The sequence below is a fragment of the Nitrospinota bacterium genome (genome assembly GCA_016208975.1).
Classification (GTDB): Bacteria; Nitrospinota_A; UBA7883; order UBA7883; family JACRLM01; genus JACQXA01.
The window spans coordinates 2,160,526-2,207,735 of record JACQXA010000004.1; the positions used below are offsets into that span (position 1 = coordinate 2,160,526).

General features: G+C 56.6%; 43 protein-coding genes (1 of these 43 running past the window's edge). 27 read left to right on the forward strand and 16 right to left on the reverse strand.

All coding sequences use genetic code 11. The features are described from left to right. The 10 genes from HY751_14080 to HY751_14125 form a co-directional block, all read left to right on the forward strand. A protein-coding gene (locus tag HY751_14080) for a thioredoxin domain-containing protein (protein ID MBI4667526.1) crosses the window boundary here: on the forward strand, positions 1-2,026 show its 3' portion. It extends 35 nt beyond the left edge of the window; only the last 2,026 of its 2,061 coding nucleotides appear in the window; its start codon lies beyond the left edge, outside the window; it ends in the stop codon at positions 2,024-2,026. Further along, positions 1,993-2,406: an ApaG domain-containing protein gene (locus tag HY751_14085; protein ID MBI4667527.1), complete on the forward strand. Its 414-nt coding sequence runs from the start codon at positions 1,993-1,995 to the stop codon at positions 2,404-2,406. The genes HY751_14080 and HY751_14085 overlap by 34 nt, the downstream gene beginning before the upstream one ends. 112 nt (positions 2,407-2,518) lie before the next feature. Then, complete coding sequence (gene eno / locus HY751_14090; protein MBI4667528.1) at positions 2,519-3,805, forward strand: phosphopyruvate hydratase; 1,287 nt, start codon at positions 2,519-2,521, stop codon at positions 3,803-3,805. A gap of 18 nt (positions 3,806-3,823) precedes the next feature. Further along, the gene (locus HY751_14095) at positions 3,824-4,165 is read left to right on the forward strand and encodes a septum formation initiator family protein (protein ID MBI4667529.1); all 342 of its coding nucleotides are present in this window, start codon (positions 3,824-3,826) and stop codon (positions 4,163-4,165) included. A gap of 253 nt (positions 4,166-4,418) precedes the next feature. Beyond that, positions 4,419-6,140: a HAMP domain-containing protein gene (locus HY751_14100; GenBank protein ID MBI4667530.1), complete on the forward strand. Its 1,722-nt coding sequence runs from the start codon at positions 4,419-4,421 to the stop codon at positions 6,138-6,140. A 204-nt stretch (positions 6,141-6,344) separates the two neighbouring features. Beyond that, positions 6,345-6,701, forward strand: coding sequence for a hypothetical protein (locus tag HY751_14105; GenBank protein ID MBI4667531.1), 357 nt, complete (start codon positions 6,345-6,347; stop codon positions 6,699-6,701). Between the two features lie 248 nt (positions 6,702-6,949). Further along, positions 6,950-7,273, forward strand: a complete 324-nt coding sequence (gene flgM, locus HY751_14110; GenBank protein ID MBI4667532.1) for a flagellar biosynthesis anti-sigma factor FlgM — start codon at positions 6,950-6,952, stop codon at positions 7,271-7,273. A gap of 327 nt (positions 7,274-7,600) precedes the next feature. Continuing rightward, positions 7,601-7,837 carry a hypothetical protein gene (locus HY751_14115; GenBank protein MBI4667533.1) on the forward strand — a complete coding sequence of 79 codons (237 nt, stop codon included), beginning with the start codon at positions 7,601-7,603 and terminating at the stop codon, positions 7,835-7,837. 194 nt (positions 7,838-8,031) lie between these two features. Further along, positions 8,032-8,613: an RNA polymerase sigma factor gene (locus HY751_14120; GenBank protein ID MBI4667534.1), complete on the forward strand. Its 582-nt coding sequence runs from the start codon at positions 8,032-8,034 to the stop codon at positions 8,611-8,613. A 557-nt stretch (positions 8,614-9,170) separates the two neighbouring features. Continuing rightward, positions 9,171-9,476: a hypothetical protein gene (locus HY751_14125; GenBank protein MBI4667535.1), complete on the forward strand. Its 306-nt coding sequence runs from the start codon at positions 9,171-9,173 to the stop codon at positions 9,474-9,476. A gap of 222 nt (positions 9,477-9,698) precedes the next feature. Here HY751_14125 and thrC read toward each other — a convergent pair whose 3' ends face one another. Continuing rightward, on the reverse strand, positions 9,699-11,030 hold the full coding sequence (gene thrC / locus HY751_14130; GenBank protein MBI4667536.1) for a threonine synthase: 1,332 nt from the start codon (positions 11,028-11,030) through the stop codon (positions 9,699-9,701). A gap of 87 nt (positions 11,031-11,117) precedes the next feature. Here thrC and priA point away from each other — a divergent pair, with 87 nt between their 5' ends. Together priA and HY751_14140 are read left to right on the forward strand one after the other, a co-directional pair. After that, entirely contained in the window at positions 11,118-13,340 is a 2,223-nt protein-coding gene (gene priA / locus HY751_14135) for a primosomal protein N' (protein ID MBI4667537.1), read from the forward strand. 99 nt (positions 13,341-13,439) lie between these two features. Continuing rightward, positions 13,440-13,820 (forward strand): hypothetical protein, encoded by a 381-nt coding sequence (locus tag HY751_14140; protein ID MBI4667538.1) that lies wholly within the window; start codon positions 13,440-13,442, stop codon positions 13,818-13,820. Positions 13,821-13,873: 53 nt separating this feature from the next. Here the strand turns inward: HY751_14140 and HY751_14145 are convergent, their stop codons facing one another. Genes HY751_14145 through HY751_14155 form a run of 3 tightly spaced genes read right to left on the reverse strand, consistent with a single transcriptional unit; the run spans position 13,874 to position 17,359 of the window. After that, entirely contained in the window at positions 13,874-14,794 is a 921-nt protein-coding gene (locus HY751_14145) for a response regulator (protein MBI4667539.1), read from the reverse strand. A gap of 41 nt (positions 14,795-14,835) precedes the next feature. After that, positions 14,836-16,980 carry a chemotaxis protein CheW gene (locus HY751_14150; protein ID MBI4667540.1) on the reverse strand — a complete coding sequence of 715 codons (2,145 nt, stop codon included), beginning with the start codon at positions 16,978-16,980 and terminating at the stop codon, positions 14,836-14,838. Continuing rightward, complete coding sequence (locus tag HY751_14155) at positions 16,970-17,359, reverse strand: response regulator (protein ID MBI4667541.1); 390 nt, start codon at positions 17,357-17,359, stop codon at positions 16,970-16,972. Before HY751_14155 ends, HY751_14150 begins: the two co-directional genes overlap by 11 nt. A 197-nt stretch (positions 17,360-17,556) precedes the next feature. Between HY751_14155 and HY751_14160 the strand changes: the two genes are divergently transcribed. From HY751_14160 to HY751_14180, 5 genes are all read left to right on the forward strand, one after another. After that, complete coding sequence (locus HY751_14160; protein MBI4667542.1) at positions 17,557-18,291, forward strand: ABC transporter permease; 735 nt, start codon at positions 17,557-17,559, stop codon at positions 18,289-18,291. Between the two features lie 144 nt (positions 18,292-18,435). Then, the gene (locus HY751_14165) at positions 18,436-20,580 is read left to right on the forward strand and encodes a DUF1926 domain-containing protein (protein ID MBI4667543.1); all 2,145 of its coding nucleotides are present in this window, start codon (positions 18,436-18,438) and stop codon (positions 20,578-20,580) included. Then, positions 20,577-21,866, forward strand: coding sequence for a histidinol dehydrogenase (gene hisD, locus HY751_14170; GenBank protein MBI4667544.1), 1,290 nt, complete (start codon positions 20,577-20,579; stop codon positions 21,864-21,866). The genes HY751_14165 and hisD overlap by 4 nt, the downstream gene beginning before the upstream one ends. A 30-nt stretch (positions 21,867-21,896) precedes the next feature. Further along, a complete protein-coding gene (gene hisC, locus HY751_14175; protein ID MBI4667545.1) occupies positions 21,897-22,976 on the forward strand; it encodes a histidinol-phosphate transaminase in 1,080 nt (359 codons plus the stop codon). After that, positions 22,973-23,413 carry an NUDIX hydrolase gene (locus tag HY751_14180; GenBank protein MBI4667546.1) on the forward strand — a complete coding sequence of 147 codons (441 nt, stop codon included), beginning with the start codon at positions 22,973-22,975 and terminating at the stop codon, positions 23,411-23,413. The genes hisC and HY751_14180 overlap by 4 nt, the downstream gene beginning before the upstream one ends. Before the next feature lie 43 nt (positions 23,414-23,456). Here the strand turns inward: HY751_14180 and nifS are convergent, their stop codons facing one another. The 9 genes from nifS to HY751_14225 all read right to left on the reverse strand — a co-directional run bounded on the left by nifS (position 23,457) and on the right by HY751_14225 (position 35,704). Next, positions 23,457-24,686: a cysteine desulfurase NifS gene (nifS, locus tag HY751_14185; GenBank protein ID MBI4667547.1), complete on the reverse strand. Its 1,230-nt coding sequence runs from the start codon at positions 24,684-24,686 to the stop codon at positions 23,457-23,459. Between the two features lie 36 nt (positions 24,687-24,722). After that, the gene (locus HY751_14190) at positions 24,723-25,778 is read right to left on the reverse strand and encodes a hypothetical protein (protein MBI4667548.1); all 1,056 of its coding nucleotides are present in this window, start codon (positions 25,776-25,778) and stop codon (positions 24,723-24,725) included. A gap of 20 nt (positions 25,779-25,798) precedes the next feature. Further along, positions 25,799-26,794, reverse strand: a complete 996-nt coding sequence (locus HY751_14195; protein MBI4667549.1) for a peptidylprolyl isomerase — start codon at positions 26,792-26,794, stop codon at positions 25,799-25,801. Then, positions 26,728-27,651: a peptidylprolyl isomerase gene (locus HY751_14200; protein ID MBI4667550.1), complete on the reverse strand. Its 924-nt coding sequence runs from the start codon at positions 27,649-27,651 to the stop codon at positions 26,728-26,730. Before HY751_14200 ends, HY751_14195 begins: the two co-directional genes overlap by 67 nt. Further along, positions 27,651-29,150, reverse strand: a complete 1,500-nt coding sequence (locus tag HY751_14205) for a tetratricopeptide repeat protein (GenBank protein MBI4667551.1) — start codon at positions 29,148-29,150, stop codon at positions 27,651-27,653. The genes HY751_14200 and HY751_14205 overlap by 1 nt, the downstream gene beginning before the upstream one ends. Then, complete coding sequence (mfd, locus tag HY751_14210) at positions 29,147-32,638, reverse strand: transcription-repair coupling factor (protein MBI4667552.1); 3,492 nt, start codon at positions 32,636-32,638, stop codon at positions 29,147-29,149. Before mfd ends, HY751_14205 begins: the two co-directional genes overlap by 4 nt. 120 nt (positions 32,639-32,758) lie before the next feature. Continuing rightward, on the reverse strand, positions 32,759-33,259 hold the full coding sequence (gene leuD, locus HY751_14215) for a 3-isopropylmalate dehydratase small subunit (protein ID MBI4667553.1): 501 nt from the start codon (positions 33,257-33,259) through the stop codon (positions 32,759-32,761). Between the two features lie 19 nt (positions 33,260-33,278). Beyond that, positions 33,279-34,553 carry a 3-isopropylmalate dehydratase large subunit gene (gene leuC, locus HY751_14220; protein MBI4667554.1) on the reverse strand — a complete coding sequence of 425 codons (1,275 nt, stop codon included), beginning with the start codon at positions 34,551-34,553 and terminating at the stop codon, positions 33,279-33,281. A gap of 164 nt (positions 34,554-34,717) precedes the next feature. Next, positions 34,718-35,704, reverse strand: coding sequence for a hypothetical protein (locus HY751_14225; GenBank protein ID MBI4667555.1), 987 nt, complete (start codon positions 35,702-35,704; stop codon positions 34,718-34,720). Between the two features lie 319 nt (positions 35,705-36,023). Between HY751_14225 and HY751_14230 the strand changes: the two genes are divergently transcribed. The 4 genes from HY751_14230 to HY751_14245 all read left to right on the forward strand — a co-directional run bounded on the left by HY751_14230 (position 36,024) and on the right by HY751_14245 (position 38,778). Then, on the forward strand, positions 36,024-36,983 hold the full coding sequence (locus HY751_14230; GenBank protein ID MBI4667556.1) for an HmuY family protein: 960 nt from the start codon (positions 36,024-36,026) through the stop codon (positions 36,981-36,983). Between the two features lie 10 nt (positions 36,984-36,993). Continuing rightward, positions 36,994-37,281, forward strand: a complete 288-nt coding sequence (locus HY751_14235; GenBank protein MBI4667557.1) for a hypothetical protein — start codon at positions 36,994-36,996, stop codon at positions 37,279-37,281. Between the two features lie 63 nt (positions 37,282-37,344). Continuing rightward, positions 37,345-37,707: a rhodanese-like domain-containing protein gene (locus HY751_14240; protein ID MBI4667558.1), complete on the forward strand. Its 363-nt coding sequence runs from the start codon at positions 37,345-37,347 to the stop codon at positions 37,705-37,707. A gap of 453 nt (positions 37,708-38,160) precedes the next feature. Further along, entirely contained in the window at positions 38,161-38,778 is a 618-nt protein-coding gene (locus HY751_14245; GenBank protein ID MBI4667559.1) for a TlpA family protein disulfide reductase, read from the forward strand. Here HY751_14245 and HY751_14250 read toward each other — a convergent pair. From HY751_14250 to trxB, 3 genes are all read right to left on the reverse strand, one after another. Further along, a complete protein-coding gene (locus HY751_14250) occupies positions 38,775-39,440 on the reverse strand; it encodes a TIGR04283 family arsenosugar biosynthesis glycosyltransferase (protein MBI4667560.1) in 666 nt (221 codons plus the stop codon). The genes HY751_14245 and HY751_14250 overlap by 4 nt on opposite strands. Before the next feature lie 21 nt (positions 39,441-39,461). Next, positions 39,462-41,396 carry a class I adenylate cyclase gene (locus HY751_14255; GenBank protein ID MBI4667561.1) on the reverse strand — a complete coding sequence of 645 codons (1,935 nt, stop codon included), beginning with the start codon at positions 41,394-41,396 and terminating at the stop codon, positions 39,462-39,464. Between the two features lie 69 nt (positions 41,397-41,465). Further along, complete coding sequence (trxB, locus tag HY751_14260) at positions 41,466-42,401, reverse strand: thioredoxin-disulfide reductase (protein MBI4667562.1); 936 nt, start codon at positions 42,399-42,401, stop codon at positions 41,466-41,468. Between the two features lie 374 nt (positions 42,402-42,775). On the opposite strand from trxB, the gene HY751_14265 reads away from it, so the two are divergent. From HY751_14265 to tuf, 6 genes are all read left to right on the forward strand, one after another. Then, positions 42,776-43,195, forward strand: a complete 420-nt coding sequence (locus HY751_14265; GenBank protein MBI4667563.1) for a hypothetical protein — start codon at positions 42,776-42,778, stop codon at positions 43,193-43,195. 15 nt (positions 43,196-43,210) lie between these two features. Further along, positions 43,211-43,777, forward strand: coding sequence for a chemotaxis protein CheX (locus tag HY751_14270; GenBank protein MBI4667564.1), 567 nt, complete (start codon positions 43,211-43,213; stop codon positions 43,775-43,777). A 183-nt stretch (positions 43,778-43,960) separates the two neighbouring features. Further along, the gene (locus HY751_14275; GenBank protein ID MBI4667565.1) at positions 43,961-44,392 is read left to right on the forward strand and encodes a 30S ribosomal protein S12; all 432 of its coding nucleotides are present in this window, start codon (positions 43,961-43,963) and stop codon (positions 44,390-44,392) included. A 23-nt stretch (positions 44,393-44,415) separates the two neighbouring features. Next, complete coding sequence (gene rpsG, locus HY751_14280) at positions 44,416-44,886, forward strand: 30S ribosomal protein S7 (protein ID MBI4667566.1); 471 nt, start codon at positions 44,416-44,418, stop codon at positions 44,884-44,886. A gap of 21 nt (positions 44,887-44,907) precedes the next feature. Beyond that, entirely contained in the window at positions 44,908-47,013 is a 2,106-nt protein-coding gene (gene fusA / locus HY751_14285) for an elongation factor G (protein MBI4667567.1), read from the forward strand. A 56-nt stretch (positions 47,014-47,069) separates the two neighbouring features. After that, the coding region (gene tuf, locus HY751_14290; GenBank protein ID MBI4667568.1) for an elongation factor Tu at positions 47,070-47,210 on the forward strand (141 nt) is incomplete at its 3' end.

Here is a 47,210-nt window from a genome sequence, read left to right on the forward strand (position 1 = left end):
CATTACGGCCAATCCGGCTCCGGCCCGGGCCGGGCAGGATGGCCCGGCGGGCGCGTTCTACACAAAAGCCGTTACTTACGGCTCCATAAAGTGGTATCCATGGGATGGCGATACTTTCAAAGCCGCCCGCGCCGTTGGGAAACCCTTGCTTATATATATCGGCCAATACTCATGCGAAACCTGCCTGGATACCATTGTCAAACTATCAGGCGAACCGGAGTTCGCCCAGCTTGTTAATGGGAGCTTTACTCCGGTACTGGTAGATAGCCTTGAACAGCCCCACGTAACCCAGTTTTACCTGCAATATTTCCAGATAACGCTTCGGGAGAGCGGTTGGCCCATGCTGGTGTTCGCCACGCCGGATGGGACGCCGTTCATGGGGTCTGGTTCCTCTTTTGCGCCCCCCGGCGCCATGCATATGGACATGGCCCGAAAAGCCTTGGTCGTTTTTAACGAGGACAAACGCAAGATAAACGGTAATACCGCCGTGCTCCGGGAAGCCTATCAGCGGTTGAACGGGATATCGGCTATCCACGCCAAACCTGGCGCCGTGAAACCGGATATCCTGGAGGAGACCCGCGCCCGGCATGACGCTACATGGGGCGGGTTCGGCCAGGGCGTAAAATTCCCGCAAGCTGTTCTTCTCCGCCATATCCTGTCCAATCCGGACAGCGCGCCGGAAGACATCCTGATGGTAAAAAGCGATGTGGACGCCATGCTTTCATCTCCTTTGCGGGACCCCATTGGCGGCGGTTTTTTCCGTTACGCCAGGACCCGGGAGTGGGACTGGCCGGAACCGGAAAAGAACATGGCCCTCAACGCTGGGATGGTTAACCTGTTACTGGATGTTTACCGCGTCACAAAGGACAATGTATATCTGGCTTTCGCGGTGGAGACGGCCCAGTTCATGCTCCGGGAGTCCTACCGCCCCGGTGGAGGTTTCCGGGCGTCCCAACATTCCGCCGGAGGGGCGTATTACAAATGGACAGCAGACGGGCTGTTAAACGCCCTGGGCGGGGCGGATGGCCCATGGGCCGTAGATATGTTCGGGATGAGCGGCGCTGAAGGGCCGGCCTATCCACGCTTCGCTTCATGGAAAAGCGGGGAAGAGAATGATCCGGCGCAAAGGATGGAACGCGTTAAAAGCGTCTTGCTGGCCAAAAGAGGTCAAACCCTGGCGCCGGACATTGAACATGTAATGGTAACTTCATGGTCGGCGCTGGCCGCGTCGGCGCTGGTCAACATGTACACGGCCACAAGCGCCGAAAAATATTTGATTCCGGCGGTCCGCACCTATGAGTCCATCGAAAGCCATATGAAAAGCGGAGCCATTTTGCCCCATCTGGTGGACGACAAGGGGAAGAGTGGCGGTGGCGCGTTCTTAGAAGATTATTCAGCGTTCATGGCTCTGGCGCTGGATTTATATGAGGCCACGGGTGGAAAGGCATATCTGGCCATGGCGCGGAAAATGGCAATGGAAAGCGAGAAACTGTTCTTGGCGGATGGGGGAGGGTTGTTGATAGCCGCAGTGGACGCGGATGTTCCACTCACCCGGCAAAAAAGCTTTCTGGATGGGGCCGCTCCGGCCCCGGGGGGGCTTATGGCCCAGAATTACGCACGGCTTTACGGGTTCACAGGCCTGGTAAAATATTCCGAAAAAGCCGCCAGCGCCTCGGCGGATGGACTTAGGCTGTACGGCCTGGCCCCGCTGGCCGTGGCATCTTACGCCCAAGGGGCCATGATGGCCAAAGAAGGCGCAATGCTTTCAATCAGCTTGTCGGGCTCAGTTAACGACCCCGAATATTGGGCCGTGTTGGGGGAATTGCGGCAGGCGCCCATATTCAACAAGGTCATCATGACATCACCCAAACAAAGCGGGCCGGTGACGATGGAGGCCAGGCGCGCCGGAAACATAAAAACGATCACGGGCCCGCAAGCCATCCGTGAAATGGTAGAATCGGAAACGTTAAAATTTAAACAATTCGAAAAGTTATGGACAGCGACAAAGGACTCTCCGTTGAAATAGTAAAGCTTGAAAAGCTTCCCGACGACCGGGTTCCCGCTCCTTACAAGGGCGGATTCGCCTATACCATAAAGATCATCAACAAGAGCGGCGTTACGGTCCAGCTTCTGGGCCGGAAATGGATGATAAAGCAGGCCGACGGTTCGGTGGAGACAGTGGAGGGGGACGGCGTGGTGGGCGCCCAGCCTGTGATCGCGCATAACGGGGAGCATGTTTACACCAGCTATTGCCTCCTGCACGGTACGCACGGGGCCATGTGGGGGTTTTATTTCGGGCGTGACCTGGAGGACAATCCCGTGATGTGGCGGATACCGAAATTCGAGATGCGGATGGAGGCCCGAAGCGGATTCGGCCCGGAAGACGGGCTGGACGAAGCCCCATAGCATCGCGCATGGCTACTTTTATTAATGAAAACTCGGGCCAAGTTGTTGTAACATAACCGTCGAACGCTACTTGGCCGAAGAGGTAACCCAAGCGTACAACAGGGGGAGTTCAATGAGCGCTATCGCCGAGATACTGGCCCGGGAGATTATGGATTCCCGCGGGAATCCCACAGTGGAAGTGGACGTTTATCTTGAATCAGGGGCCTTTGGGCGCGCGGCGGTCCCGTCGGGAGCCTCCACCGGTTCGCGGGAAGCGCTGGAAATGCGGGATGGCGACAGCAAACGCTATCTGGGCAAAGGCGTACTGAAAGCCGTGGAGAACGTGAACGGCAAGATAGCCCCCAGGCTTCTCGGCGTGGACGCCAGCCAGCAGGCGCTCATAGACATGCTGATGATAGAGCTGGACGGCACATCCAGCAAAAAGAAACTTGGCGCCAACGCCATCCTGGGCGTATCCATGGCGGTGGCCAAAGCCGCCGCGGACGAGAGCGGCCTGCCCCTTTACCGCTACATCGGCGGGGTCAACGGTAAAGAGCTCCCCGTGCCCATGATGAACATCATCAACGGCGGCGCCCATGCCGACAACAATGTGGATTTCCAGGAATTCATGATCATGCCTGTGGGCGCGGGCTGTTTTTGCGAGGCCCTTCGGTATGGCTCCGAGGTGTTCCACAACCTCAAATCGATACTGAAGAAGAAGGGTTACGCCACCTCGGTGGGGGATGAAGGCGGGTTCGCCCCCAACCTGAAAAGCAACAGTGAAGCGGTGGAAGTGATTCTGGAGGCGATAACCAAGGCTGGCTACAAACCCGGCAAAGACATCATGCTGGCGCTGGACGCGGCGGCTTCGGAGTTCCACGAAAAAGGCAAATACGTGATGGAAGCCGAGGCCAAGCCCCAGAAAACCACCGACGATATGATCAAGTTCTACGAAAGCCTCGTCAACCAATATCCAATCATCTCCATCGAAGACGGCCTGGCCGAGGGGGATTGGGCCGGATGGAAATCCCTTACGGACGCGCTTGGCTCCAAAGTCCAGCTGGTGGGGGACGATATTTTCGTGACCAACACCGAGATATTCGCCAAAGGTATCGAGAAAGGGGTGGCAAACTCCATCCTGATAAAGGTGAACCAGATAGGCACCCTCACGGAAACTCTGGACGCCATCGAGATGGCCAAGCGCGCCGGATACACCGCCGTGGTGTCGCACCGGTCCGGGGAGACGGAAGACTCCACGATCGCCGACATCGCCGTGGCGGTGAACGCCGGGCAGATAAAGACCGGCTCCATGAGCAGGACCGACAGGATAGCCAAATACAACCAGCTTGTAAGGATAGAGGAAGAGCTTGGGCCAGCGGCGGTGTTCCGCGGGCGGGACGTTTTCACATCCATTTGCTGATAGGGTGGTTCTTTAAGGATGATGGACAGGAAACCCTGGTTTCTTTTCGCAGTATCGGTGGTGTATTTCCTTTTGGTTACGATAGCCGCCCGGTACAAAGAGAACGGGTTTAATGACATAAACCGCTTATCCACCGCCATAGCGGAGGTTAGGGAAAAGATAACCGGGGTCACCGAAGAAAACGGCCTTTATGTTAAAGAGCTGGCCCAGATAACCGCCAGCGACGAATATGTTGAGGCCATCGCCCGGGAAAGCCTGGGGGTGGTAAAGCCCGGCGAGGTGGTTTACGAATTCGTGGATATTGAGAAGATAGCAGGCCACCAGCCGGTAAATGAGACGGCGGGGGAACCGTCTGAATAACGCCCGGCTTTAAGTGGCGGTCCATTCTCTGGCCTGTAGCGAGGGAAACGTAAAGCGGCCCGGCCTTTTACGGGAAAAAGGCTATTTTGTGCCATGGGCGCGAAAAAACTACCGGTTTCAGTGGAAATAAGTAATAATCAGGTTCCATAGTCTGTGGCTACTTGGGAACCTTTCCGCATTTCCGCGCCTGATTCCCGGCGCCATTTTTTCGTTCATGGGCGTTTTCGTTCTTTATTTTTGCGACTTTGAATAAATGAAGGAATTGCTGAAGAACCTGCTGGCGCTAAAAGCCCATACTTTAAGCGTAAAGCTTTCCATCCTGATGGGCATCCTTTTCCTCATTTTCTCCCTTTTTAACATATTAACCTACGCGTACAAGCAAAAAGAGCAGGCTATTTTCGAAGCCGAAACCAACGCCAGATCCATCGCAAATACGGTATTAAGCTCCCTCAACTCCATGATGGAGCAGGGGAGCATAGACCAGCGGGGGCTTTTCATAGACCTTCTGAAGAAAACCAGTGAAGGGTTGGATGAAATAAGGGTTTTCCGGAGCCACTCTGTGGTGAAGCAATTCGGCGAAGGACTGCCCGGCGAGGCGCCGGTTGACGAGATTGACCGGAGGGTGCTTGAGACCGGCAAACCGGAATTCCATTTGGTCGGGGAAATGGGCCACATGAAACTGAGGGCCGTGGTGCCATTTCTGATAACCGACAACCGTGGCGGGATTAACTGCCTTAACTGCCATGATGGCAGGGCCGGGGACGTTAACGGAGCCATAAGCATGGTGATAAGCCTGGAAGAGGCGGAAAAGCTTGGATTGTCGGATATCATAAAGACATCTTTCTTCCACCTGATCGAGCTTATCATCCTGCTTACGATGGTGCTATATATCATATACAGGGTTGTGCTTACGCCTTTGGGCAAGATAACCCATATGATAGAAGAGCTGGGCCGGGGCAACCTGCACGACAGGCTGGACATCAACAGGAAAGACGAGATGGGCCAGATGGCCAAGGTTATGAACCAGTTCGCCGACAATTTAAAACACGAGGTGGTGGCGGCGTTCGACAAGCTGGCGGAGGGGGATTTCACCTTCGAGGCCAAAGGCGTTATCCGCGACGGGCTAAGGGTGACCAACGAAAACCTGAACCGCCTGATCGCTCAGATTAACGCCGCCGGGGAGAAGATAGCATTCTCGTCGGTGCAGGTGCTGTCTTCCAGCGAATCGCTGGCCTCCGGCGCGCAGGAGCAGGCCGGCTCCATAGAGCAGATAACCCATATCATGGAGCAGATGCGTTCCAAGATCGGCATAACGGCGGAAAACGCCATGGAAGCCAACAGGCTTATGACCACAGCCAAAGAAGCCGCTGTGAACGGCAACCGCCAGATGGAAGAAATGGTGGGCGCCATGGCGCGCATTGTGGAGTCTGGCCAGAGCATATCCAAGATCATCAAGGTGATAGACGAAATAGCGTTCCAGACAAACCTTCTGGCGCTCAACGCGGCGGTGGAAGCGGCCCGGGCCGGAAGGCACGGCAAGGGCTTCGCCGTGGTGGCAGAGCAAGTGCGAAACCTGGCCGCCAGGAGCGCCAAGGCCGCCAAGGAGACCGAGGAGCTTATCGAAAGCTCCGTTGCCAACTCCAGGAATGGCGCTCAGATAGCTTCCAAGACCGCAGGCGCTCTCAACGAGATCGTGGAGTCGGTAGGGAAAGTCACCGGCTTGGTGGAAAACATCGCCCACGCCTCCGGCGAACAGGCCGAAGGGATAAACGTGGCCAACGAAGGGGTTACACGGATAGACCGGGTGACCCAGCAAAACGCATCCATCGCCAGCGAAACCACCGAGGAGGCCGAAAAACTGGCGGCCCAGGTGGTGGAGCTGAGGAAGATGCTCTCCCGCTTCAGGCTTAAGAGCTTGCCCCACGGCCAGCCTGGCAATCAACAGCAGGTTAGAAGGCTCCCTCCGGCCCGCTAAAGGCGGAGTTACCCTCCATTCTTAAAGTGGGGTAGTGTCTCAGTTTGAAAGTACAGGGGAGATTCTTCACTTACGCTCAGAATGACAATATAACAGCCGTTGATAACATTGTCATCCTGAGCGAAGCGCAAGCGAAGTGAAGGATCTGTCTATTATTTGAGATTCAAACTGGGACACCACCTAAAATGGACTATGCTGTAAGGTATGGAAGACATATTCTCGAAATTGCGGCAGGAAGCCATCCAAAAAGCGGAAGAGCGAACCAAGGCCTCTCCAGCCAATGAAGGCTCAAAGCCATTTGACGATGAGCGGATTGTCCGCCAGGTAGCGGAATTCACCGGCCTATCGGTGGATGAAGTGGCCTATTGTTGCGGGAACATCTGCCCCCATTGCGAAACTTTTCTGGACAAGGCCATAGCCCTGGTGGAGCTTGGATATGGGCATCACCTGTTTATGAATCCCATGCAGGAAGACTATTTTACCGATGCGCTGGACACTTTCCGGCGGGATCGGCGGGAATACGAACTGAAAAAACAGGATCTTATGGACAGGATGCGGTAACCCCCCCATTGTTTACGGTGGGGCGGAGCGGGGTTGGTTTTTTGTCTGGGGTCATTCCTTTCCCTATAGTTAAGCAAGCCCGGAAAAATATTTTTAACATATTATTAAAGTATTGATAAAACAAATAGTTGCAGGTTAAAATAATTTAAAGTTTATCTTTTTGGAAACCGATATATACATTGAGAACCGGGAATGGGACTGAGCGCCAGACCATTCCATGCTCTATAAACTGAAGGGAGGTGAGGGAATTGAAAGTATTCGGCGCGGATCCTAACTATAACCAGGCAAGGGTTGAGGATCTAAAAAAGCGGGATCAGGCGGCGGCGGCCAAGTCGGCAAAGTATGAAAGCGGCGGGGCGGCATCGGCTGAATCCAAAACATCGGCCACAGTAGCCGTATCGGGTTTCGCCAAAGAAGTGTCCAAGGCTGGAACCGAGGTGCGCAACACCCCAGACATCCGCCGGGAGAAGGTGGAAGCCATAAAAGAGAAAATCTCTAAAGGGGAATACTACGTAAGTAGCGAGAAGATAGCCGGGAAGATAATAGACGACATAGTGAAACAGGCCAAGTGACGGAAGTGACGTTATTAAACCACTTGGCCTGCAAGCTATAAAACCGGTTCGTTGCCCTCTTCGCCCGCATTGGGCATCATATTGAAATAAGAGCGGCAGTTCTTATAACCCGCCACGCATTCCAGACAAGACCTTTTAAATCAGTTTGAGTGATCCAAATAAATCTTAGGTTGGGGCAGATCTGCGCGTATGCCCGGTTTGTGATGGTTGCTTCATAAATATGGCTGGATAGGGGCTCCCGCCTGGTGTGGAACGCTAAAAAATTCGAGTCCTGGCCCATACCCTGTAACCTTTTATAAATGGATGCGTCATACGGGGAAAGGCAGGATGGTTGCGTCCTGCCTGCGCACAGGAGATTTAAAGGAGATGATGGAAATGAAGGCGTATATGGAAAAGCTCATGAAAGGCTGTTGTGGCGATGATGGAGCGACGGCGATGGAAAATATGCGGCGGATGATGAAAGAGCGCGGTTGCGCGTGCGGGTCTGGTCCGGCGGAGGGCGAGGACAAAAAACCTGAAACCGGCGAAGTGGATTGTAAAAAAGATAAAACCTGTTGCGCCTAAAGTGGCCGGTTAAAGGGGGGTATAATTATGTTTGGAACATGCGTTGCGGCCTGTGGTTCCTTTTGGTGGGTTCCACTGCTTATATTCGGCCTTATGGCTCTGGCCTGCTTCTTTATGATGAGAAGCGGCAAAATGTGCTGTATGGGCAGGAAGCCCGATTAGCTCTTCTCCACCCGGTAACAGGGGGTTCTGCGGTGACTCGATTAATTGAAGGGCTTAGCCTGGATGACGCGCTTGGCATTTACAAGCCAAGGGTGGCCGGTTTTCTTTCCAAACTGGCGAGCGACCAGGCCGACGTGGACGACCTGACCCAGGAGACTATGCTACGGCTCTCCCGTGGATGGGATAACTTTCGCGGCGATGGCAAGTTGTCCTCCTGGATATTACAGATAGCCTCCAATGTGAGTATCGATTTTTACCGTCGAAGGTCTGTCAGGCCGGTTAACTCGTTGCTGGATGTTGAACTGCTTTCACAGGATGGCGCCGATTTCGTGGAGGCGCCGGTAGAAAAGCGGCAGATGTCCGACTGTGTGATGGCGATGATGGATACTTTGCCGGAGAGCTACGCCAGGGTGTTGGTCCAGCATGACATGGAGGGGTTTAAGTTAAGGGAAATAGCCCAAGGGGAGGGGAGTAGCGTTAACGCCGTTAAGGTTCGGCTTCTTCGAGCGCGAAAACGGTTCAGGAAAATCCTTGAATCCGCCTGTGATTTTTCTAAAAACCGCGACAACGTTTTACTGTGTGAGCCTAAGGAAAAATGCAATTGCGGCGGGTGAGCGCCGAGAGGAAAAATCAATATTCAAAGCCTTACCATAATCCCCCATTTTATAGCGCTTCCCCGGGTCGCCCGACCCCGGTTTTCATTTATGGTTAACGTTACTCAATTTTCACCGGAACGCCTAGCCTGGCCCACTTTCATTGATCCATGAGTAAACACCAGGAATCCGTGGTCGGGCGACCACGGGGAAGCGATATGCACCCCGGGTCTGTCGAAATGTCACCACGAGCTTGTCGAGGGGTGAAGCGCAGGAATCCGTGGTCCGGCGATCACGGGAAGCGGCAGAAAAGATTTAGATGCTCAACGTAGCCTTCCCTTCAACTCCTGTCCGTAAAACAGTCGGTACAACTGTACGCATTTAAGGCACACACCGGTTTTTGGCTCTGGACAATTGTCCTGGAGGTTGTGGTAATAGCATGTAAATAAAGAAGATGCAGTTTTGGCACGCTTGTTGTATTTAATTGGGGCGTGGCCGGATGGAAAGGCGGAAAGGCCGCCCGGCGGATTAGAAAAAAGATAAACGCTACACGATAGCGGATAAAAAGGAGACGAAAAATGGAACACGCAATATACTTCCTGTCATACGCCGCTTTCATAACTGTGTCAGGCGTGGCGATGGCCGTTGCGTATTACATCCGGCACAAGAACGAAGGCGCCCCGATAAACTACAAGCTACTGGCGTATGTGGCCGGTGTCGGCCACCTGATGTGGACCTGCGCCGCCGTCACCGTGTTCGTGTACGAACCGAGCGGGGCCGCCGCCGGGTTCATGACCCTGGCGGTTTCCATATGGCTCAGCGCTGGTCTGGTATGGCAGATGAAGCCGTATCTGAAAGGCATGGAAGAGTCCAGGGCGCTGTAATCCGAATAGCTTCATAATCAACCGGGGGGGGTGTTTATCCCCCGCCGGTTTTTTTTGTTGGAGGGCCCGAGGTGAAACACACCGCGGACAGCAGGGCGCCAGTTGGATACTATCTCGGCACTGCATGTGTCACGCGGCCCTGGAAGGAGCGCATGGGCGCAGGGGGCATTAAATTAGGGCGATGCGGCGATCCGCCCCGCCACGAATTTAATCCGGTCTTCGCTACCCCGCCAGGCGCGCGTCCAGTGCGCGGCGCACGGCGTCCACGTCCGGCGGAAGGTTGATGGGCAGGTTGGAGTGGACGCTTTCCACGTCCGGCAGGCTCCGTTCGTGGTAATCCAGCTTGAATTTCGAGAACTTTAAACCGTGGGCGGTGGACACCACCACCACCTTGTGTTTATTGGTGATAACGCCCTTTTTCACCAGCTTGAATAACGCCGCAAGCGCCACGCCGGTGTGTGGGCAGGTGTACATGCCGGTCCTGTCTCCCCGGGCGCACGCGTCCGCCAGTTCCTGCTCGCTGGCCTGCTCCACTATGCCGTTAAACTGTTTCAATATGTCCACCGCCTTGTGGAGGGAGACTGGCGCGCCTATCTGTATGGCCGATGCGTAGGTTTTTTTGGCCTGGATGGGCTCGTAATTCGTGTAACCGGACTGGTAATACCGGTAAAGCGGATTGGCCATTTCCGCCTGGGCGCAAACTATCCTGGGGCGTTTGGTTATAATGCCCAGCTGTTCCATCAGCAAAAAGCCTTTGCCCAGCGCCGAAACGTTGCCCAGGTTGCCGCCGGGGATTATCACCACGTCGGGCGCCTCCCAGTCAAACTGCTGGGTCATTTCGATGGCAACGGTCTTCTGCCCCTCTATGCGAAGGGAGTTCTTGGAATTGGCCAGGTATATGGTCGGGTCTTTGGCCACCTCCTGCACCACCTTCATGCACCCGTCGAAATCTGTCTCCAGCGAAAGCACCAGCGCCCCGTTGGCGATGGGCTGGATAAGCTGTTCGTTGGAAACCTTGCCCCGGGGCAGGAAAACGATGGACTGGATGCCCGCCGCCGCGCAATAGGCCGCCAGAGCCGCCGAAGTGTCCCCCGTGGAGGCGCAGGCCACGGCGCGGATCTGTTTGCCGTGGTTTATCATGTGCTTGACCATGGAGACCAGCACCGTCATCCCCAGGTCTTTAAACGAGCCGGTATGGCTGTTGCCGCAAAGTTTTATCCAAAGGTCGGGGATGCCTATTTCGGCCCCCAGCCGTTCGGCCCAGAAAAGGTTGCTCTCCCCCTCGTACATGGAGACGATGTCGTTGTTCTCCACCGTGGGGCAAACCCATTCCTTCATCCGCCACACGCCTGAGCCATAGGGCCATTGGCTCCGGCTCCGGCGCTCGTCGAAAATCCTCATCCACTGGGCGGCGGAGGTTTTCGAAAGCTCGTCCATGTCGTGGACAACCTGCAGGAGCGAGCCGCATACCTCACAGTTGTAGATTACGTCGGTAAGATGGTATTTCTTCCGGCACTTGTCGTTAAAACATTCGAACCACGCGCTATAAGCCACGTTATCACTTCCAAATTATGAGGTGGTTTTTGATACAGCTTTGAATTATATTTATCTGTCTTGGTCATTGTCAATTTCGCCGGGCGTGTGGAAACCAAATATATTACTGGATTTTTCGCCGAAGTAATGGTTCCGCGCCCTGTGCGCTCGCTGTTTACCTACTCCGTACCAGCCAGCGTTCAAAGCAAAATAGGGCCCGGCAAGCGGGTTTTGGTTCCGTTTGGAAAACGAAACCTTATAGGCCTTGTGGCTCGCATGACGGATAAAACCCGGGTGACGGGCATAAAACCCATCCTTGACGTTTTGGACGAAACGCCCGTTGCGGGCGCAAACCTTTTAAACCTGGCCATGTGGACCGCCGCCCATTATTACGCCCCGCCGGGCGACATTTTGCCCCTAATAACCCCCAGGGGCGACATGACCGTGGACACCTTCGTGGAGATAGCCGAAGGCTCCACCCCGCCGGAAAGCGATGGGAAAGCCAGCGAGATATACGCCATCCTCAAGGCGCGGGGGGGCGGCAGAAAAGTCCACTTGCTGGCCAAAGACGCGGGCGTCACCGTAACCGGGCTTAAAAAAATTCTTGGCGGCTCCCATGCCCGGCAATGGGTGAAGTTTACCCAAGGGGCCAGAACCTATGGCAAAAGAGCCCGGCAAACCCATGTGGAGCAGGATAAAGATTCCGGGCTGGTGGAACTGACCCCCCAGCAGAAACACGCTGTTGAGGAAGTCTGGAAAGATGTTTCCGCTGGCCGGTTTTTCGTGAGCCTAATCCATGGAGTCACGGGTTCCGGCAAGACCGAGGTTTACGCCCATCTGGCGCGGAGGACGCTGGCCATGGGCGGGTCGGTTCTGGTTCTGGCGCCGGAGATAGCCCTGGCGGACATGCTGGCCGAACGGCTGGAGAGAAGGCTGGGCGTAAAACCAGTGATTATCCATTCAGACATGGCGCCGGGCGAGCGGGACGCGCGGCTGGAGTCGTTGTCCCGCATGGAGGCGGCGCTGGTGGTGGGGGCGCGGAGCGCCGTGTTCGCCCCGGTGAGAAATTTGCGGCTAATCATCGTGGACGAGGAGCACGACCCGTCATACAAACAAGAGAACTCCCCCCGGTATAACGGGCGGGACGTGGCCATAAAGCGCGCCTCGCTGGAAGGGGCGGCGGTGGCGCTTGGGTCGGCCACGCCATCGCTGGAGAGCTATTATCACGCGGTGAATGGCAAATACGGCCTGCTGGAGCTTTCACAACGGATAGACGGGCGGCCCATGCCCAAGGTGGAGATTGTGGAGCCTGCGCCCGGCGCGGCCATGGGGGAGCGGTTGCTGACGGAAATAGGGGAGAGGCTCGCCAAAGGGGAACAATCGCTACTGTTCATCAACCGGCGCGGTTTTTCAAGATATGTCCAATGCCAGCAGTGCGGCCACGTGTATGAGTGCAAGAACTGTTCGGTGAGCCTTGTGCATCACGGCAAGGCGGGCAAACTGGCCTGCCACACCTGCGGATACGAGGAGCCAGCGCCGGACACCTGCGAAAAATGCGGCTCGCCATCGTTCTACCTGGGCGGGCCCGGCTCCGAACGGGTGGAAAAAGATCTGGCCGCGCTATTCCCCACCGCCAGGATAGCCCGGATGGACAGGGACACCACCACAAAAAGACGCGCCGGGGCCGGGATATTGAAAGCCGTGGAAGCAGGGGAGGTGGACATACTCATAGGCACCCAGATGGTAACCAAAGGGCATGATTACCCGTCCATAACCCTGGTGGGCGCCGTGAGCGCGGAGGACACCCTGCGCCTGCCGGATTTCCGCGCGGCGGAACGGACGTTCCAGCTTATCACCCAGGCGGCGGGCCGGGCGGGGCGCGGTGAGAAACCGGGGCTTGTGCTGGTTCAGGCCCATGGTAAACCGGGCCATGCCCTTCTTTGCGCGGCGGAGCACGATTACGCCGCTTTTCTGAACGCCGAGACGCCCTTGCGGCAGATTGTGGGGTATCCCCCATTCGCCCGGATCGCTTTTATAAAAATAGACGCTTCCGGCGAAAGGCGCGGGCTGGAATATCTGGCGAAAATGGCGCAGGTTTTGGAGCGTATTGGCGGGAAAATAGGGGGCATAACAGTGTGGGGCCCGGCCGAATCGGTGATCTTCAAAACCAGGAACCGTTTCAACTGGCGGATCATGTTGAAAGCGCCGAACCACGCCATATTATACGCCGCGCTGGAAATGTATTTCGAGGGGGAGAAAAAGCTGTTCGGCGGAACCGGCGCGGCGGGCGTGAGCGTTACGGTGGACATGGATCCTGTAAGCGCTATGTGATGGATTAATATAATTTTATTTGTTTGAAGGAAAATTATTACAAAATGTGTTAGGATTTTCTTAGAAGCCCCGGTAATACATTTGAAAAGGGGGTATGTGATGAACACTGTCAAGCCCGCCATACGGTCCGCCAAACTGAAAACCTTCAAAGAGCGCCTGCAATACCTCATCGGAGACACCAAGCCTTACGCCTGGTGCAAGCAGGTTGGTATCGAGAAGGGCCTGTTCCAGTATTACTGGCAGAAGGGGAAAATCCCCAAGTACGAAAATCTGCTCAAGATCCGCAACCATACCGGTTGTTCGCTGGATTGGCTCATGTCCGGCGATGGGGACCCTTACCCGGACCGGGTGGAGGATATGGAAGCGGCGGTTAAAAAGCTGACCGGCCATATAGACGATCAGATAGACCGGCTGGAGCGGATGATAGACCGGCTGGCGAAGCTCAAATCCAAAGCGGAAGGGTTGAGGAAACGGCGCTGAAACAGCCTCGCATTGCGGGCTTTAGGGCCGGGCTTGGCTTATAAAGCCCGGTTTTAGAGAACCAGGATACCCAAGAGGATTTTTGCGATCATCCCCTGCACGTTTTCCGTATCGCCGGGTTTTATAACGCAATCGTCCACCATGGTTTCGGGGGAGAGGATGAAGTCCATCTTGTCCTCATGGGCGGTAAGTATCACAAAATATACCTGCGGATAGCCTTTTTTGCCTTTAACCTCTTTGGCCAGTTCCACGCCGGAAATGCCGGGCAACTCCAGGTCGGACACCACGATGTCCGGCTTCCATTCCTTTATGCCGCCGATGGCGTCCTCGGCGCTGTTGGCGCCCTGGACGGTGAAGCCCAGCTTGCTGAATATCTCCTCCAGCATGTTGCGCTGATAAGTGGAATCCGAAACGAAGAGTATCTTCACCGCCTTTGGCTTGAACCCCTTGTCGGAAAGCAGGAAATACACGAACCGCTCCATCTTGTCGATTATGTCCTGGGCGCGGCCCATTTCCCGCTCCAGCCGGTCCGTCTTCACTTTCATGGCTTCATTCAGCGTCACCAGCTCCCGGTTGCGCTCCGCCTCGTCCATATCCCACTTGGAGCGTTTCACCGCCTGCTTTACCAGGTAATAGGCCGACTCCGGCGAGAGCGGCTCCGGTAACAGGCCATAGGCGCCCTCGTTGAAAATCAGGGTCAACAGCGGCGCGGAAAGCTCTTTGCCGGTGATAAAAATGAAACGAAGGGAAGGTTTCTTTATCCGTATGGCCTGCATGGCCTTGATGGAGGCCAGGTCCCCCTCATGGAACCGGGAGATTACCACCCCGCTGGAAAGCTCCGCCATTTTGTCCTGGAAACCGGGGTCGGTTATCTCCACATCAAGCCTGTTTACGGCCTCGCCCCTGCCGGTCAGGATTTTCTCCAGCCCGCCGAAGCTTTCCCCGGGGTCACCGGCCAGAATCACGTCAGACATTTTTTTACGCTCCCGATTGTGCAGGCCGCATGGGCGGCTTTTTAAGTGCGCAGAAGCTCGTATTCCACCACGTCGTAATATTTCATCAGCTTGTCTTCGATGAACTTTTTGACCTTTTCTTCATCCAGAGACGAGGAGAACATCACTTTCAGCTGGTCTGAAATCCCCTGGTTCTCTATTTCCTCGGCGGTGGGCACCGCGCCGAAAATGTGGCCAATCTTGGCTATCCTTTTGAGTATTAGCAGAGCCACCAGGAACGGTTGCTGGTATTTCGGCTTGAACGAAAGGAACACCTGGTAAAGCTGTTTTTCCTCATACCTGTGGGCGAACAGGTTTATCTTCTCCAGCGAGCCTATGTGGAACGTGCGCTGGTGCACGTCCACCGGCTCTTCCACTTTCTTTTCCCTGGGTTTCTTGTATTTGTCTATGTTCTTCAGCAGGGCTTTGTCTATGGCCGGGGCGCGCCCCTCGGCCAGCGCCTGCTTGGCGTTTTTTATGGCGTCGGTGGCGTCGAACAAAATATCTATTATGTCTTCTGATATTTCAAGGGCGCCGGACCGGGCCTGGTCCAGCACCACTTCAACCTCGTGGATGAAGCCGCCCAGCTCCTGAAGGCCCACCATCATCAGGTTTCCCTTCATGGAGTGGAAGTCCCGGAATATCCTGTTGACTATCTCCATGTCGCCGGGATTGCTCTCCAGGGCCAGGATCTGCTCGTCGGCGTCCTTTATCATGTCCTCCAGCTCCACGAAGAACTCTTCGCGGTGGGTGATCTCGCGCCCGATGTCCGACGATAATACCAGCGCGCCGCCCATGGCCACGGTTTCGCCTTCGTGGGGCTCTTCCCCGCCAGCGGCTCTGGATGGGACGGAAACCGGCTCTTCCTCCAGTTGGCGCGCCATGGCCTTTTCCACCTGGATGGCCTCCACCCCGCCGGGCGAGATGCCCCGGGTGCGGTTGATAAGCTCCACCACGTCCACTATCATCCCCATCTTGTTTCCGGACAGGGTGGTGGTGCCGGATATTCCCTGCACGTCGAAAACCTTTGAAAGAGGGGTGAACACCAGTTTCTCCGGCATTAACAGGTCGCTGACCCTCAACGCCATCCGGCCGTTCTTGCCTTCCACAATGACAACGGTTATGTTCTCTTCCGGAGGCAGGGGCGGGTCGTCCAGCAGGTCGTTAAGGTCGAAGAGCGTGACCAGGCTGCCAAGATAGGTTATGGTGCGCGCCCGCTGGAGAGTGGAGTTTGTGCTGGTGAAGGGTATCCTCAGGGTGGATATCACGTTCAGGATGGGTATGGCGAACAGGTTGTTGCCAGCCCTCACGGTGAGACAGTCCAGTATGTTCACCGCCGTGACCTGGGGTATCCGGTAAATGAAGGTGGTTCCAGCGCCCACCTTGGTGTCTATTATCACCTCGCCACCCAGCTCTTCGATGTTGCTCTTCACAACATCCATCCCCACCCCCCGGCCCGATATTTTACTGGCGGAGGTTTTGGTGGAAAGGCCCGGATGGAAAATTAGCGCCAGTTTCTCGTCGCGGGAAAGCGCAGACGAGGCGGATTCCTCCAGCAGACCGCGCCGGACAGCGGCGGCCGCCACCGCTTCCGGGTCTATCCCGCGCCCATCGTCTTTTATCTCCAGAAATATATTGTTCTCTTTCTGGTAGGCCTTCAGCGTAACCTTGGCCATCACCGGCTTGCCCATACGCTGGCGCTCCAGCGGGTCTTCAACGCCGTGGTCTATGCTGTTCCTTATCTGGTGGTTCAACGGGTCGTAAAGTTTTTCGGCGATGGTCTTGTCCACCAGTGTTTCCTCGCCGAAGGTGAGAAAGTCCACCTGCTTGCCGGCGTCCTTGGCCATGTCGCGCACGGGGCGGCGGAACCGCTGGAAGGTGGAGCGGATCTCCACCATGCGGATGTCCATCACCAGGCTGTGCAGGTCCGACGAGGCGCGGCTGGAGGCCACCTCGGTCATCTTGAGCATGTCCATGGAGGTTTTGTCCATCGGCTTGGCCCGGTCGTAGAAATCCTGCAGGCGCCGGTTGGTGGTGGAAATGTTGTTGGAGGTGATTATTACCTCGCCGACAAGGTTTAAGAGGGTGTCCAGATGGCTTATCTTGACCATCATCCGGTCAACAACGCCCTTTTTCCCGCCTGTTTCCGCCGTCTCTTTAGTATCCATCGGTAAGCCTTGTCACCACTTTTTGTAATAGGGCCCGCTCGATTGGTTTGGGTACATAATCGTCGGCGCCCATGCTGATGGCCTTTACAAGATATGTGGCGTCGGTATGGGTGGAAAGCACCACCACGGGGATTTTATTGAGAGTGGGGTGGGTTTTTATCTCGTTGCAAAGCTCCAGCCCGTCCATCACCGGCATTACGATGTCGGTAAAGATAAGGTTGTACTTTTTGCCCTTGGCTTTTTCAAGCCCCTCCAGGCCGTTCTCCGCTTCTTCCACGGCGAACCCAAGCTCTTCCAACAGCTCTCTTAACGTAACGCGCATGCTGTGGTAGTCGTCCACCACCAGCGCGAGCGGTTTTTGCGAGGGCGCGTCACTCATGGGTCATCAAATCTCCGAAGAGGGAAGCTTGCCGCCAGATAAGTTCCATTCCCAATATACCTCCAGGACACAGGGCCACAGGCAGGAAATTTAAACGCCCCTTATAATTTAGAGCTATTATAGTTACGCTTGATGCGTTGTGTCCAAATTTATTTCCGCCTTTCGCCACGGCGCGGGGAGGCGGCGGGAACCATAAATTGAACGGCTGGTACGCGGTTTATTACCGGGAGGTCCTTCTGCTCAAAAGGAAACTCCCGAAGCAGTTGGCATCCATGTCGGTTATGCCGGTCCTTTACGCCGTGGCCTTCGGCTATGGCATGGGCAAGGGCGTGGCGGTGGACGGCCACAGCTACATGGAATTTCTGATGCCCGGGCTTGTGGCCATGGCCAGCATGAACCATTCTTTCGCCATGGCCGGGGAGATAAACATATCCAGGTTCTACTGGAAAATATTCGAGGAGTTCCAGGCCGCCCCCATCAGGAACATAGCCTATGTTGCCGGGGAAGTGGCGGGAGGGGTGACCAGGGGCCTGCTTTCGGCGCTGGTGATACTGGTGATATCGTATCTTTTCGGTGTTCCGCTTTCATGCGGCCCGTGGTTCTGGCTGGCGGTGGCGCTGAACGCTTTTGTGTTCGCCTCGGTGGCGGTGTTCGCCGCCATGACCGTCAGATCCCATTCAGACCAGTCGCTTCTCACAAGTTTTCTCATCACCCCCATGGCTTTCCTCGGGGGCACGGTTTTCCCCATGGACCACCTGCCGGGATGGGCGGGATCCATACTGTCCCTGCTCCCGCTGACCCACGCCTCCAGCGCCATAAGGGCCGCCGCTTTCGGTTTGGGGCCGGAAATAAAATCGCTGGCCCTCATGGCGATATTCGGCGCCGTTTTCTTCGCCATGGCCTTTAAAACCGTGGACAAGGCCCGGCTGTAACCGGCATCCTTTTTTAACAGGGCTTTAATTCGCCCATGGGCGGTTTCCGGATATAGTAAAATGGCTATTTATGCGGCATGGGCCGCCGCGCGGTATTTCCGGTAAAGGCCCGGGTTTGCAACCATAATTCATGAGCGGTTTTGAATGAAGCCAGTTAATCTCCTCATAGGCATACACAACCACCAGCCGGTAGGCAACTTTGGCCACGTTTTCGAAGAGGCTCACGACACTTGCTACCAGCCCCAGCTAAAAGTATTGGCGGAGCACCACGGCATACGCATAGCCATACACCACTCCGGCCCACTGCTGGAGTGGCTGGAAACCCACAGGCCAAAATATTTCGACCTGCTGGGCAAACTTGTGGACCGGGGCCAGGTGGAGATACTCTCCGGCGGGTTTTACGAGCCGATACTGTCCTCCATCCCTGAAGGGGACGCGGTTGGACAGATAGAAATGATGAACGACTACATCAAGCGCCGCTTCGGGTTCGAGCCCAAGGGCATGTGGACCGCCGAAAGGATATGGGACCCGTACCTGCCCCGGATCATTTCTTCCGCCGGGCTCAAGTTCACATTGCTGGACGACACCCATTTTTATTACGCCGGGCTCACCGCCAGCGACATGCACGGCTACTATGTCACCGAAAAACACGGCGCCTCCGTGGCGGTGTTCCCCATAGACAAGACATTGCGTTACAGCATTCCCTTCCGCCTGCCCCACGAGACCATAGACCATATAAAGCGGCTTCGGGAACAGGGCGGCGTAACCGGCGTAACCTATGGCGACGACGGGGAGAAGTTCGGCCTTTGGCCCGAAACATACAAATGGGTGTATGAAGAACGGTGGCTACACAATTTCTACGAGACACTGGAGAAACATCAGGATGTGGTGAACACCTCCTTCTTCTCCCAATATCTGGAGACCCACAAGGCCAGGGGGAGGATTTACCTGCCGCTGGCCTCTTACGAGGAGATGATGGAATGGTCTTTGCCGGTGGAGGCGGGGCTGAAGTTCGAGAGGGTTCTCCACGACCTGGCCGAATCGGGCAAAAAAGAGGAGTGGAAACCGTTCATCCGCGGCGGGTTGTGGGACAACTTTTTGTCCAAATACGACGAGTCGAACCGGATGCACAAGAAAATGATATACGTGTCCGGCAAGGTCGCCGCCGCCATGAAGGGGCTTTCCGGGAAGAAGAAAGACGAGGCCCGAAGGGAACTTTACCAGGGCCAGTGCAACTGCGCTTACTGGCACGGGCTTTTCGGCGGGCTGTACCTTAACTATCTGCGCCATGCTGTTTACCATCACCTGATAAACGCCGAGAGAATAGCGGACGAGGCGCTCCATGGGGATAAAAGCTGGTTACATGTTGAAACCCTGGATTATGATACCGACGGGGCTCCGGAGATAGCTGTTGAGAACCAGCGGATAAGCGCTGTTATAGACCCTGACATGGGCGGGACATTACTGGAGTTTGATTACCGTCCGGCCTCATTCGCCTTGAGCAACACGTTCACCCGGCGGCGGGAGGCGTATCACGAGAAGATAAAAAGCCACGCGGGCGGCTCCGGTGAAAATGCGGACAAGCCGGTGTCCATCCATGACATTGTGCGGTTAAAAGAGCCGGGCCTGGCCGACGCCCTGCATTACGATCCTTCGCCCCGGAGGATTTTTGCCGACCATTTCCTTTCGCCGGAAGTGGGGCTGGAGGATTTCATGCGGGGCCTTTACCAGCCGCTGGGCGATTTCGCCGGGATAGCATACGAGCCCGAAGTTTCCAAGAGCCGGTCGGAGGCCGAAGTGACGCTTACGGGCAATGCCGTTATAACGGTGAAGGGGGAACATGTCCCGGTGACGGTGGTTAAAAAGCTGTCCTTCAACTCGAAGGACGCGGCTATTGACGTTGAGTATGTCGTTAAGAACAAGGGTGGCGCCGCGCTGGATATCATTTTCGGCGTGGAACTTAACCTTACCCTTCTGGCCGGAGACGCCGATGACCGCTACTGGGTGGCCGAAGGGTTAAAGTCTAAACCCAGGCTCAAGGACATCATGAGCCATACCGGCGCCACCATGGCGGGCATGAGGGACGACTGGGCCGGATTCACGGTTTACGCCGAATCGAAAAACCCTTTCGATGTGTGGTGTTTTCCGGTGGAGACTGTATCCCAGTCTGAAGGAGGGTTTGAGCGCACTTATCAGGGGTCGTGCTTGTTCATCCATCACAGGATGGCTATAAAGCCCGGCGGCCGGAGCGGTTTTTCGTTCTCATTAAAGGTGGATGGGGGTAAATGAAGATAATTAAGGCCTCGGGCCCGACATTTGAACGGGCCATGGCGAAGCTGGACGACAGGTTGAACGGAGGCTCGTCCGCCATTGGGGACACGGTATCGGCCATAATCGCGGAGGTGCGGAGGAGGGGAGACGCCGCCCTTGTCGCTTTCAGCAAAAGGTTCGACGGCTCCAATGTAACCCCCACCTCGTTGCGGGTGCTGGAAAAAGAGATGGGCAACGCCACCAGAGTGGCCAACCCGGCGGTGGTAAAAGCCCTCAACGCCGCCGCCAAACGGATAAAGAGCTTCCACCAAAAGCAGGTGGAAAAATCGTGGTCCGTAAACGAAAAGGGTTGTGTGACCGGCCAGGTGATAACGCCGCTTGAATCGGTGGGGGTGTATGTCCCCGGCGGCAAGGCTTGCTACCCCAGCTCGGTTCTGATGAACGTTATTCCCGCCAGGATAGCCGGGGTGAAAAGGGTGGTAATGGTGACCCCGGCCCCGAGAGGCTATTTGAACCCCCACGTGCTGGTGGCGGCGGGAATCGCCGGGGTGGACGAGGTGTGGAAGATAGGCGGGGCGCAAGCGGTGGCGGCGCTGGCCTACGGCACCAAATCCATCAAGCCGGTGGACAAGATAGTGGGGCCCGGCAACGCCTACGTGGCCGAGGCCAAGCGGCAGGTGTTCGGCAAGGTGGATATAGACATGATCGCAGGCCCCAGCGAGATACTGGCGCTGGCCGACGACACGGCCAATCCGGTTCTCGTGGCGGCGGACCTTCTTTCCCAGGCGGAGCATGACGAGAACGCCTATCCCATATTGGTCACAACGTCTGAAAAACTGGCCAAGACCGTGGATAACGAACTTAAAAAACAGGCCGCCAGGCTGGACCGTTCGGCGATAATCGCAAAATGCCTGGCCAGCAACTGTTACGCGTTCGTGGCGAAAAACCTTAACGAGGCTTTCGAAATAAGCAACAGGATAGCGCCGGAACATTTCGAGCTGTTGATAAAAGACGCGGAAAAACACGCGGGCAAGGTGAAAAACGCCGGGGCCATTTTCGTGGGTCCGTGGACGCCGGAAGCTTTAGGCGATTATATGGCCGGGCCCAACCATGTGCTTCCCACGGGCGGGGCGGCGCGGTTCCAGTCGCCGCTGGGCGTGTACGATTTCGTGAAACGCACCAGCCTGCTCAACTTTACGCGAAAGGGATTCGAGGCTTTGGCCCGGGACGTGGTGGCCCTGGCCGAGGAGGAGGGGCTTGGCGCCCACGCCAATGCCGTCAGGCTTCGGATGGAGAGCAAATAACCTTAAAGCCGGTGTGCTAAACTTTTCCCCATGACAACAAGAAAAGAGACCGTCAACCCCGAAGAGCTCATCCGGCCAAGGATAGCCTCCATCGGCGCATACCATGTGGAGCCCTACCCGTGCGAGGTGGCGCTGGACGCCAACGAGTCCCCATACGCCCCGCCGCCGAAACTGGCGGAGCGGATACACAGGGCTATGGGCGCCGTGGCGCTCAACCGCTATCCGGACATGCTGGCCCAAAACCTGAGGGACGCTATCGCCGCCAAGGAAGGGGTGGAGGCGGAGGAAATCCTGTTGGGCAACGGTTCCGATGAGGTTATCCAATGTCTTTGCGCCGCCACGCTGGAGCCGGGGGAAACAGTGTTGGTTCCGTCGCCCACATTCTCCATGTACCGGCAGATAGCCGGATATTTCGGGGCGGACACCGTGGAGGCGCCCCTGCGGGAAGATTGGTCGCTGGACCTGGAGCGCATGCTGGACCTGATGAAAGACCGCGCCCCAAAGATCATTTTCCTGGCCACACCCAATAATCCCACGGGAACCCGGTTCGCCAGGGCGGAGGTGGAGACTGTTATAGAAAACGCGCCCGGTCTTGTGGTTGTGGACGAGGCGTACGTGGATTTCGCGGACTGGTCTTTCGGCCCTCTTTTCCGGCAGGCGCCCAACGTGGTGGTGTTAAAAACCCTCTCCAAGGTGGGGTTTGCGGCATTGCGGCTGGGCTACATGATGGCCGACCACAGGCTTTCCGCGGGCGTTAACAAAACGCGTCTGCCTTATAACATAAACTCCATAACCCAGGCCGTGGCGCGGGAGGTGGTGGAGCATTGGGATTGGCTGAAGCCCCTTTTCGGCATGGTGAAAAAGGAACGCGAAAAAATGTCCGCCGCCCTTAAAAAAACCGGGTGGCTTGCGCCGTATCCGTCGGAGGCCAATTTCATCCTCATGCGTGTGGACAAAGACCCGCAGACGGTTTTTAGCGGATTGCTTACCGATGGGGTGCGTGTCCGGTGGTTCAAGGACTCTTCCAGGCTGTCGGATCATTTCCGAGTGACCGTGGGGACGCCGGAGGAAAACGCGCGGTTCCTTAAGTCGGTGGATGGGATTCGGTGAAGCTTGAAATAAAATGTCCCCAGTGCGGCCATGGGGTGGCGGTGCGGCAAAATCCGTATCTTACGGTGGACATCATCATCGAAGTGGGGGAGAAGATCGTCCTTATCGAGCGGCGCGGCGGCCCGGAAGGGTTCGCCCTGCCCGGCGGGTATGTGGATTACGGCGAAACGGTGGAACAGGCCGCCGCGCGCGAGGCCAAAGAGGAGACCGGGCTGGACGTGACGCTCACCCGCCAGTTCCATGTTTATTCCGACCCGGCCCGGGATCCCCGCCGGCACAACGCCTCGGTGGTGTTCATAGGCAACGCCCAGGGCGTTCCGGTAGGCAGTGACGACGCCAAGAGCGCCGCGCTGTTCTCAAAAGCGGAGATACCACTGGAAAAGCTGGTGTTCGACCATTCGAAGATAATGGGGGATTATCTGGGCGGCAGGTATTAGCGCCTGCCCGCGCAGGGGAAGGTTTTAACCTGCCCTGCGACAATCAATGCCCCAGCTTGGCGCCGCCGCTGACCTCTTCCAACGTAAGGACCTTCTGGTTCTTTGGATCCCACAAAGGCGATATCTCGCGGATGGTGTTTATTATCCTCGGCAGGTGGGTCATCACGTAATCCACGTCGTCCATGGTGTTCTCATGCCCGAAGGAGAACCGCAGGCTTCCATGCACTATCTCGTGGGGAATGCCCATGGAGGTCAGCACGTGGGAAGGCTCCAGCGAGCCGGAACTGCAAGCCGAGCCGGTGGAGATGGATATTCCGGCCATGTCCAGGTTGATTAAAAGCGCCTCTCCCTCCACGCATTCGAAACTCATGTTCAGCGTGCCGGGTGTCCTTTTTTCCCTGTGGCCGTTCACCTTGGTGAAAGGTATGGTCTCCAGAATCCGCCTTTCCAGTTCGTCCCGCAGGATTTTCACGTGGGCGGCGGTTTTCTCCAGCTCCGCCTTGCCTATCCGCACGGCCTCGCCAAAGCTCACGATACCCGCCACGTTCTCCGTACCGGCCCGGATGCCCCGCTCGTGATGCCCGCCATGGGCCAGGGCGTGCATCTTGGTCCCCTTGCGGATATACAAAGCCCCCACGCCTTTTAAGGCGTTCACCTTGTGGCCCGACACCGATAGCAGGTCCACCCCCAATTCGTCCACCGTGAAGGGCACTTTCAGGAAGCTTTGCACCGCGTCGGTGTGCATGGCCACCCCTTTTTCCCTGGCGATTTTGGCGATCTCCGCCACCGGCTGAATGGAGCCAACCTCGTTGTTGGCGCTCATGATGGAAACCAGGATGGTGCTTTCAGTAATGGCTTCCCGGACAGACTCGGGGTTCACCAAGGCCTCGGCGTCCACCGGAACCCGGGTCACCTCATAACCGTTCTTCGAAAGGTATTTGCAAGGCTCCAGCACCGCCGGGTGCTCGATGGTGGAAGTGATTATGTGCCCGCCGCCATGTTTCCGGTTGGCCCACGCGTATCCTTTAACGGCCAGGTTGTCCGACTCGGTGCCGCCGGAGGTGAAAAATATCTCGGATGGCGAGGCGCCCATGGCCCCGGCGACTATCTCGCGGGCTTCCGATATTTTGGCCCGGGCCGCCCGGCCCTGGCTGTGGGCCGACGACGGGTTGCCGAAATTATCCCTTAAGTATGGAAGGATGGCCTCTATCGCCTTCGGATAGACGGGCGTGGTGGCGTTGTTGTCCAGGTAAACCCTGCGAAGACCGCTCATATCATGCTTCTCCAGCTCAATAACGCTTTGGGGTGTTCACACCCGGAGCGATTTTAAAGTTTCATCATCGGCGGCGGCGCATAAAACGGTCCAAGCGCTTTCGCCCCCTTTTTTCCTGTAGTTTATCTTTGTCTCTTTGTCCCGGGTGTCGCAATACCGGGCCGTTATCCTTCCGGCCATCCCTATAACCTCGCGGTCCAGACCGCCTTTGACCACCGTAAGCGGGCCCCGGCCCTCGGCGGAGTAGAACAGGAAGTCCTCGTCGCCAGCCATGCGCATGAGTTTTTCGTTTTCTTCCTCATCGCGGCCAACAATTACCTTGCAACCGGCGGAGAGCCTGAAATGGCGGCCCATGCGCAACAGCCGGGCGTCTTTCACCCCGGCGGACGCGTCGTGGTCCAGCAAGTCCCGCATCCTGTCGGCGAAATGGGGGTCTGTAAGAAGACAGCCGCCGGAGGAGCAGAGGTTCTCGGTCATCCCGAACTCCTCTTTGGCGATGCGCACCTGCTCTTTCCTGCTTCTTCCATGGATGTCCAGCATCAATTCGCGGTCTATCACCCCGTCAAGCTCCGGTTTGGTGGGTGGTAAAAGCTTTGCGCTCAACGGGCGCACCACCAGCCCTGAAAGGCCCGCCTCTTTTTCTATTTGCCGGAGCCTGTCAAACTTCTGGGACATCATCCTCTGGCCCACAACCTCGCCGGTGAAGATGAAAGCGGCGCCTATCTCCTCCATTACCTCTTTGGCCCTGCGGAATATCAATATCCGGCAGTCCACGCACGGGTTGATGTTTTTGCCGTACCCGTGTTTGGGGTTCCGCACCAGGTCTATATACTCCTGCCCCATAAACTCCACCCGCACGGGCATGTTAAGCTCTTCGGCCAGGCGTTTAGCCTCGTTCTTGCATCCGTGGTCTTTCCTGGTGCAGGTGCAGAAAGGGCTCATGAAGTTGAGCACCGTCACCTCGAACCCCAGCTTTTTCATTATGCGCGCGGCCAGTGTGCTGTCCAGCCCACCGGACACCAGCCCCACGGCTTTAACGGCTGTCCCCGCGCCTTGCTCCACCATGGCTGGGGCGCCTGATGCAATCTCCATATCCATATAGCCTGGGCCTTTCAATACATCGCTTCTATATACGCCTGCTGGCGGAGCCGTTCTATCCAGGTGTTCCGTTTCCGCGCGAAAGTCTCACCCATCAGTTTTTCGCGGATTTCGTTTTCCACTTTTTCAAACGCCACGGGTATGGGCTCTTCCTTGTCCGTCACCATGATGATATGCACGCCGAACTGTGTTCGGATAGGCCCGCCAACTTCACCTTTTTTCAACGAAAAGGCGGTTTCCTCGAACACTTGCAGCATCTTCCCCTTGGTGAACCAGCCCAGGTCGCCGCCATTGGCCGCCGCGCCGTCCTCGGAGAGCCGCTTGGCCAGCTCGGCGAAGCTGGCGCCACCCTTCACCTCTTTCAATATGGAGCGGATCTTGAGCTCGGCGTCGGCGGCCTTCTCCGGCGCGGCCTCTTCCGGGGCCAGCGATACTATATGGGAAAGCCTCACCCGCCCAGGCTCTAAAAACTGGCCTTGGTTCCGGCGGTAGTAGCCCAGCGTCTCGTCGTCGGAGATGTTCACGCCGCCGATTTCCATGCCCGTGACCCGCTGGATGAGCATCTGGTTCTTCAGCTTTTCACGGTACTGGGGCATGCTCATCCCCTGGCCCTTTAGCATCTCTTCCAGGAACTCGCTGGTGATGCGGTTGGTGGCCTTTATCTGCTCGATGGTCTGGTCAACCTCGCTTTCCTTTATGACGATGTTGTTCTCTTTGGCGTAGTGGGCGATTATCTTGTCGTCTATCATGCGCCTGAGCAGTTCCGGCTCGGTGATCTTCTCGTCGGCGGCGAAAGGGCCCTGGCCCTTGAAGGATTTGATAAGGGCCATCTGCGCCCGCACGTCGGATAGCAGGATTATCTCGCCGTTGACGTTGGCCACAATCCTGTCCACAGTCTCGGCGCCGGCCGTAACCGGCGTCAATAGCGCAAGCGCCGCAAGGGCTAGCGCGGCGCCAAAGCCTCGGGATATACCGTGACCTGCGCGTTTTTCTTTACGTTCGCCAGCCAATTCGCAAACTCCTCGCCCCGCTTGAGGGACTTAATCATGTCCATTGCTCTTTCCCGCGACTCCGCGTAGCTCATGGCGCGGGGTTTCTCCCTTTTTGCCACCTTGAATATGTGATAACCGTAGGTGGACTTGATAACTTCGGAAATCTCGCCTTCCTTCAGGCCGAACACGGCGCTTTCAAACTCCGGCGGAAGCTGGCCGCGGGAATAATATCCCAGATCGCCCCCCTTCTCCGCATCGGGGCTTTGGGAGCGCTCCTTGGCCATTTTAGCAAAATCGGCGTTCCTTAACAGTTCGTTCCTTATTTCCACAGCCTCCGGCTCGGTCTGGGCCAGTATCTGGTAAACCCTTGCCCGCTCGGGCCACTTGAAGTCGTCAGAATTCTGGTTGAAAAATTCCTTTATCTCCGCCTCGTCCAAGGATATCTTGTCGTCCACTTCCTGCTTGATCAGCTTCATGATCCGCATGCTTTTCTTTAGCCGGTCTTTCCACTCGTCCAGGGTCAGCTTGTTCCCCTCAAGAATCTTGCCCAGGGAATTATCGTCGTATTCGCCGATGAGGGACTTTACCTCCTCGTCCAGCTCGCCACCGCTAACGTCTATACCCTGCCTGTCGGCCTCCCATTCCAGCGCCTGGTCGTCCACAAGATGGTTGAGCAGTGATTTTCTCAGATGGTCCATCTTCTCCTTCGCCTCGTGGCTGTCCAGCCGTAAAATGGCGGAGTAGCGCGCGATCTCGGCGTCCAGCTGGACGGTGGTAATGATCCGGTCGCCAACCCTGGCCACGGGCAACGAGTTTTCGCGGGAGCCGGACTCTTTGGAGTCCGAGCCGGAGCATGCGGCCATGGCACTGGCCATTACCGCCGCAAATAGGATAGTTTTTGTTCGCATAATTTGTTTCCGGGGTCGCGCTTTAGCGCCTCTTCATAAAGGGCGCGGGCGGCCGTTAAATCCTGTCTGTACACTTCCTTCAGCTGGGCCAGGTTGATCCTGGCGTCGTTCCTTTCCGGGTCTTTGCCGATGGCCTCGCTCAACAACCGTTCGGCCTCATGAACATTGCCAAGGCTTAAATGCGCCGCGCCGAGGGCCGAATAAACCGCCGGATTATCCATATCCGCCGCCAAGGGGCCCAATGCCTCCACGGCCAGGCTGTACCGGCCCGTCATTACAAAACGTTCCGCCGCCTGGCCCAGCATTACGGCCAGCTCGCGGCCCGGAACTTTAAATTTTATCACGCTGTCGGTTGCCAGGCTAACGTTTCCGGATAAAACCAGCGATTGCCAAAGGCCGAACGCCGCCGGGGCGTAACCGGGCATAAGCTGTACAGCCTCCGAAAAATCCTGGGCCGCCTCGGCGTGGCGCCCCATGGAAGAAAGTAGGGCGCCCCGGTTGAACCGGGCCCCGAAATGGCCTGGAACCGCCAATATGACCCGGCTGTAAAGCTCGATGGCCTGTTCATGCCTTCCAGCGTCCCGCTCCAGCGCCGCCATGCTTACCAGCCCGTCGGCATGGCCGGGAACCAGCGCCAGAAACCGGGCCAGATATCCGGCCGCCTCATCTTTCCTTCCCAGCTTGTAGCAGGCGTTACCAGCGTAATAAAGGGAATCGGCGTAGGCGTTGTCCAGCCTGAAGGCCTGCAGGAAAGGTTTTACGCAGTCTTCCCACCTCCCTAATTCATGAAGCTGAATCCCCAACTCGTACTGCGCCTTGGCGTCTTCCGGCATTTCCAGCGCCTTGCGGGCGGTAAGCTCAAGGTAGAATTCCTTTTTGGCGCGTAACGCCCCGGGTTCGGCCACCTTGCCGTAGTGATGAATGACCACCCAGGCGATTCCCACGGCCCACCGCGCCTCCGGGTCGTGGCAAATCACGTTTTCATGGATACGCCCCTCCCACCTCACATCGGGCCGGTTGCGGAACAGCCGCAGGGCGAAGTTGTCGGCGTAGCTGTTGTAACCTTTTTCCATTTCGGGATACTGGCCGCTGACGGGGAGCATGTTGTCGTAACCAGGGCCGGGCAGGTAGTGGCGCTGGATGAGCATGTAACCGTCGTTGCGCCCGTTGTCCACGAGGCCGCGGATGGCGTTGAAGTCCGTTTCCGAAATCCGCTCATCGGCGTCCAATGATAAAACCCAGTCCGCCGTCACGTTTTCCAGCGCCAAATTACGCGCCTCGGAAAAATCGTCGTTCCAGGGGATGTGCGCCACCTTTGCCCCGAGGCTTTCGGCCATCCCCGCCGTGCCATCGGTGGAGCCGGTGTCGGCCACCACTATCTCGTCCACCAGGGGCCGGACAGTTTCGATAAGCTCCCGGATGTTCTGGGACTCGTTTTTCACGATCATGCAAAGCGCCAGGCTCATACGGAACTCTCCAGCATGAACAGCAGGAAATCCATTATAGAGGCGAACCGGTTTTTCCACCCGGTCCCGGACAAAACACATTCGGCGGAGGTTTCCGAGGTGAACCGGAACTTGCGTCCACCCTTATACGCGGCGGTGGCCAGTTTTACGGGATCCAGTTTTGTGGATGGGTCGAACACCAGGTACAGCTTGTCCCGGATGAGGTCCACCTTCAACACTTTCAACGTGGCGCAAAGGGCTTTAATGCGCGAGACCGCCAGCAGTTTCTCCACCTCTTCGGGGACGGGGCCGAACCGGTCCGCCAGCTCCACCGCCAGTTCCCGCGCCTGTTCCAGCGACGTGATGGCGTGGATCCTGTTATATACCTCTATCCTGTGGGCAAGGGCGGGGATATATTCCGGAGGAACCCTTCCGGCGACGTTTATGTTCAGGTTCACGTCGAACCTTTCTTCGGAGACCACCCCCTTAAGCTCGTTGATGGCATCCTCCAGCATTTCGCAGTATGTTTCAAACCCTACTGCGTCTATGTTGCCGGACTGTTCCGGGCCCAGAAGGTTCCCCGCTCCGCGAATCTCCATGTCCCGCGCGGCCAGCTTGAACCCGCTCCCCAGTTCCGAAAGCTCCTCTATGGCTTTAAGCCGTTTCTTGGCGATGTCTGTTATCCCTGCCAGCCCCGGGGCCAGGAAATAGGCGAAGGCCCGGTGGCGCGCCCGGCCCACCCGGCCCCGCAACTGGTAAAGCTGGGCCAGCCCGAAATGGTCTGCCCGGTTGATGATGATGGTGTTGGCCGAAGGGATGTCCAGCCCGGACTCGATTATGGTGGTGGCCAGCAATATGTCGAACTGCTTCGCCACGAAGCCCATCATCACCTGTTCCAGCTCGTTTTCGTTCATCTGGCCGTGGGCCACGGCGGTCCTGGCCTCGGGCACGATGCTCCGGAGGTGCTTTTCGAGGCTGTGGATGGATTTCACCTTGTTGTGCACGAAAAACACCTGCCCGCCCCGGTCCATCTCCCTTATCACCGCCTCGCGGATCACAGTGTCCGAGAATTTCACGATGAATGTCTGGATGGACTGCCGGTCCGCCGGGGGGGTCTGTATAACCGAAAGGTCGCGGATGCCCAGCATAGCGGTATGCAATGTGCGGGGTATGGGCGTTGCGGTGAGGGTCAGGGTGTCCACCCCCGAAAAGGCCGAGCGCAGTTTCTCCTTGTGGGCCACGCCAAACCGTTGCTCCTCGTCCACTATCACAAGCCCCAGTTTTTTGAACTTCACGTCCTTTTGCAGTATCCGGTGGGTGCCTATGACGATATCCACCTCGCCCGCCTCCACCTTTTCCAGTATCTCCTTTTGCTCCTTGCGGGACTTGAACCGGCTTAGCGCCTCCACCTTCACCGGGAAGCTTTTAAGACGCTCAGAGAAAGTCTGGAAATGCTGTTGGGTGAGCAGGGTGGTGGGGGCCAGCACGGCCACCTGCCTGCCGTCGTAAACGGCCTTGAAGGCGGCGCGCATGGCCACCTCTGTTTTTCCATAACCCACGTCGCCGCACACCAGCCGGTCCATGGGTTTCTTCTTCTCCATGTCCTCGGCCACGTCGGCGATGGCGGAAAGCTGGTCTTCGGTTTCCTCGTATTCGAACGTGTCGGCGAATTCTTTGTGGAAGTTGTTGTCGTTTGAGAAGGCGAACCCCTCGGAAAGCTCCCGGGCGGCCTGGATCTTGAGCAGTTTTTCGGCCATGTCCATCATGGCCTTTTTCACCTTGGCGCGGGTCTTTTTCCAGGTTGTCCCGCCCATGCGGTCCAAAGGAGGCCTGCCCTCGCCGCCCCCGCTTATATACTTTTTCAGCAGGTGGGAGCCGGCGATGGGAAGCAGGAGCCGCTGGTTTTCGGCGTACTCTATCTCCATGTACTCGTCTTTAACGTCGGCTATCATCTCCTCGCGGGAGCCTATGTACCGGCCCACGCCGTGGTTCTTGTGCACAACGTAATCGCCGGGTTTTATGTCCGCCAGGCCCGCTATGAAGGCTTTCCGGGCCGGGGCGGAGCGCCGTTTTACCTTGATGACCTTGCCGAAAATCTCGTCGTCGGTGACCAGCGCCCATTTGTCGGAAGGGATAATGAAGCCTTCCGGCGCAACCCCGGCGGTGATGAACAGGTTCCCCTCGAACAACGACCGTTGTGGCTCCATGATGTGGGCCACCAGGTTTTCCAGCCCCTCCGGATCCAACCGGCTGGCGCCCATGTCCTCTTCTTTCAAGAGACGGGCCAGCCGCTCCACCCCTCCCGTGGTGGCGGCGGAGATCACCACCGAAAAGCCCTCTGAAAGCATTTTTTTCAGGTCGCCGATGAAATCTTCCACCTTGCCCCGGTACCTTTCCGGAGCACGGGTGGAAACGATGAAAGCGTTTTCCCCTTCTTCGGTCATGGCCAATTCGCCAAGGCTTAGCGCGGCGTTGGCGGTGATCTCTCCATGGAAACCATCTTTGCTTATGAAAAGCGCCTCGGGCTCTAACGCTATGTCGTTGCGGGCGGAGGCCTGGGCGCGTTCCTCTTCGATAAGGGTGTAAAACGCCTCGATATGGGCCTCTATGGCCGAAGGCTCGTCCAGCGCGAAAAGGATGTTTTCCGGCAGGTAGTCCAATACCGTGGCGCTTTCGGGATAGAACAGCGGTAATAGCCGCTCCATCCCGGCGAAAAATTTCCCCTGCGTGAGCGCTTCGCCTATTGCCGCGGCCCGGCCCTGGGACATGCCCCACTGGCGGGCCCGGGCCATGAACACTTCCGATAGCCCCTGCTTGTCCAGCCCCTCGTAGAACACCTCCCGGAAGGGGAACAGGGTTACGCTTTCCAGCTGTTTTATGGAGCGCTGGTTCTCCACGCTGAAATTGCGGATGGAGTCCACCTCGTCTCCGAAAAACTCCAGCCGGGCCGGGTAGGCGCCATGCCCAGGGAATACGTCCACCACCCCGCCCCGCACCGAGTATTCACCACGGTTTTCCACCATGGCCGACCGTTCGTAACCGTAAGCGGAAAGATGGGCCACGAGAAGCTCCAGGTCCATGGAGTCTTTAACGTCTATTCGCAGGACCGCTTTTTTCAAAGCCGCCGGGGGCAAGGTCTTCCTGGCCATGGCTTCCACGGTGGTAACCAATATGGCGCCTTTTGGGTTGCCCATCAGCCGGGCCAGGGTGGAGAGCCTGGCTCCGGACACCTCCGGGTGGGGTGACATTTCCTCGTAGGGGAGTATTTCCCATGGCGGGAAGAGCAGAAGCCCTTCCTCTTGGGGAAGGAAGAACCGCAAAATGTCGAAAAGCTCCTCGGCCCTGGCCGCCTTATCGGCCAACAATACGATGGGCCGTTGGAGCTTTTTGGCCAAGGAGGCGATAAAAAGCCCTTTGGCCGACCGGGTAAGGCCGTTACAGGAAACCAGCCCCCTGTCTCCGGCGGCCAGTTTTTCCAGCACCGATTCGAGGCCGTAAAGGGAGATCATCTAGAACCGTTCGTTCGAGGTTATCAAGAATTTATCATGGCCGGGCGCGAACCCGGTTTAAAACAAAACGCCGGCCCCGGATAAACGGAGCCGGCGCGTAATGCGGATTGGAAGCCGCGCTTAACTGGCCTTGCCGATCTTGTTCCGGGTGTAATTGATAAGCCCACCGGCGGAGATAAGCTCCTGCATGAACGGGGGGATTGGCGTGGCCTGGTAGCTTTTGCCCTTGGTGGCGTTCCTGATTACGCCGGTGGAGAAGTCCACCGAAAGCTCGTCGCCCGTGGCCGCTTCCCGCGCCGCCTCTTCGCACTCCAGTATGGGAAGCCCCATGTTGAAGGCGTTGCGGTAAAAGATGCGCGCGAAGAACGGGGCTACCACGCAGGCCACGCCCGCCGCCTTTATGGCTATGGGGGCGTGTTCCCGCGAGGAGCCGCAACCGAAGTTGTCTCCCGCCACGATTATCTCGCCGGGCTTCACCTGTTTGGCGAACTCCGGATCCGCGTCTTCCATGACGTGCTTTGCCAGCTCCGCCGGGTCGGAAGTGTTCAGGTAACGCGCTGGTATGATCAGGTCTGTGTCTATGTTGTCGCCGAATTTCCAGCACTTGCCGGTAACGCTCATCGTTTAGTCTCCCTTAGCCTTACTCGACCTCTGTGGGGCCGGTGATGGTTCCTGTTAAGGCCGAAGCGGCGGCCACCGCCGGCGAGGCCAGATACACCTCCGATTTGGGATGCCCCATCCTTCCCACAAAGTTGCGGTTCGTTGTGGCCAGGCATTTTTCACCCTCGGCCAGGATACCCATGTGGCCCCCAAGGCATGGCCCGCAAGTGGGGGTTGAAACCACCGCGCCCGCGTCTATGAATATCTCCAGAAGGCCGCTCTTCATGGCCTTTTTGTAGATGTTCTGCGTGGCGGGGATGATTATCATCCTCAAACCTTTGGCGATCTTCCTGCCTTTAAGCAGGCCCGCCACCATCTGCAGGTCGGCGTAGCGGCCGTTGGTGCAGGAGCCCACCACCACCTGGTCCAGTTTTATTCCTTTGGCCTCGCCCACGGGCCTGGCGTTTTCCGGAAGATGGGGGAAGGCCACCTGCATATCTATGTCCGCCCCGTCAAACTCCATCACGCTGTGATAGGCCGCGTCCGGATCCGACTCGTACACCTTGAACTCGCGCACGGGTTTTGTCTCCTGGGCGTTGATGAAGTCCATGGTCTTCTTGTCGGCCTTTATGATGCCGTTCTTGGCCCCGGCTTCCACCGCCATGTTGGCCATGGAGAACCGGTCGTCCATGCCAAACTCCTCTATCATTGGGCCGGTGAACTCCATGGCGCGGTAAAGCGCGCCGGACACGCCGATCTTGCCGATGGTGTAGAGGATCAGGTCTTTCCCGGAGATCCATTTGTTCTTCGGCTTGCCATTGAAGACAAACTTCATGGTCTCTGGCACTTTAAACCATATCTTGCCAGTCACCATGGTGGACGCCAGGTCGGTAGAGCCGATGCCAGTGGCGAACGCCCCCAGCGCGCCGTAGGTGCAGGTGTGGCTGTCCGCCCCGATGATAACGTCGCCGGGCAGGGTAAGGTTGCGTTCCGGCAGAAGCGCGTGCTCCACCCCCATCTCGCCCACTTCGAAATAGTTCTCTATATCGTGTTCACGGGCGAAGACCCTCATGGCCTTGGTCTGCTGGGCCGAGGCTATGTCTTTATTTGGCGCGAAATGGTCCGGCACCAGCACCACCCGCCTTTTATCGAATACGTCGCTTGCGCCCGCCTTCTCGAACTCCTTGATGGCGATGGGGGCGGTAATGTCGTTGCCCAGCGCTATGTCCACCCGGCAGTCCAGAATGTCGCCCGGCTTGACGGAGTCAACGCCTGCGTGGGCCGCCAGTATCTTTTCGGTAATCGTCATTCCCATTAGTGAAAATCCTTTTTTAAATACCGTTTCATCTATGATGAAGTAATTTTTTATGATGACAAATCCGGGCCTATAAAATCAACTTATTTTGGTGAATTCGATTAAAAAGGGCCGGCATTTTCCAATACCGGCCCCGAAAGAGCGCCCGCGATATTACGCGGAAATCAGAAAGTCAGGCTGGCTTCAAGCCCGACCATGGTGATGGCGCTGGTCTTGCCGTCGAAACTCCTGGCCTCCAGGTCCTTTTTCGCGTCGTCGGAAAGGGGATTTACAGCCCGGGCGAATCCGGTAACCGTCAGTCCGTGAAGGTGGTGGGGCGAATAGTCCAGCGCCAGCTCGATGGAAGAGTTATGGAGCCCGGAGAAGCTGGCTCCGGTCTCTGTCGAGGTTTCCGCTCCGGCGGTTTGCGTTAAACCGGCGGCCAAACCTTCGCGCGCCTCATGGGAGGAACCTTCGGTATCGGCGGTGGCGGTTTCTTCGGATGTTCCGGCTTCATGCGAACCCCCATGGGAGGAAACGATGCCGCTGGTGTTCAGATAATTGGCCATGGCCTTGAACCGGAGCCCAAGTTGCCCGCCAAGAGGACGCTGGTACGAAACTCCCGCGCCATGGTATGAGCGTTTTTCGCGGTCGAGCTCCCAGTTCAGGAGCAGGTCGAGCGTTAAATGGTGTGTCAATTTGTATCCGGCGGTAAGTTGCGCCTCGGTGGTGGTGAAGTTGTGGTTCGTGTGCTCCACCGAATTATATGCGGCGGAGATGTCCAGGCGGTGGCCATGCCAGCCAATATGGGGGCTTACCTCCCGCTCCACCTGCTCTTTGGATGTGGATACCATCATTCCGTGGATTCCGGCGTGCAAACCCCCACCCATCGAAAATCCAAGGCCCACAAAACCCTTGCTGGCTGTCTCATCGGTTACTATGACGCCGTATCGCTCATAACCGGACGACAGGCCGCCGCCCGCCTCTACATGAAACCCGGAATGATGTTCTTCTCGGCGCATTTCGCCATGTCCCTCGCCATGACCGGCCGGATGGGCCATAGCTTCAGCGCCATGATGTTCCGGGTGATCCGACGCCATGGCCATTGCGGGAGCCACGATCATGCTTAAAGCGGTCAACGCGCCAAACAATATTCCCCTCGTTGCAAACATTCTTTTCCCCCTATTATGAGCCCTGATAAAAAATTGTTTTTTGCAGTTCCATCCAGTTTGAAACTCGGTAATCCCCCGGCATTTGTCGCGCCAAAGAATTACGGAATGACTGGAAGAGACGTAAGAAACGCCGGTGACACCCGGCTGGAGCGCATATTTTTACCAGCGTGTTTTCCATGTGTCCAGAGTAAAATACATATTTATAGCGTCTTTTATACGATTGAAAAATGTTGTCACTTCAGCGCCGATGGATGAAAATCCGCATCTAATAGCCGGAATAAACGGCCCCACGGCAAAATGGAGGAGTCTAGTTCACATCATGACAGAAACCCGGGAACTTACGATCTACGCCCTGGAGGGGCTTGTGGCCGGTGGGGACATCAAAGGGGAGACCTTACGATGTCTCAATCTTGAAACCGGTAAGATAACCAATATCCCCGAGACCCAGGCCAGGCAGGACACTTCCTGGGATATGGCGTTCAAAAGGTCGGTCATCTACCTGAACAGCGGTCCCGCGGGCCCGGGGGACGTTCAGGGAGCTTTGATAGACCCCCCGGTGGACGTTTCCCGGGAAGATTTTGTGAAGATTACCGCCGACGACCTGAAACGCAAGTTCGATTCTGTCACCACCGTTCCACCCGGCGCGCAATTCAGGGGGGAAGATGTGGAGCCGGCCATATTCGACTGGCGGGTATTGAAAGATGGCAGATACACCCACAATTCCGTTAAAGGCTGGAAATTGAGACTGGCCGACGGCGCAAGATACGCCAAGATGCGAATGAAAAGGCTCGAAGCCGATTGTAAGGCCATAACCATACAGTACGCATATCAGCCCGGCAAAGACGCGCCTTTGGATGAGGAGCGGATGGCCACCATAAACCCCGGTGAATGTTTTAATTTCAAGACGGGCTCCATTGCGCCTGAAAGCGGCATGGAGTGGGATATTAAACATGACGGCTCAAGATTGCTCATCAACAGCTCCGTCAGCGGGCCGGGCCGGGCCGGGGCGCTGGGCTCAAATAAATATGGCGCGACGTGGAAAAACGTGGAGAACCCATCGGATTCCATCGCCTATTTCATGGACGAGTTCGGCGCGGTGTTCAGGAACCCAAAGTGGTACCGTTACAACATAGACGGCAAACATAACCTTCATCCCAACGGCGCCGTTTACGCCATAAAGACGCTAGCGGGTGTATATAAATTACAGGTGTATGAGTATTTCGAGCATAAAGGCTCCGACTTGGGCAATTTCAGGATCCGCTACGCCCGCCTGGCTTGATGGAGGCTAGATGAAACCTGAGGTAGTAACGTTGGACTGCCGGGAGAACCCCGGCAACAAGGTGTTCGACCAATTGCGGGACCTTTTGCTGAGTAAAAGGCTGGACGTGGCGTTCGTGGTAGTGGTGGCGCCAACTAAAAAGTTCGCCCGTAAAGTGGAGACCTTCGCCAACCTCACCCGCCTGCAGGTGTTCACGGAGCAGGTGGAAAACTACTGGAAAGTCACCGTTTCCCCTTCTTCCTGCGCTGTAAAAGGCGCGGTCCCGGTTCCGTTTATGGGTACGCTTGATGTAAAATGAATTGAATCATTTGGGCTTTTCCCGCATCTAACCCATAAACGTAATTTGCAAGGAGTTATATAAGTGTTCAACGTTTTGTCGAGCCTGTTTCACGCCAATATCGAGGGTGCGGAGTTTGTTACCCCAGACGCGGCCAAAGAAGCCATGGAATCAGGGGCGATACAAACGCTAATAGACGTTCGCACTCCTGGTGAATTTCAGCAGGCGCGCATACCCGGCGCCATCCACATACCGCTGGACAAGCTGGCTTCTAAAATGGACAGCCTGAAGAACCGCCGCGAGGAGTCCATACTGCTTTATTGCAGAACCCATAACCGCTCGGCTATGGCGGCCAAATATCTTTCCGGCGAGGGTTTTAAGAACCTGAAAATCCTCAACGGGGGTATCACAAGCTGGGCCAGCCAGGGTCTCCCGCTGGAAAACTGAACTGTTTCGACAGACAAGCGGGGCTATTAACGCCCCGCTTTTTTTGTCGAGTACAAGTGGTGGGCCGGTTTGAAAAAATGGTGAAGAGTCCGTGGTCTGGCGACCACGGGGAAGCTGATCCCCTTTCCGTGGTCGGGCGACCACGGGGAAACTGACCCCCTTTGGTGACGCGCTTTCCACCCTATATCATATGGCTCCGGTAAATATATCCACGCCCGGTAGTGTCCCAGTTTGAAAGTACAGGAGAGATCCTTCACTTACGCTCAGAATGACAATATAAAAGCCGTTGATAACATTGTCATCCTGGGCGAAGCGCAAGCGAAGTGAAGGATCTGTCTATTATTTGAGATTCAAACTGGGACACCACCCCACGCCCTTTCTGGTTGAACCACAGGACGCTGGAGGTTAAACTCTCAAAGACAATATTTACATTTAGCAGGCGGTTTTGTCCGGATGGATAACTCGGTTGATTCAAGCAGGATAAGGTGGGCGCCATTTTACGCGCTTTTAGTAATAACGGTCATAGCTTCCGGTTTCTGGAAGCTGGAGAAAAGCAGGGAAGAGCCTTTAAAGCCCATGGAGCTGGAGGCGCCGCAGGCGGCAAGGCCCGCTCCTTCACCCATGGAGGGCAAACCCGCGCCGCAGTTCTCCCTCACCACCATTGATGGAAAACCCATGCGCCTGGCGGATTACCGTGGCAAGGTGGTTTTCCTGAACATCTGGGCCACCTGGTGCCCCCCTTGCAAGCAGGAAATGCCTTCCATGCAAGCGCTTTACGAGCATTTCAAGGGTAAAGACTTCGCCATGCTCACCATAAGCATAGACGAAAAGAAGGAAGACGTGCCCCCATTCATGAAAGAGTTGGGCTTAACCTTCCCGGTGGCTGTGGATCCGGAGCAGAAAGTTGTTTCCCAGTATGGTATTACCGGCGTGCCTGAGACTTATATAATAGACAAGGAAGGCGTAATCACCCATCACATAGTGGGCCCGGGTGAATGGAACAACCCCGGCATAATAAACGCTTTTGAGGGATTGGTAAGCAGACCGGCCAAGGCGGGACAGGGCGCTTAATAATAATCCGCCAGCTTTTGCGGGCTCACCCCCAGCTGGTGGAGGGTGATGAGCGCCAGGTTTTTCGTTACCCGGCGCCATACCCCTTCCCGTTCCCATCGCCGGGCGGAGGTTCTGGCGGCGTCGCTTAAAATAACCACCTTGCCCCTGCGTTTCATGGCGGTAATCAGCCGCACATCCTCCATGAGGGGCACGTCTTCATAACCGCCTATCCCGTCAAACACCGTTTTTCTTACGAAAATGGCCTGGTCGCCATAGGGCATTTTGAGAAACCGTGACCTTAAGTTGGCTCCCGCCTCCACCAATTTTAACGTATGCTTTGGCGAATCTATGGCCAGCCGGTATGCTCCTCCTGCAACGTCTTGACGGGCCATAGCCTCTCGAACGGAATTTAAGGATCCAGGTTCTATTGATGTGTCGGCATGGAGGAACAGCAGTACATCTCCCCGCGCTTCCCTGGCGCCGGAGTTCATTTGAACCGCCCGGCCTTTGGCGCCTTCAACGACCTTGAGCCGGGGCAGTTTGGGCCTTACGGTTTGAGTGTCTTCCAGGCATAGGGAAATAATCACCTCCACCTTTGGCAGGTCCATAAATCTTTTCGCAAGTTCTCCAGGCGCGGAACCCTCCCGCCAGGCGGGGATGATTATGGATATAAGCTCCATAAGGGAATTGCCGAGGTTGCGTTATTTAAGAAGCGCCCTGCGTTTCATGGGAGTGTATTTCTGGGTTATGAAATCCATAACCTGCTTTTTAAGCCTCACCTGGTTTTCCCCGGCAGGCACGAATATGTCGAACATTGATGGGTTGTTGAGTGAAAAATCGTTCCCGGCGTTTTCCAGCGCCTCCAGCGCCTTTTGCATCCCATCGGCAAAGCCCGCCGGATGGCAAAACGCCTCTCCCCAGCTGTTGGAGTAAAGCAAATGGATCATTTCCGGCTCCCGTTTCCACCGGTCGGACAATAAATTGACCACCACCAGTATTTTCAAAGTCCTGGCTTTGGCCAGAAGATCGTCAATCTTGAGGTCCGCCATCGCCACGTAATGGAACAGGGTGTATATCCGTTCCAGCAGTTGCTGGATATCCTTGAGGGACACCGGCGTGGGATTTGGAATGAAATACATGAACGACTTGGGGGAATAGATACGGTTCTGCGCCAGCCACATCAACAGCTCTACCGGATCCGGCCCGCGGTTGATGGCCAGGTGGTCCACCGGCGTCCCCTTGGCCAGCGCACTGGCGATGTTGTCCCGGTATATCGTCCATACCGGTTTCACCTTTGGCTTGATCAGCCCGGTGAAACAGATGGTTTCCAGCGCTTCCGCCTCGTCTTTTACCCGTTTTAGGTACTCAACTTTTCCAGGCTTCTTGGAATATATGGTAAACAGTTTCCTGCCGAGGACCGTAAGGTCTTTATCGGTGATGAAGTTCTTTACGTCGGGAAGGGTGGACACCTGGTCTGTAAGGTTTTTGTAAACCTCCAGCATGAATCCGTGGAGGGATGTGGCCAGCTTGGAGAGCCCCTTGAAATCCCAGCTTCTAAAGCCGTTCATCCTGGCCAGGCGCCCTTCGTCCCATCCCCATCGGCCAAGCACCCGGCGCAGGGCCTTTTCCTTGTATGTAAGCCCCTGCTCCATTTGCAAAGAACCCACCGTCCCATCCACGCACTTTATGAAAAAGCATTTTTCCAGGATGTTCAGCGCAGTGTTTCTGTCTTTGCCTTTGTAGAAACGATGGATGAAGTCCATCATCACAAGGTAGGGGTCCGCCTCTTCCAGCCCGTCCTTGTTCTCGTGCGCCATTCTTTTAAGCTCGTCGCAAAGAAGCGGCGCTCCGCTCCCGGCCATGATGTAGCTTTCCATCAGCGCCATTTTCAGGGCGGACTTGTGCGGGCTGACCATGGCTTTGTTGAACTGCCAAAGCAGGGCGCCGAACAGCTCCCCTGGCGGGATGGGCTCTGTGGGGCCAAGATCCACCACCTCACGGCTGTCTATCTCGGCCTCCATCATCATCATCTCTTTGTGTCTGGCGTACTCCTGCTTGCCAAGGCCCGCCGGAAATAGCCACCATAGCGGGTCTTTGCCCGCCACAAGGATGGCGGTCCGGTAGAACTCCTCCTTCAACAGATACGCCTGGGACGACCCGGACGATTCCTTGTCCGTGGCGCCAAAATCGTTGGCCTGGGCTTTTTCCACTTCGGTGATGAAAAAGTGGGCCTCCATCTTTTGGTCTGAAAGCCATTTTTCCACCGCCGCAAGCTTTGTCTTGAGCGCTTCAAGCTCCATGGGCGCCAGCTTTTTTCCGTCAACCACCACCCAATAGTCGTAGTCCGATTTTTTGCCGTGGGCCACCGTGCCGATGGAACCCATGATCATGACCGATTCGATCATGAACCGGTTCACGTTTCTCCGGCTTTCGGCCAGCTTGAAATCGAAATTGGGAAAATAACGGCGGATGGCTTTCTCCACGTTTTCAACGGGAGTGTAGAGGTATATTCCGGAGGCGAACGACTCTCCCTGGACATAGCCCGGCAGGTCCGGATGGTTTGTATGTAAAAGATATGGCGTAACGTGGAAAGCCAGCCTTGCTTGATCCGGGCTGACCTCGGCGGCTCTCAACATCCGCCGGCTGTTATAGCTCCGCCAGGCGTCGCGGTTTCTTGCGTATTGTGATTGCGCCACTACAAAACCTTATTTTGGAGCGGAAGGGTAAGCTCTTCCTTCCATTTCCGATATGTACTCTTCGGCTTTGGCGGCGGCGATGGCCCCGTCGCCCACGGCGGTGGACACCTGGCGTAACGGGGTGTCCCGGCAGTCTCCCGCGGCGAAAATCCCGGGGTTGGACGTGGTCATGTCCGCCCCGGTGATTATGAAACCCTGCGGATCCTTGTCGCACTCCACAAAGCCGGTGCTGGGCGTTATCCCGATGAACACAAAAATGCCGTCCACCTTTATATCCCTCGCCTCGCCGCTGTCGGCGTTTTTCACGCGGATACCGGTAACTCCGGAATCGTCCCCAAGGGCGGCTTCCACGCTGGAGCGCCAGAGGATTTCCACGTTCTCCCTGGCCAGCAGACGCTCCTGCAGGATCTTCTCGGCCCGGAACCGGTCTCGCCTGTGGATGTGGTAAACCTTGCTGGCCAGCCGCGACAGGTAGATGGATTCTTTAACCGCCGTGTCCCCCCCGCCGATGACGGCGATGGGTTTGTTGCGGTAGAAAGGCCCGTCGCACGTGCCGCAGGTGGAAATGCCTTTTCCCAAAAACTCCTGCTCGCCTGGGAACCCGAGCCTTTTAGGCTCCGCCCCGGTGGCGATTATCACCGCCTTGGTCTCCAGCGGGCCGTCGGCGGTGCGCACGGTTTTGTATGGGCCGTTTTGATCTATCCCGAGGACCTCGGTGAATTTCGTCTGCATTCCCACAGCGCGGGCGTGATCCTCGAAGTGTTTCATCAAGTCGCCCCCGGAGAGGCTGGGGAACCCCGGGTAGTTTTCGATAATATCGGAAAGGGCTATTTGCCCTCCAACCCCCAGTTTTTCTATTACCAGGGTGTTTAGCCGGGCCCGCAGGGCATATATGGCCGCCGTAAGGCCCGCCGGGCCGCCGCCGATTATCACAAGATCGTACATCATCCGCATCCATTCAACCGCAGAAGGCCCTATTGCCGGTGTTAAGCCTGGAAAAGGGCGCTTCATCACCTGTTAAGAACTGAAACGCTGGCCGACTGTCAAAGCATACAGTCATGGAGCCGTCGTAGGCAACGGTAAACAGCGCCCCGGGGCCATAAAAATAGCCCTGAGCGCCGGTGGTTTTCAAGGGGAGGAGGGCTGATAACAAAGCGTTTTCTCAACCATCCATCTTTAAATAAATGCCTGCGCAGGAAAGAATTGTAACACACAGCCATGGAGCCCGGCGCCGGGGACTAAAGTTCCAAAAAATGGCTTGTTTTAGAGTGGGCGGGTGATACACTTTAGCCAAGGTCAAAAATCACATCGGGTGGGTCATGCTCAAGATAATCATCCTAAGTTTCGTGGCCATTTTTCCGTTCGCGCCGCTTACCTCCCATGCGGGCAGTCTTTCCACTGTAAAGGTGAGCTTCAAAACCCTTTCCTGCGACGGGACCAAGGGCCTGGCGTCGGTGGACGCCGACCGGATAGTGAAGATACAGAGCATAAAATGCGACCCAGGCTCTGCGGTTAACGAGGTTTACCAGGTGCTGGTGAGCGGCGAGCCCGGGTCTGGCCTCACATACCGGGTGTTCGAAACCACAGAAAAAGAGGCCGAAAGGCTCCAGCGGGAAGTGGACGCTTATCAACATTCCAAAGAGCGTAGCCTTGAGCGGTCGGACAGGTTGATAATCGAACACGATGAACATCGGGGCGGTACTTACGGCAATCAGCCTGGAAATAAATACGGCAAATAGAGGTTTGCGGCCCTCATGATCACCTCACAGGCCAGCCCAAGCCATGAAAATGGCAACCTGCAACGGTCCGAGGTGGCCAAAATAGTGAAAAATTTCATCGAGGCCGTGGAACAGGTGGTGGCCACCACCGCCCAGACCCGGGTAACCGCCCGCACAAAGGCGGCCACCCTTGCGGAGTACTCCTCCATCGAGGGGGACGCCGCTGGCGCCCTGGCGTTCATAGGGGATTTTGGCGGCCAGTTCATCATTGTGTTCACCAAAGAGGCGATCTGCGAAATAACAACTAATATGCTTTACGCCTCCACCCCTTATAAAAACCACCGGGATCCGGATGTGGAGGGGGCCATAGGGGAGCTTACGAACCAGATCGGCGGCCAGGCCCGGAAAGGCATAAACGAGCGCACGGGATGGAAAGCCACCAACGGCATACCCAGCGTTATAGTAGGGGAGAGCATCCGGTGGACCATATATGGCTCCGGCGCCATCATTGTCCGCGTGCCGTTCACCACCCCGGAACTCCACGAGTTTTACCTGGAAGTGGCCGTGTCCCACCACCCGGCCGCGGGCGGAATGGTGATCTAGAATCGGGCTAACTGGCGGGCGCATTGGCCGCTCCATGAAAAATTCTTCCCCTAACTATTGACAACAGTTGGGCCTTTATATAAACTTTTCCTTTTCTTGAGCGCGGCAAAGGTTCTGCCGCCACAGCCTGTTATTGGACAATCGGCTGTTATAAAGAGAAGGCTTTACGAAGGAGACTTTGAGTTGCCGACGATAAATCAGTTGGTGAGAAAAGGGCGGGCCAACCTGGCCAGGAAGACGAAGAGCCCGGCGCTCACTTCATGCCCGCAAAGACGCGGGGTTTGCGTGAGGGTTTACACCTCCACGCCCAAGAAGCCGAACTCGGCTCTGAGGAAGGTGGCCAGGGTGCGGCTCACCAACGGTTACGAGGTGACTTCCTACATACCCGGCGAAGGGCATAACCTGCAGGAGCACGCCATAGTGCTCATCCGTGGCGGCAGGGTGAAAGACCTTCCGGGCGTCAGATACCACATAATCCGCGGCGCTCTGGACACGCTTGGCGTGGAAGCGCGGCGGCAGGGCCGTTCCAAATATGGCGCAAAGAGGCCGAAGGCCGGTCAACCGGCGGGCGGCAAAGGCGCCAAGGGCGCGCCGGCTAAAGGCGGCAAGAAATAATTAACCGGATGTTTGAGTGATTTATGCCTAGACGCAGAGTTATAGTAAAAAGGGCTGTGATGCCCGATCCGGTGTATAACGACACGCTCGTTAGCCGGTTCATGAACGTTGTTATGAAATGCGGCAAGAAGAGCACGGCCGAGAGGCTCTTCTATGGCGCTATGGACAAGGTCGCCGAGAAAACCAAGAAAAACGCGATAGAGGTTTTCCGCCAGGCGGTTGATAACGTGAAGCCTTTCCTGGAGGTTAAATCCCGCCGGGTGGGCGGCTCCACCTATCAGGTTCCCGTGGAAGTGAAGCACGACAGGCGCATAGCCCTGGCCATCCGCTGGATAATAGACAACGCCAGGAACAGGGGTGAGCGCGGCTTCGTTAACCAGCTTGCCGCCGAAATCATGGACGCCGCCAACAACACCGGCTCCGCTATCAAGAAAAAAGAAGACACCCACAAGATGGCGGAGGCCAACAAGGCCTTCTCCCACTATAAGTGGTAGTGGAAATAGGGAGACATAAAAGTGGCTCGTAAAGTCCCCCTGGAGCGCACCAGGAACATCGGCATCATGGCGCACATTGACGCCGGCAAAACCACCACCACAGAGCGGGTGCTGTTTTATACCGGCATCACCCACAAAATAGGTGAAGTGCACGAGGGCACCGCTGTGATGGACTACATGGTCCAGGAACAGGAGCGGGGTATCACCATAACCTCCGCGGCCACAACCGCCTCCTGGAAAAACCACACCATCAACATAATAGACACTCCCGGCCATGTGGATTTCACCATGGAGGTGGAGCGGTCCCTTCGCGTTCTGGACGGCGCCGTTGGCGTGTTCTGCGCTGTGGGCGGAGTGGAGCCCCAGTCTGAAACCGTGTGGCGCCAGGCGGACAAATACGGCGTTCCCCGTATAGCCTTTGTCAACAAGATGGACAGGATCGGGGCGGATTATTTTGAGGTTTTAAAACAGGTCCGCGAAAGGCTCGGCCATAACGCCGTAACGCTCCATGTCCCAATCGGGGCGGAGGATCAGTTTACCGGCTTTGTGGACCTGCTCACCATGAAGGGGGTCATATACACCTCCGACGACGTGCTGGGCTCCACTTTTAAAGATGTGGAAATTCCATCGGACCTGGCCGGTGTGTCCGCCGAATACCGTGAAAAACTCATCGAGGCCCTTGCCGACCTGGATGAGTCCATCATGGAGGCTTACCTCGGCGGCGAGGAAGTTCCGGTTGAAAAACTGAAGGCCGCCATCCGCAAGGGCACCTGCTCCATGAAGCTTATTCCCGTGCTTTGCGGCGCCTCGTTCAAGAACAAGGGGGTCCAGGCTTTGCTGGACGCTGTGGTGGATTATCTGCCGTCGCCGCTGGACATTCCGTCCGTTACCGGCGCAATACCCGGAAGCGATGAGGAAGCCGCCAGGAAAGCCAGCGATGACGAGCCGTTCTCGGCCCTGGCGTTCAAGATAATTACCGACCCGTTCGTGGGCCAGCTGGCGTTCTTCCGCGTTTACTCCGGCGTGATGGAGGCCGGCTCCTATGTATATAACTCCACCAAAGACAAGAAAGAGCGCGTTGGCCGTTTGCTGAAAATGCACGCCAACAAGCGCGAAGACATAAAAGAAGTGCGCGCGGGCGATATCGCCGCGGCGGTGGGCCTGAAAAGCACCACCACCGGCGACACGCTGTGTGTGGACTCCAGTCCGGTGATTCTCGAATCCATGGATTTCCCGGAACCGGTTATCTCCGTGGCCATCGAGCCGAAGACCAAGGCTGAGCAGGAGAAGCTTGGCGAAGGGCTTTCCAAGCTCACCAGGGAAGACCCGACGTTCCGCGTGAATACCGATCCGGAGACGGGGCAGACCCTTATTTCCGGCATGGGTGAGCTTCACCTGGAAATCATCGTGGACAGGCTACGCCGGGAATTCTCGGTGGACGCGCATGTGTCCAAGCCCATGGTCGCTTACAGGGAGACCATCAAGTCCAAGGTGCGCATCGAGGGCAAGTTCGTGCGGCAGACCGGCGGCCGGGGCCAGTTCGGCCACGTTTGGCTGGAGCTTGAGCCGCAGGAGCCGGGAAAAGGTTTCGAGTTCGCAAACAAGATCGTCGGCGGCGTGGTTCCAAGGGAATACGTGCCTGCCGTGCAGAAAGGCATCGAAGAGGCCATGAACTCCGGCGTGCTGGCCGGTTTCCCGGTGGTGGATTTCAAGGCCGCCCTGGTGGACGGCTCCTACCACGAGGTGGACTCTTCGGAAATGGCGTTCAAGATCGCCGCCTCCATGGCGTTCAAAGACGGCGTCCGCAAGGCCAATCCGGCCCTGCTGGAGCCGATCATGTCCGTCGAGGTGGTGACTCCTGACACTTACATGGGCGATATCGTGGGCGACCTGTCGTCGCGCCGCGGCAAGATACAGGAAATGGGCGAGCGGGCCCGGGCCAAGGTTATCCGCGCCAACGTGCCGCTTTCCGGCATGTTCGGCTACGCCACGGACGTGCGCTCCATGTCGCAGGGCAGGGCCACGTACACCATGCAGTTCTCCCATTACGAGGAGACGCCCAGGACGATTGCGGACGAAATAATAGCGAAGAGCTCCGGCAAGGGCGCGGAGAAGGTCGCTTCATAAAGAAATTTCTACGTAAACACAAACACACCGAGACTCGGGAGGGTTCGTAAGAGAGTATGGCTAAAGAGGTATTCAAGCGGGACAAGCCGCACGTGAACGTTGGTACGATAGGGCACGTGGACCACGGCAAGACTACGTTGACCGCGGCGATCACCGAGGTGTTGAGCAAGAAGGGCTGGGCGGAGTACATACCGTTC

What these genes read in the sequence shown, in the direction of transcription:
- HY751_14085 (MBI4667527.1), top strand. Translation starts at nt 1,993, where the DNA reads ATGGACAGCGACAAAGGACTCTCCGTTGAAATAGTAAAGCTTGAAAAG.
- eno (MBI4667528.1), top strand. Translation starts at nt 2,519, where the DNA reads ATGAGCGCTATCGCCGAGATACTGGCCCGGGAGATTATGGATTCCCGC.
- HY751_14095 (MBI4667529.1), top strand. Translation starts at nt 3,824, where the DNA reads ATGATGGACAGGAAACCCTGGTTTCTTTTCGCAGTATCGGTGGTGTAT.
- HY751_14100 (MBI4667530.1), top strand. Translation starts at nt 4,419, where the DNA reads ATGAAGGAATTGCTGAAGAACCTGCTGGCGCTAAAAGCCCATACTTTA.
- HY751_14105 (MBI4667531.1), top strand. Translation starts at nt 6,345, where the DNA reads ATGGAAGACATATTCTCGAAATTGCGGCAGGAAGCCATCCAAAAAGCG.
- HY751_14115 (MBI4667533.1), top strand. Translation starts at nt 7,601, where the DNA reads ATGGTTGCGTCCTGCCTGCGCACAGGAGATTTAAAGGAGATGATGGAA.
- HY751_14125 (MBI4667535.1), top strand. Translation starts at nt 9,171, where the DNA reads ATGGAACACGCAATATACTTCCTGTCATACGCCGCTTTCATAACTGTG.
- HY751_14140 (MBI4667538.1), top strand. Translation starts at nt 13,440, where the DNA reads ATGAACACTGTCAAGCCCGCCATACGGTCCGCCAAACTGAAAACCTTC.
- HY751_14145 (MBI4667539.1), bottom strand. Translation starts at nt 14,794, where the DNA reads ATGTCTGACGTGATTCTGGCCGGTGACCCCGGGGAAAGCTTCGGCGGG.
- HY751_14150 (MBI4667540.1), bottom strand. Translation starts at nt 16,980, where the DNA reads ATGGATACTAAAGAGACGGCGGAAACAGGCGGGAAAAAGGGCGTTGTT.
- HY751_14155 (MBI4667541.1), bottom strand. Translation starts at nt 17,359, where the DNA reads ATGAGTGACGCGCCCTCGCAAAAACCGCTCGCGCTGGTGGTGGACGAC.
- HY751_14165 (MBI4667543.1), top strand. Translation starts at nt 18,436, where the DNA reads ATGAAGCCAGTTAATCTCCTCATAGGCATACACAACCACCAGCCGGTA.
- hisD (MBI4667544.1), top strand. Translation starts at nt 20,577, where the DNA reads ATGAAGATAATTAAGGCCTCGGGCCCGACATTTGAACGGGCCATGGCG.
- hisC (MBI4667545.1), top strand. Translation starts at nt 21,897, where the DNA reads ATGACAACAAGAAAAGAGACCGTCAACCCCGAAGAGCTCATCCGGCCA.
- nifS (MBI4667547.1), bottom strand. Translation starts at nt 24,686, where the DNA reads ATGAGCGGTCTTCGCAGGGTTTACCTGGACAACAACGCCACCACGCCC.
- HY751_14190 (MBI4667548.1), bottom strand. Translation starts at nt 25,778, where the DNA reads ATGGAGATTGCATCAGGCGCCCCAGCCATGGTGGAGCAAGGCGCGGGG.
- HY751_14200 (MBI4667550.1), bottom strand. Translation starts at nt 27,651, where the DNA reads ATGGCCAGTGCCATGGCCGCATGCTCCGGCTCGGACTCCAAAGAGTCC.
- HY751_14205 (MBI4667551.1), bottom strand. Translation starts at nt 29,150, where the DNA reads ATGAGCCTGGCGCTTTGCATGATCGTGAAAAACGAGTCCCAGAACATC.
- mfd (MBI4667552.1), bottom strand. Translation starts at nt 32,638, where the DNA reads ATGATCTCCCTTTACGGCCTCGAATCGGTGCTGGAAAAACTGGCCGCC.
- leuD (MBI4667553.1), bottom strand. Translation starts at nt 33,259, where the DNA reads ATGAGCGTTACCGGCAAGTGCTGGAAATTCGGCGACAACATAGACACA.
- leuC (MBI4667554.1), bottom strand. Translation starts at nt 34,553, where the DNA reads ATGGGAATGACGATTACCGAAAAGATACTGGCGGCCCACGCAGGCGTT.
- HY751_14225 (MBI4667555.1), bottom strand. Translation starts at nt 35,704, where the DNA reads ATGTTTGCAACGAGGGGAATATTGTTTGGCGCGTTGACCGCTTTAAGC.
- HY751_14230 (MBI4667556.1), top strand. Translation starts at nt 36,024, where the DNA reads ATGACAGAAACCCGGGAACTTACGATCTACGCCCTGGAGGGGCTTGTG.
- HY751_14235 (MBI4667557.1), top strand. Translation starts at nt 36,994, where the DNA reads ATGAAACCTGAGGTAGTAACGTTGGACTGCCGGGAGAACCCCGGCAAC.
- HY751_14245 (MBI4667559.1), top strand. Translation starts at nt 38,161, where the DNA reads ATGGATAACTCGGTTGATTCAAGCAGGATAAGGTGGGCGCCATTTTAC.
- HY751_14250 (MBI4667560.1), bottom strand. Translation starts at nt 39,440, where the DNA reads ATGGAGCTTATATCCATAATCATCCCCGCCTGGCGGGAGGGTTCCGCG.
- HY751_14255 (MBI4667561.1), bottom strand. Translation starts at nt 41,396, where the DNA reads ATGTTGAGAGCCGCCGAGGTCAGCCCGGATCAAGCAAGGCTGGCTTTC.
- trxB (MBI4667562.1), bottom strand. Translation starts at nt 42,401, where the DNA reads ATGTACGATCTTGTGATAATCGGCGGCGGCCCGGCGGGCCTTACGGCG.
- HY751_14265 (MBI4667563.1), top strand. Translation starts at nt 42,776, where the DNA reads ATGCTCAAGATAATCATCCTAAGTTTCGTGGCCATTTTTCCGTTCGCG.
- HY751_14270 (MBI4667564.1), top strand. Translation starts at nt 43,211, where the DNA reads ATGATCACCTCACAGGCCAGCCCAAGCCATGAAAATGGCAACCTGCAA.
- rpsG (MBI4667566.1), top strand. Translation starts at nt 44,416, where the DNA reads ATGCCTAGACGCAGAGTTATAGTAAAAAGGGCTGTGATGCCCGATCCG.